At 63.6% G+C, this 57,671-nt stretch carries 29 protein-coding genes and 1 pseudogene (2 of these 30 only partly in view); 18 read left to right on the top strand and 12 right to left on the bottom strand.

What is annotated here, in order from left to right; all coding sequences use genetic code 11:
* A protein-coding gene (locus CLM72_RS16050; RefSeq protein ID WP_105227122.1) for a sugar transporter crosses the window boundary here: on the top strand, positions 1-593 show its end. It extends 598 nt beyond the left edge of the window; the window shows 593 of its 1,191 coding nt (coding positions 599-1,191); its start codon lies off the left edge, out of view; the stop codon is at positions 591-593.
* 169 nt (positions 594-762) lie between these two features.
* On the opposite strand, the gene CLM72_RS16045 is transcribed toward CLM72_RS16050, so the two are convergent.
* The 3 genes and pseudogenes from CLM72_RS16045 to CLM72_RS16035 form a co-directional block, all read right to left on the bottom strand.
* Complete coding sequence (locus CLM72_RS16045; RefSeq protein WP_105227121.1) at positions 763-1,962, bottom strand: NAD(P)/FAD-dependent oxidoreductase; 1,200 nt, start codon at positions 1,960-1,962, stop codon at positions 763-765.
* 111 nt (positions 1,963-2,073) lie between these two features.
* Complete coding sequence (locus CLM72_RS16040; protein ID WP_072445993.1) at positions 2,074-3,069, bottom strand: GlxA family transcriptional regulator; 996 nt, start codon at positions 3,067-3,069, stop codon at positions 2,074-2,076.
* Positions 3,070-3,131: 62 nt separating this feature from the next.
* A pseudogene (locus CLM72_RS16035) lies at positions 3,132-3,290 on the bottom strand (transaldolase family protein); the annotation flags it as partial.
* A gap of 328 nt (positions 3,291-3,618) precedes the next feature.
* Between CLM72_RS16035 and CLM72_RS16030 the strand changes: the two are divergent.
* The 4 genes from CLM72_RS16030 (at position 3,619) to CLM72_RS16005 (ending at position 31,850) form a co-directional block, all read left to right on the top strand.
* Positions 3,619-16,530 carry a non-ribosomal peptide synthetase gene (locus CLM72_RS16030; protein ID WP_105227120.1) on the top strand — a complete coding sequence of 4,304 codons (12,912 nt, stop codon included), beginning with the start codon at positions 3,619-3,621 and terminating at the stop codon, positions 16,528-16,530.
* Positions 16,527-27,854, top strand: coding sequence for a non-ribosomal peptide synthetase (locus CLM72_RS16025; RefSeq protein ID WP_105227119.1), 11,328 nt, complete (start codon positions 16,527-16,529; stop codon positions 27,852-27,854). Before CLM72_RS16030 ends, CLM72_RS16025 begins: the two co-directional genes overlap by 4 nt.
* Positions 27,855-28,736: 882 nt before the next feature.
* Complete coding sequence (gene macA, locus CLM72_RS16010; protein WP_105227117.1) at positions 28,737-29,888, top strand: macrolide transporter subunit MacA; 1,152 nt, start codon at positions 28,737-28,739, stop codon at positions 29,886-29,888.
* A 3-nt stretch (positions 29,889-29,891) separates the two neighbouring features.
* Positions 29,892-31,850, top strand: coding sequence for a MacB family efflux pump subunit (locus CLM72_RS16005; protein WP_105227116.1), 1,959 nt, complete (start codon positions 29,892-29,894; stop codon positions 31,848-31,850).
* 565 nt (positions 31,851-32,415) lie between these two features.
* On the opposite strand, the gene CLM72_RS15995 is transcribed toward CLM72_RS16005, so the two are convergent.
* Entirely contained in the window at positions 32,416-33,087 is a 672-nt protein-coding gene (locus tag CLM72_RS15995; protein WP_177430936.1) for a helix-turn-helix transcriptional regulator, read from the bottom strand.
* Positions 33,088-33,317: 230 nt separating this feature from the next.
* Positions 33,318-34,562 carry a methionine gamma-lyase gene (locus CLM72_RS15990; RefSeq protein ID WP_105227114.1) on the bottom strand — a complete coding sequence of 415 codons (1,245 nt, stop codon included), beginning with the start codon at positions 34,560-34,562 and terminating at the stop codon, positions 33,318-33,320.
* A gap of 123 nt (positions 34,563-34,685) precedes the next feature.
* On the opposite strand from CLM72_RS15990, the gene CLM72_RS15985 reads away from it, so the two are divergent.
* On the top strand, positions 34,686-35,156 hold the full coding sequence (locus CLM72_RS15985; RefSeq protein WP_014718112.1) for an Lrp/AsnC family transcriptional regulator: 471 nt from the start codon (positions 34,686-34,688) through the stop codon (positions 35,154-35,156).
* A gap of 108 nt (positions 35,157-35,264) precedes the next feature.
* On the opposite strand, the gene CLM72_RS29455 is transcribed toward CLM72_RS15985, so the two are convergent.
* Positions 35,265-35,690 (bottom strand): hypothetical protein, encoded by a 426-nt coding sequence (locus CLM72_RS29455; protein ID WP_083263094.1) that lies wholly within the window; start codon positions 35,688-35,690, stop codon positions 35,265-35,267.
* Between the two features lie 145 nt (positions 35,691-35,835).
* The gene (locus CLM72_RS15975; protein ID WP_034127388.1) at positions 35,836-36,558 is read right to left on the bottom strand and encodes a pirin family protein; all 723 of its coding nucleotides are present in this window, start codon (positions 36,556-36,558) and stop codon (positions 35,836-35,838) included.
* A gap of 181 nt (positions 36,559-36,739) precedes the next feature.
* Here CLM72_RS15975 and CLM72_RS15970 point away from each other — a divergent pair, with 181 nt between their 5' ends.
* Both CLM72_RS15970 and CLM72_RS15965 read left to right on the top strand, forming a co-directional pair.
* Positions 36,740-37,690 (top strand): GlxA family transcriptional regulator, encoded by a 951-nt coding sequence (locus CLM72_RS15970; RefSeq protein WP_105227113.1) that lies wholly within the window; start codon positions 36,740-36,742, stop codon positions 37,688-37,690.
* Positions 37,691-37,840: 150 nt separating this feature from the next.
* Entirely contained in the window at positions 37,841-39,295 is a 1,455-nt protein-coding gene (locus CLM72_RS15965) for a winged helix-turn-helix domain-containing protein (protein ID WP_105227112.1), read from the top strand.
* Here the strand turns inward: CLM72_RS15965 and CLM72_RS15960 are convergent.
* Together CLM72_RS15960 and CLM72_RS15955 are read right to left on the bottom strand one after the other, a co-directional pair.
* A complete protein-coding gene (locus CLM72_RS15960; RefSeq protein ID WP_105227111.1) occupies positions 39,242-42,004 on the bottom strand; it encodes a winged helix-turn-helix domain-containing protein in 2,763 nt (920 codons plus the stop codon). The genes CLM72_RS15965 and CLM72_RS15960 overlap by 54 nt on opposite strands.
* A 58-nt stretch (positions 42,005-42,062) precedes the next feature.
* On the bottom strand, positions 42,063-42,461 hold the full coding sequence (locus tag CLM72_RS15955) for a helix-turn-helix domain-containing protein (RefSeq protein ID WP_003191911.1): 399 nt from the start codon (positions 42,459-42,461) through the stop codon (positions 42,063-42,065).
* Between the two features lie 205 nt (positions 42,462-42,666).
* Here CLM72_RS15955 and CLM72_RS15950 point away from each other — a divergent pair, with 205 nt between their 5' ends.
* From CLM72_RS15950 to CLM72_RS15930, 5 genes are all read left to right on the top strand, one after another.
* The gene (locus tag CLM72_RS15950) at positions 42,667-43,575 is read left to right on the top strand and encodes a LysR family transcriptional regulator (RefSeq protein ID WP_003191909.1); all 909 of its coding nucleotides are present in this window, start codon (positions 42,667-42,669) and stop codon (positions 43,573-43,575) included.
* A gap of 102 nt (positions 43,576-43,677) precedes the next feature.
* Positions 43,678-44,268, top strand: coding sequence for an antibiotic biosynthesis monooxygenase (locus CLM72_RS15945; protein ID WP_105227110.1), 591 nt, complete (start codon positions 43,678-43,680; stop codon positions 44,266-44,268).
* Positions 44,265-46,103: an amidohydrolase gene (locus CLM72_RS15940; RefSeq protein ID WP_105227109.1), complete on the top strand. Its 1,839-nt coding sequence runs from the start codon at positions 44,265-44,267 to the stop codon at positions 46,101-46,103. Before CLM72_RS15945 ends, CLM72_RS15940 begins: the two co-directional genes overlap by 4 nt.
* A 29-nt stretch (positions 46,104-46,132) precedes the next feature.
* Positions 46,133-46,750, top strand: a complete 618-nt coding sequence (gene ycaC / locus CLM72_RS15935) for an isochorismate family cysteine hydrolase YcaC (RefSeq protein ID WP_105227108.1) — start codon at positions 46,133-46,135, stop codon at positions 46,748-46,750.
* A 197-nt stretch (positions 46,751-46,947) separates the two neighbouring features.
* Entirely contained in the window at positions 46,948-47,829 is an 882-nt protein-coding gene (locus tag CLM72_RS15930) for a LysR family transcriptional regulator (RefSeq protein ID WP_054898661.1), read from the top strand.
* Here CLM72_RS15930 and CLM72_RS15925 read toward each other — a convergent pair.
* Positions 47,816-48,853, bottom strand: a complete 1,038-nt coding sequence (locus tag CLM72_RS15925) for an AraC family transcriptional regulator (RefSeq protein WP_105227107.1) — start codon at positions 48,851-48,853, stop codon at positions 47,816-47,818. The genes CLM72_RS15930 and CLM72_RS15925 overlap by 14 nt on opposite strands.
* A gap of 1 nt (position 48,854) precedes the next feature.
* Entirely contained in the window at positions 48,855-49,769 is a 915-nt protein-coding gene (locus CLM72_RS15920; RefSeq protein ID WP_105227106.1) for a GGDEF domain-containing protein, read from the bottom strand.
* Between the two features lie 635 nt (positions 49,770-50,404).
* On the opposite strand from CLM72_RS15920, the gene CLM72_RS15915 reads away from it, so the two are divergent.
* From CLM72_RS15915 to CLM72_RS15895, 5 genes are read left to right on the top strand one after another with little or no spacing between them, the layout of a single operon-like run.
* Positions 50,405-52,915 (top strand): TonB-dependent receptor, encoded by a 2,511-nt coding sequence (locus CLM72_RS15915; RefSeq protein WP_105227105.1) that lies wholly within the window; start codon positions 50,405-50,407, stop codon positions 52,913-52,915.
* A gap of 35 nt (positions 52,916-52,950) precedes the next feature.
* Positions 52,951-54,816: a phytase gene (locus CLM72_RS15910; protein ID WP_105227104.1), complete on the top strand. Its 1,866-nt coding sequence runs from the start codon at positions 52,951-52,953 to the stop codon at positions 54,814-54,816.
* Between the two features lie 47 nt (positions 54,817-54,863).
* Entirely contained in the window at positions 54,864-55,556 is a 693-nt protein-coding gene (tolQ, locus tag CLM72_RS15905) for a protein TolQ (RefSeq protein ID WP_105227103.1), read from the top strand.
* A gap of 15 nt (positions 55,557-55,571) precedes the next feature.
* Positions 55,572-56,018: a protein TolR gene (tolR, locus tag CLM72_RS15900; RefSeq protein WP_034127399.1), complete on the top strand. Its 447-nt coding sequence runs from the start codon at positions 55,572-55,574 to the stop codon at positions 56,016-56,018.
* A complete protein-coding gene (locus tag CLM72_RS15895) occupies positions 56,015-56,776 on the top strand; it encodes an energy transducer TonB (RefSeq protein WP_105227102.1) in 762 nt (253 codons plus the stop codon). Before tolR ends, CLM72_RS15895 begins: the two co-directional genes overlap by 4 nt.
* Before the next feature lie 666 nt (positions 56,777-57,442).
* On the opposite strand, the gene CLM72_RS15885 is transcribed toward CLM72_RS15895, so the two are convergent.
* Positions 57,443-57,671 carry the final stretch of an LLM class flavin-dependent oxidoreductase gene (locus CLM72_RS15885; protein WP_105227100.1) on the bottom strand. It continues 1,112 nt past the right edge of the window, so 229 of the gene's 1,341 nt are visible here — the last part of the coding sequence; the start codon falls outside the window, past its right edge; it ends in the stop codon at positions 57,443-57,445.

The raw sequence follows: 57,671 nt of genomic DNA, 5'->3' as shown, positions 1-57,671 counted from the left end.
GCAGCCTGCCGTTGCTGTTCAAGCGCCCGGCGCTGGTGGCGCTCTACGTGCTGACCGCAATGACCGTCACTGCGCAATTCACCGCCTACAGCTACATCGAACCCTTCGTCGAAGGCGTCGCCGGCCTGGGCGGCAGTGCCGTGACCCTGATCCTGCTGGTGTTCGGTGGTGCTGGCATCATCGGCTCGTTGTTGTTCAGCCTGGTGCATCGCTTCAACCCCCACCTGTTCGTGATCGGCGCAGTGTCTATCCTCGCCGCGTGCCTGGCGCTGATGCTGCCGTTGAGCGGCGCCGAGTCTTACCTGGTGGGGCTGAGCATTTTCTGGGGCATGGCGATCATGGGGTTTGGCCTGGCCATGCAGTCCAAGGTGTTGGTGCTGGCACCGGATGCCACGGATGTGGCCATGGCGATGTTTTCCGGGATCTACAACATTGGCATCGGCGGCGGCGCGTTGATGGGCAGTTGGGTGGGCAGCCACTTCGGCTTCGCCTGGATCGGCGCGGCGGGCGGTTTGCTGGCTGGGCTGGCGTTGGTGGGGTATTGCCTGGCGATTCGGCGGTTTGGGCAGGGTGGTGCCCCGATGCCAAGCTGATCGCCCCGTATCCACCGGATAACTGCAGACTAAGTGTGGGAGCTGGCTTGCCTGCGATGGCGGTGTGTCAGCCACTGCATCTGTTGCTGCACGACCGCTTTTGCAGGCAAGCCAGCTCCCACATTTGATCTTCACTGCCTTGAGCAATGCGTTCGCTTGACTGACTGTTCTACGCCACCGGAATCAACGGATCGGCCGCTGCCAACGCCGCCGCTCTCTCTGCCATCGGTGGGTAGATCCACACGCTATTGATCTGCTGTTTGAGTTCCTTGGCTTCCTGGCCCACCAGCTTGAGCTGACGGTCCCAGCCTTCGGTGTACACCGCGCCCCAGGCGCCGAGGTCGAGGCAGGTCACGTATTTGGGTTGGCTGTAGGCCATGGGGGCCACGCCGATCAGATCGGCGGCAACGTTGTTGCCGGCGTAGCGGCCCAGGGCGATGGCGTGCTGGCAGGACATGGCAGCGAAGTTGCCCAGCGCGTCTGTGGCGGCGTAGGCCACGTCGCCAGCGGCGAAGATGTCAGCCTGGCCCTTGACCTTGAGGTGGGCGTCCACGTGCAGGCGGCCCTGGGCATCGCGGGTGCCCTCAATCTGTTCGGTCAGCGGGTTGGCGCGAAAGCCGATGGTCCAGATCACGGTGCTCGATTCAATCCGCTGCCCATCTGCCAGGGTCACACCACCGGCATCCACCGAGGCGACCGAGGTGTTCAGTACCCATTCAAGTCCCAGTGCCTGGCTGGCTTCGATGATCGATGGGCGTATGCCATCGCCCATGGACGCGGCAATCTGCGGCCCGCGGTCGACCACGATCACACGGATGTTGGCCGTCTCACCCAGTGCAGCACGCAGGCGCGCCGGCATTTCGGTGGCGGTCTCGATACCGGTAAAGCCGCCGCCGGCCACTACCACGGTATTGCGGGCCGGGGTGTCGGGCAGGTTTTTGAGGGCGTTGATATGGGCTTCAAGGTGCGCGGCGTCTTCGATCTGATCCACATCGAACACATGCTCGATGCCGTCCATGCCGGGGCGGTTCAAGCGGCTGCCGGCGGCCACTACCAGGCGATCGTAGGCGAGGGTGGCCGGGATGCCGGCCGCGTTGCGGTAGGTCACTTGCTTATTAGTGGCGTCAATGCTGTCGGCGGCGCCTTGCACAAAGGTCACGCCCACAGCGTCGAACAGCGCATCAAGCGGGGCCAGCATGGTATGTACATCGGGCTCGTAGAACCGCGGGCGGATACGCAGCTCCGCTTGGGGGGCGAGCAGGCTGATGCGCACATCGTTGCGGTCGTGTTTATCCAGTAGCCGAGCCGCGCTCAAGGCGCTCCACACGCCACCGAACCCGGCGCCAATGATCAGAATGTGTTGTTTCATGGGGTTGCTCCAGAGACCAGGTAAGCCGCAAGGCATTGCCGGATCACTGTAAAAGCAGCAGGGTCTGTCCGAAAGGACATATAACCCTGGATGACTGCCAGCTCTGCCGGCCTAGCGGGAAAAGCGCTCGCGGTAGTCGCGGGGTGAGATGGCCAGGTGGCGGTGGAAGGTGCAGCGCATGCGTTCCTCATCGCCAAACCCGCAAAGCCCGGCGATCTGGTCGATGCTGCGCTGGGAGTCTTCGAGCATGCGGCGCGCCGCTTCCATGCGAAACAGTTCGATGGCCTTGGCCGGGGTGCGACCGGTTTTTTGCTTATAGACCCGGGCAAAGTTGCGTGGGCTCATATGGCTCTGCGCGGCCAGGCGCTCGACACTGAGGTCGCTGTCGCGCAGGTTGTCGCTGATCCACGCATGCAGCGCATCAAAGCTGGCGCTGTCGGCGGTTTGCGCTTGCAGCACCTGGCTGAACTGCGCCTGGCCACCGGGGCGCTTGAGGAACACCACCAATTCGCGTGCCACTTGCAGCGCCACTTCGCGCCCGCAGTCAGCCTCCACCAGCGCGAGCGCCAGGTCGATCCCGGCGCTGACGCCCGCCGAGGTCCACACCTGGCCTTGCTGCACGAAGATCGCGTCCACGTCCACCTCGATGCTCGGGAAGCGTTGCTTGAGCAGCTCGCACATGGCCCAATGCGTTGCCGCGCGGCGCCCCTCCAGCAAGCCCGCCAGCGCCAGCAAAAACGTGCCGCTGCACACCGAGGCGGTCCGTCGCGCCTGGCCGGAGGCGTTGCGCAACCAGTCCACCAGCGCGGTATTTTCCAGCATGGCTTGCTCAATGGCCGGCGCGCCGGGTACCACCAGGGTGTCGATGGCAGCGGGGTCAAACTGTGCCAAGGCGACGGTGTCGACGCTCAAGCCCTCGGCGGTCGGCATCAGCCCGCCCGCCAGGCTGGCGTTGTGCAACACATAACCTTGCAAACCGCGCTCGGCCATGGCCTTGGTCGCGGCCCAGAACACCGTCTGGGCGCCAGTCAGATCGAGCAAGCCCATGTGCGGGTAGGTCAGGAACACCAACGTGCGTGGTTGGGCCAGAGGAGAGAGTGCAGTCATGCGCAGGCCAGCAGCTTTTCCAGTTTTTCCTGATCCCGCGCAAACTGTCGGATCCCTTCGGTACGCAATCGCTCTGCGTATTCCGGGATGGCGCAGGCCTTGAGCAGCAGCGACGGGTTGGTGGTGGCGCCCACGGGCCGCAGGCGGCTGATGGCTTCCAGATTGCCGGTGTCGCAGACCACAGTGGTGAATGGCTTGAGTTGTTCAAGTTTGGACGTCATCGCCGCGTTCTCCGGAAAGGGCACGGCGCTGTTTTACCATGTCCCGCGCACCTTGTTTACCCTGAGGCTGTCAGGTCCGGGCCGCCTTGGCATCCACAGAGAAGGGTAACCGCCAGAGTCCGGTGGAACCCTTCAGCCGGGCACTTGTCCCCGCTTCCCATGTCACCCCCCAGCCCACAGATACCTTAATTTTCCAAGCCTGCCGGAAGCCACTCCAGGCCCTCGGCTGCGCCCGCTATTTTTTCCTGGGCGCCCGGCACTGCCGATCCAAGCGGCAAAACTGAATACGGACATTCTCGTCAACCGTGAATTATCAGGCAGGTTACCCATGCAGTTCAGCGACTTACTGGCAGCGATCTCCACCCACGCGATCCGTCTGCAGACCGAAGAGGGCGACCTGATCGTCCTGGGCGATGACGAAGCGTTGGACGACGCGCTCTGGGATCAATTGATCGCGCACAAACCCCAGCTGTTGCAGTTGGTCGCCGAACATGGCGGTGACTGGCTGAGCCCGGCCTACCGCATCACACCGGACATGCTGGCCCTGGTCAACCTCGACCAGCCGGCCATCGACCGCATCGTCGCGGCGGTCCCAGGCGGCGCGGCGAATGTGCAGGATATCTACCCCCTGGCGCCGCTCCAGGAAGGCATGCTTTATCACCATCTTTCGGCGCAGAAGGGTGACCCTTACGTGCTGCACGCGCAGTTCGTGTTCGACAGCCGCGCACGCCTTGAGGCCTTTGCCGAGGCGTTGCAATGGGTCATCGACCGTCACGACATCCTGCGTACCTCGATGGTCTGGGAGCGCCTGGACGAGCCGCTGCAAGTGGTGTGGCGCAAGGCTGTGCTGGCCTGCGAAGAGGTGCCTCTGGACGGTGCTGACCGCCTGGTTCAATTGCTCGCTCGCTATGATGCCCGCGCTTATCGCATGGACCTGGGCCAGGCGCCGCTGCTGCGCCTGGTATTCGCTGACGACCCGGCCAACCAGCGGGTGGTGGCGATGCTGCTGTTCCACCACACCATCCTTGATCACACGGCCCTGGATGGCGTTCGGCATGAAATCCAGCTGTACCTGGCCGGGCAGCAAGCCCAGGCCCGTGCACCGGTAGCGTTTCGCAGCTATATCGCCCAGGTGCGCCATGGCGTCAGCGAGCAGGCCCATGAGGCGTTCTTCCGCGACATGCTGGCGGATATCGATGAACCGACGCTGCCGTTCGGTCTGCAAGATGTGCAGGGCGGCGGCCAGGGGATCGACGAAGTGCGCATTCCCGTCGACAGCGCTCTGAGTCGCCGCCTGCGCAGCATGGCGCGCCCGCTGGGGGTGAGTGTGGCGAGCCTGATGCACCTGGCTTTGGCGCGAGTGCTGGGTGCAGTCTCCGGTCAGGAGGCGGTGGTATTTGGCACTGTGATGCTCGGGCGCATGGGCGCAGGTGAGGGCGGTGAGCGGGCCTTGGGCATGTTCATCAACACCTTGCCACTGCGGGTGGATGTGGGTGAGCAGGGCGTGCGCGCTGCGGTCAAGATCACCCATGAGCGCCTCACGCGCTTGCTCGATCACGAACATGCGTCCCTGGCGCTGGCACAACGGTGCAGCGGCGTGGCGGCGCCTACGCCGCTGTTCAGCGCGATACTCAACTACCGTCACAGCGCCGCCACCGACATGGCGGCGGTGATCGAAGTCGCCGACGGCATCCGGGTGTTGGGCGCCGAGGAGCGCACCAATTACCCGCTGACGCTGAACGTCGATGACCTGGGTGAAGACTTCGCCCTGACCGTGATGGTCGATGCGTCCATTGGCGCGCAGCGGGTTGCGGGTTATCTGCATACGGCCTTGCAAAGCCTGGCCGACGCCCTTGAACAACGACCGGATATGCCGCTCTGCGGCCTGAACATCCTGCCTGACGCTGAACGCCACCATTTGCTGCAAACTTTGAATCATTGCTCCACGCATTACGCCGACACCCAACTGATCCACCAGCAAGTCGAAACCCACGCCGCTGCCCAGCCCGATGCCATTGCGTTGCGCTTCGAGCACCACGCCCTGACCTACCGCCAACTCAACGAACGCGCCAACCAGGTCGCCCACGCGCTCCTGGCCCACGGTGTGTGCCCCGACGCGCGCGTGGCCATTTGCGTGGAGCGTGGCCCGCAGATGATCATCGGCCTGCTTGGCATTCTCAAGGCCGGTGCGGGCTATGTGCCCATCGACCCGGCCTATCCCCAGGAACGCATCGCCTACACCCTGGCCGACAGCCAGCCGGTGGTGGTGCTGGTGCAGGCAAACACGGCGCAGCGGGCCGGCGCACTGGCCCGGATCGACCTGGACCACCTGGGCCCGTTGCCCATCTCCAACCCTGGGTTGCACCTGAGCCCGGCCAACCTGGCCTACGTCATCTACACCTCCGGCTCCACTGGTCAGCCCAAGGGCGTGATGATCGAGCATCGCCAAGTCGCACGCCTGTTCAGCGCCACCCACCACTGGTTCGGGTTCAACCCGCACGATGTGTGGGCGCTGTTCCATTCCTTCGCGTTCGACTTTTCCGTGTGGGAAATCTGGGGCGCGCTGATGCACGGCGGCCAGTTGCTGATCGTGCCGCAACTGGTCAGCCGCTCGCCGGATGAGTGCTACGCGCTGTTGTGCGACGCCCAGGTGAGCATCCTCAACCAGACGCCGAGCGCGTTCCGCCAGTTGATCGCGGCCCAGGGCAACAGTGCCCAGTCCCATTCCTTGCGCCAAGTGATTTTCGGCGGCGAAGCCCTGGAACCGGGCATGCTCAAGCCGTGGTACGCACGGGCAGTGAATGCCGGTACGCAACTGGTGAACATGTACGGCATCACTGAAACCACCGTGCATGTGACCTACCGTGCGCTGGAAGCGGCCGACGCGCACTTGGTCGGCGTGAGCCCGATTGGCGTGCGTATTCCCGATTTGCAGTTGTATGTGCTGGATGAGCGCCATGAGCCCTTGCCCCTGGGTGTGGTGGGCGAGTTGTACGTGGGCGGTGCCGGGGTGGCGCGTGGTTACCTCAACCGCCAGGCGCTGAATGCCGAACGCTTCCTTGCCGACCCGGCCACCGGCTTGCGCATGTACAAGACCGGCGACCTCGGCCGCCTGCTGGCCGACGGCAGTGTCGAGTACCTGGGGCGTAACGATGACCAGGTCAAGATCCGTGGTTTCCGTATCGAACTGGGTGAAATCCAGGCGCACCTGGCCACTGCCAGCGGCGTGCGCGATGCGGTGGTGATCGCCCGTGAAGATCAGCCGGGCGATAAACGCCTGGTGGCCTATGTGATCAGCGATGGCGAACTCAACGTGGCCGCCCTGCGTGACCATCTGCTGCTGAGCCTGGCCGAACACATGGTGCCCAGCGCCTTCGTGCGCCTGGACACGCTGCCGCTGACCACCAACGGCAAACTCGACCGCAAGGCCTTGCCCGCACCCGATGCCGACGCCGTGGCCCGGCGCGAGTATGCGGCGCCCCAGGGGGCGGTGGAAACCACCCTCGCCATGCTCTGGCAAGACCTGCTCAACGTCGACCGTGTCGGTCGTGAGGACAATTTCTTCGAACTCGGTGGCCATTCGCTGCTGGCGGTCAAACTGATCGAGCGCATGCGCCAGGTCGACCTCAGCGCCGATGTGCGCGTGCTGTTCGGCCAACCGACCTTGGCGGCGCTCGCTGCGGCGGTGGGCGGCCAGCAGACCGTGCAGGTGCCGGCCAACCCTATTCAAGCAGACACCCAGGCCATCACCCCGGACATGCTGCCCCTGGTCGAGCTGGATCAGGCCGCTATCGACCATATCCTTGAGGCCGTGCCCGGTGGCGTTGCCAACGTGCAGGACATTTATGGCCTGGCGCCGTTGCAGGCCGGCATTCTCTACCATCACCTGGCGACCACCGAGGGCGACCCCTACGTGTTGCAGGTGCAGTTGCGGTTTCACGACCAGGGCGCTGTCGACGGGTTTGTCAACGCGCTGCACACGGTGATCGAGCGCAACGATATCCTGCGCACCGCCATCCTCTGGGAGGGCCTGGAAGAGCCGGTGCAAGTGGTGTTACGCCAGGCACCCTTGGTGATCGAACGCCTGGATGCGCTGGGCAGTGATGCACTGGAGCATCTGCAACAGCGTTTCGACCCACGCCACTATCGCCTGGACCTGTCACGCGCCTCGCTGATGCGCCTGGCGTATGCGCAGGACAGCCACGGCTTGGTCGGCATTTTGCTGCTGCACCATATCCTCCTCGACCACACGGCCCTGCACGTGCTGGTCAAAGAGATGAGTGCCAGCCTGCATGGCCACAACGCGCAACTGCCTGACGCGGTGCAGTATCGCAACTACGTGGCCCAGGCCCGCCTCGGTGTCACCCAGGCCCAGCATGAAGCCTTCTTCAGCCAGATGCTGGGCGACATCGACGAGCCGACCCTGGCCTTCGGCTTGCAGGACGTGAATGGTGACGGCAGCGGCATCCATGAAGCGCGCCTGCCGCTGGAGCCTGCGCTCAACCTGGGCTTGCGCGAACAGGCGCGGCAACTGGGTGTGAGCACTGCCAGCCTGGTACACCTGGCCTGGGCCCAGGTGCTGGGCCAGGTGTCTGGCCAGCAGGAGGTGGTATTCGGCACCGTGTTGCTGGGCCGTATGCAGGGCGGTGAGGGCGCGGACCGGGCGCTGGGGATGTTTATCAATACCTTGCCGCTGCGGGTCAGCGTTGGCAGCGTCGGCGTGCAGGCCGGCGTGCGCGCCACCCATGCGCGCCTGGCGCAACTGCTCGGGCACGAACATGCCTCGTTGTCCCTGGCCCAGCGTTGCAGTGGCGTGCCGGGCTCGCTGCCGCTGTTCAGCACCTTGCTCAACTACCGGCACAGTGCAGCCGATGAAGCGCCGGGGGACAACCCCTTTGCCGCTTCCGGTATCGAGATTCTCAGCTCCGAAGAACGTAGCAACTATCCGCTGGTGCTCAACGTTGATGACCTGGGTAGTGGCTTTGCCCTGACGGTGCAAGGCGTCGCGCACCTGGATGTGCAACGCGTGGGTGAGTACATGCTCACCGCGTTGCGCCATGTGGTGAGCGCGCTGCAACATGCGCCGACCACGCCGCTGCAGGCGGTGTCGATCCTGCCGCCTTCCGAGCGTCATCAAGTGCTGGTAGGTTTCAACGCCACCGCCCGGCAATACCCCTCGCAACTTACTGTCTCGCAACTGTTTGAAGCCCAGGCGCTGGCCCGCCCTGAAGCGTCGGCGGCGGTGCAGGGCGAGCTGTCACTGAGCTACCGTGACCTCAATCGCCGTGCCAACCGCCTGGCCCATCATCTGATCAGCCAGGGGGTGCAGCCCGGCGAAAGCGTGGCGATTGCCTTACCGCGTTGCCTGGATCTGCTGGTCTGCCAACTGGCGATCCTCAAGTGCGCTGCGGTGTATGTGCCGCTGGACGTCAACGCGCCTGCCGAACGCCAGGCCTTCATCGTCAAAGACAGCGGCGCACGCCATGTGCTGGACGATCTGGCGCAGTTGGATCTGGACGCGCAGTCGCCCGCTAACCCCGACCTGGCCCAATCCGCGCAGAGCGTTGCCTACATCCTCTACACCTCCGGCTCCACCGGGACGCCCAAGGGCGTGCAAGTGCCCCACCTCGCCATCTCGCGGCTGGTGCTTAACAACGGTTTTGCCGAATTCAATGCCCACGACCGGGTGGCCTTTGCTTCTAACCCGGCATTTGACGCCAGCACCCTCGAGGTGTGGGCACCGTTGCTCAATGGCGGTTGTGTGGTGGTGGTCGAGCAGGTGCAGTTGTTATCCCAAGCCGCGTTCGCCGAGCTGTTGCGGGAACAGGCGGTCAGCGTGTTATGGATGACCGCCGGGCTATTTCATCAGTACGCCGATGCGTTGATGCCGGTGTTCCGCCAATTGCGCTACCTGATCGTCGGCGGCGACGTGCTTGACCCTCAGGTGATTGGCCGGGTACTCAAGCTCGGCAAACCCCAGCATCTGCTGAATGGGTATGGCCCGACCGAAGCCACCACGTTCTCCACCACGTTTGAGATCACTACCCTTGGCGAGGGCGCTATTCCGATTGGTCGACCGATTGCCAACGCTCAGGCCTATGTACTGGACGCGCGCCAGCAACCGCTGCCCGTGGGTGTGACCGGCGAGCTCTATATCGGCGGTGCGGGCGTTGCGAAAGGCTACTTGAATCTGCCTCAGATGAGCGCGGAAAAATTTGTCCCGAACCCATTCGGCGATGGCCAACTCTACCGCAGCGGTGATCTGGCCTGCTGGCGAGCCGACGGCAATTTGATGTACCAGGGGCGCAATGACCTGCAAGTGAAGATTCGTGGCTTTCGTATCGAACCCGGTGAAATCGAAGCGTGCCTGTGTGCCTGTGCCGGGATCAGGGACGTTGTGGTATTGGTTCGCGAAGACGAGCCTGGCCACAAACGGTTAGTGGCCTATTACACCGCCGACGCAACGTTGGATATCGCAACCCTGCGAGCTCATGTGCAAGGCCGGTTGCCCGATTACATGGTGCCTTCGGCTTATGTGTGGCTGGCGCAGTTGCCGCTCACCGCCAACGGCAAGCTCGACCGCAAGGCATTGCCGGTACCCGACCAGGCCGCCTTGATCAGCCGTGGCTACGAAGCCCCACAAGGCGAGGTGGAAAGCCTGCTGGCGCAGATCTGGCAGGACGTGCTCAAGCTTGAACGCGTGGGGCGCCATGATCACTTCTTCGAATTGGGCGGGCATTCGTTGCTGGCGGTCAGCCTGATCGAACGCATGCGCCAGGTGGGCCTGAGCGCCGATGTGCGCGTGTTGTTCAGCCAGCCAAGCCTGGCCGCGCTGGCGGCAGCCGTGGGCAGCGGCAGAGAAATCGTGGTGCCCGCCAATGGCATCCCCACCGGCTGCATACAGATCACACCGTCGATGCTGAGCCTGGTGCAACTCACCCCGCAGGCCATCGCGCACATTGTCGCCAGCGTGCCGGGTGGTGCAGCGAATATCCAGGATATCTACCCGCTGGCGCCGCTACAGGAAGGCATCCTCTACCACCACATCAGCGCCGAGCAGGGCGACCCGTACCTGCTGCAATCGCGCATGGCCTTTGACACTGCCGAGCGTCTGCACGGTTTTATGGGCGCGCTGCAACAGGTGGTGGCGCGCCACGACATTCTGCGTACCGCTGTGGTGTGGGAAGGGCTCGAAAGCCCGGTGCAAGTGGTGTGGCGCACCGCCCAGCTGGGGGTGCACGAGGTGATGCTCGACCCGGCACACGGCGACGTGATGGCGCAACTGCATGAGCGTTTCGATGCGCGTCACTACCGCCTGGACATTACCCAGGCGCCCTTGCTGCGCATGGTCTATGCCCAGGACCCGGCGCACAACCGGGTCGCGGCGATCCTGCTGTTTCATCACCTGGCGCTGGACCACACCGCCATGGAAGTGGTCGGCCAGGAAATGCGTGCCTTTATGTTCAACCAGGCCCAGAACTTGCCCGCCGCCGCGCCGTTTCGCAACTATGTGGCCCAGGCGCGACTGGGCGTCAGTGTGGCGCAGCATGAGCAGTTTTTCCGTGACATGCTCGCCGAGGTCGACGAGCCTACCTTGCCGTTTGGCCTGCAGGATGTGCAGGGCGATGGCCGTGCAATCGAAGAAGCCGAGGTGCACCTGGAAGCGGGCCTGGCCCAGCGCGTACGCCAGCAGGCGCGCCAACTGGGCGTCAGCGCCGCCAGCCTGATGCACCTGGCCTGGGCCCAGGTGTTGGGCCTGGTCTCGGGCCGCGACGAGGTGGTATTCGGCACGGTGCTGATGGGCCGTATGCAAGCCGGCGAGGGCGCAGACCGTGCGCTGGGGATGTTTATCAACACCTTGCCGCTGCGGGTCGATATCGCAGCCGGCGCAGCGCAGGCGGTCAAAGCCACCCATGCACGCTTGAGCGCCTTGCTCGGGCATGAGCATGCGTCATTGGCCCTGGCCCAGCGTTGCAGCGGTGTGCCGACCAGCACGCCGTTGTTCAGCGCCTTGCTCAATTACCGCCACAGCAACCCAGGCGAAATGGCCCGCGACGGCCACGGCATCTGGGAAGGCGTGCAACTGCTGGGCGGTGAAGAACGCAGCAACTATCCGCTGACCCTGAGCGTGGATGACCTGGGCGCAGGCTTTGGCCTGAGCGTGCTGGCCGTGCCGCAAATCGGCGCGCAACGCCTGTGCGACTACATGCTCAGCGCCGTGCAGCAACTGGTTGCCACCCTTGAGACGGCGCCCCACAGCGCGCTGCGCCAGTTACCGATTCTGCCCGCCGCAGAGCGCGACACGGTGCTGCGCGAGTTCAACGCCACTGCCCACGACTTCCCCGATGGCCAGACGGTGCACGGTGCGTTTGAGGTACAGGCCGAGCGCCAACCCCATCGCATTGCCGTGCAGCAAGGCAGCGAGGCGCTGACGTATCAGCAGCTCAATCAACGGGCCAACCAGTTGGCTCATCACTTGCTGGAACTCGGCGTGCAAGCCGATGACCGCGTGGCACTGTGTTGCCGTCGCGGCCCGCAGATGCTGGTGGGGCTGTTGGGCATTCTCAAGGCTGGCGCGGGCTATGTGCCGATCGACCCGGCGTACCCCGCCGAGCGTATCGCCTACTTGTTGCAAGACAGCGCGCCCGTGGCGGTGCTGGCCGAGACCAGCACCCGGGACCTGCTGGGGTCCGTCGCCGTGGTCGATCTGCAGGACCCCAGTTGGCAGCGCCACGCCGTCAGCAATCCGCAACTGCCCGCCCTCACGCCCGCGCACCTGGCGTATGTGATCTACACCTCCGGCTCCACCGGCCAGCCCAAGGGCGTGATGGTGGAACACCGCACCGTGGAAAACCTGGTGCATTGGCACTGTGAGGCCTTTGGTCTGACAGCGGTAAGCCACACCAGCAGCGTGGCCGGCATGGGGTTTGATGCCATGGCCTGGGAAGTCTGGCCGGCCCTGTGCGTCGGCGCGACCCTGCACCTGCCACCCGCCGACATCGGCAACGAAAACATCGATGAACTGCTGGCCTGGTGGCTGGCACAGCCGTTGGACGTGAGTTTCCTGCCGACCCCGGTGGCCGAGTACGCGTTCAGCCTGCCCCAGCAGCACCCCACCTTGCGCATCCTGCTGATCGGCGGTGACCGCCTGCGTCAGTTCACCCTGGAGCGGCGCTTTGCGGTGGTCAACAACTACGGCCCCACCGAAGCCACGGTGGTTGCCACCTCCGGCCGCGTGCGGGCCGGGCAGGTGTTGCATATCGGCCGGCCCATCGCCAATACCACCAGCTACGTGCTGGATGCGCACCTGCGCCCGGTACCGGTGGGCGTGGCCGGTGAACTCTATGTGGGCGGCAGCGGCGTGGCGCGGGGTTACCTGAACCGTCCCGAGCTGACGGCCGAACGCTTCCTGCAAGACCCGTTCAACCCAGGGCGCATGTACCGCACCGGTGACCTGGTGCGTTGGCTGCCCGATGGCAACCTTGAATACCTGGGCCGTAACGACGACCAGGTAAAACTGCGCGGCGTGCGGGTTGAACTGGGTGAAATCGAAAGCCGCCTGGCGGCACTGGACGGCATCCGCGAGGCCGTGGTGCTGGTGCGCGAAGGCCGCCTGTTGGCCTGGTTCACCGAACAGCGCCCGCTGCAGATCGAGACCTTGCGTGCGCACCTGCAAGCCCAACTTCCCGAGGCGCTGGTGCCGGTCGCCTACATGCGGCTTGATCAGTTGCCCCTGACCGCCAACGGCAAACTGGACCGCAAGGCATTGCCAGAGCCAGACCAGTGCGCCTTGCTAAGCCGTGAATACCAAGCCCCCCAGGGAGACGTCGAAACCACCCTGGCGCGGCTGTGGGCCGAGGTGTTGCAGGTGGAGCACGTGGGTCGCCATGACCACTTCTTCGAACTGGGCGGCCATTCATTGCTGGCCGTCAGCCTCATCGAGCGCATGCGCCAGGCCGGCCTCAGCGCTGATGTGCGCGTGCTGTTCAGCCAGCCAACCCTGGCCGCGCTGGCCGCCGCTGTCGGCAGTGGCCGCGAAGTGCAGGTGCCGGCCAATCGCATCAGTGCCGGTTGCCAGCGCATCACCCCGGACATGCTGGCCCTGGTGGACCTCGATCAGTCGGCGATCGACCAGGTGGTGGCCCAGGTGCCTGGCGGCGCCGCCAACGTGCAGGACATCTACCCGCTCGCGCCGTTGCAGGAAGGGATTTTCTATCACTACCTCACGGCGGCGCAGGGCGATCCTTACCTGCTGCAATCACACCTGGCGTTTGACGGTGTCGAGCGCCTGCAGGCCTTTATGCGCGCACTGCAACAGGTGATCGACCGCCACGACATCCTGCGCACCGGGGTGGTGTGGGAGGGCCTGGCGCAACCGCTGCAAGTGGTGTGGCGCCAGGCGCAGTTGTGCGTGCAGGAACTGCAACTGCAAGGCGACGTACTCGCCGGCCTGCACGAGCGGTTTGATGCGCGGCGGTATCGCCTGGAGATCAGCCAGGCGCCGCTGATCCGCCTGATGTACGCCCAGGACCCGGCCAACCAGCGCGTGGTGGCGGTGTTGCTCTATCACCATATCGTGTTGGACCACACCGCCTTCGACGTGGTGTTGCGCGAAATGCAGGGCCACCTGTTGGGCCACGCAGCGCCTACCGCCGCGCCAATGCCGTATCGCAACTATGTGGCCCAGGCCCGTTTGGGTGTCAGCGAACAGGAGCATGAACAGTTCTTCCGCCAGATGTTGGGCGATGTTGACGAACCGACGTTGCCGTTCGGCTGGCAGGACGTGCGCGGCGACGGCAATGCCATCGACGAACATAGTCTGCAACTGGGCAGCCAGCTCAACCGCCGCCTGCGCAGCCAGGCACGGCTGCTGGGGGTCAGTGCTGCCAGCCTGTTCCATCTGGCCTGGGCGCAGGTGCTGGCCGCGGTATCGGCGCGCCACACGGTGGTGTTCGGCACGGTGCTGGTAGGCCGTTTGCAAGGCGGCGAGGGCGCCGACCGCGCCCTGGGTGTGTTTATCAACACCTTGCCGCTGCGCCTGGATATCGACGACCAGGGCGCCCGCGCCGCCGTGCGGGCCACCCATGCGCGGCTGACCGAATTGCTCGGCCATGAACACGCCTCCCTGGCCTTGGCCCAGCGTTGCAGTGGCGTAGCGGCCCCGGCGCCCTTGTTCAGCTCGATGCTCAACTATCGCCATCGCGGCGCCGCCACCCGTTCGGCGGATGCGCAATTGGCATGGGAAGGCATGCAGACCTTGGTCAATGACGGGCGCACCAATTACCCGCTGACCTTGAACGTGGACGACCTGGGCGACGGCTACGCGTTCACCGCCCTGGCCCAGGTGGATGCACAACGGGTGTGCGGGTATATGCATAACGCGTTGAGCGGCCTGGTCGAGGCTCTTGAGCAGGCGCCGCACCAGGCGCTGAACCGCCTGCCGGTGCTGGGGCTGCAAGAGCGGCAACAACTGCTGGTGCAGTTCAACGCCACCGAGGTGAACTACAACCTCGACCAGACCCTGCACGGGCTGTTTGAAGCCCAGGTTGTACGTACCCCGCAGGCCGTGGCGGTGAAGGCCGGCGAGCACACCTTGAGCTACCAGCAACTCAATGAACGCGCCAACCGCCTGGCCCATCACCTGCGTGACAGCGGTGTGCGCCCGGATGCACGGGTGGGCATCTGCGTCGAGCGCGGCCTGGACATGGTCGTCGGCCTGTTCGCCATCCTCAAGGCCGGCGGTGCCTATGTGCCGCTGGACCCGGCGTACCCGCCAGAGCGCATCGCCTACATGCTGCACGACAGCGCGCCGGTGGTGGTGCTGGCCCAAAGCGCCACCCGCACCCTGCTGGGGGACGTGGCGGTAGTCGACCTCGACCACAGCACCTGGCAACACCAACCCGCCATCAACCCGCAAGTACCGGGCCTCCTTGCCCAACACGCGGCTTATGTGATCTACACCTCCGGTTCCACCGGCCAACCCAAGGGCGTGATCAACGAACATGCGGGGGTGGTCAACCGCCTGTTGTGGATGCAGGACGCCTATAGCCTCAAGGCTCACGATGCGGTGTTGCAGAAAACCCCGTTCAGCTTCGACGTGTCGGTGTGGGAGTTCTTCTGGCCGCTGTTCACCGGCGCGCGTCTGGTGATGGCGCGCCCTGAAGGGCATAAGGACCCGGCGTACCTGTGCAAGGTGATCGCGACGGAGCAGATCACCACCTTGCACTTTGTGCCGTCGATGCTCGATGTATTCCTGGCCCACGGCGATGTCAGCCAGGCGGCGGGATTGGTGCGGGTGATGTGCAGCGGCGAGGCCTTGCCGGGCAGCCTGGTGCGGCGTTTCAAGCAGCAGTTGCCGGGGATTGGTTTGTACAACCTGTATGGCCCCACTGAGGCGGCAGTGGACGTGACGGCCTGGAACTGCGCACGGCCTGAGGTGCCGGACAACACCCCGATCGGCAAGCCGATTGCCAACACCCGCCTGTATGTACTCGATGGGCAGTTACAGCCGGTGCCGTTGGGCGTGGTCGGTGAGCTGTTCATCGCGGGCGTGCAAGTGGCGCGGGGTTACCTGAACCGCCCTGAGCTGACCGCCGAGCGCTTCCTCGACGACCCGTTCACCCCTGGGCGCATGTACCGCACCGGTGACCTGGGCCGCTACTTGCCCGACGGCACGCTCGAGTACCTGGGGCGCAACGACGATCAGGTGAAGATCCGTGGCCTGCGCATCGAACTGGGAGAAATCCAGGCGCGCCTGATCGAGCATCCGGCGGTCAAGGACGCCGTGGTCGTCGCCCGGGACCAGCGCCTGGTCGCGTATTACACCGGCGCGCCCACCGATATCGAAAGCCTGCGCGCCCAACTGTTGCAGCACCTGCCTGACTTTATGGTGCCGGCGCTGTTCATGCACCTGGGCGCCTTGCCCCTGAGCCCCAACGGCAAGCTCGACCGCAAGGCCCTGCCTGCACCGGGTATGGACGCGTTGCAGGTACGTGAGTACGCGGCGCCCGAAGGCGACACCGAGATCTTCCTGGCCCAACTCTGGGCCGAGCTGCTCAAGGTGGAGCGGGTAGGGCGCCACGACAACTTCTTTGAACTGGGCGGGCACTCGCTGCTGGCCGTGAGCTTGATCGGGCGCCTGCGCCAGGAAGGCATGGAAGCCGATGTGCGGGGCTTGTTCGAACAACCGACCCTGGCCGGCTACGCCGCAATGACCGAACGAATGGAGATCGTCCTGTGAACATCCTCGAGCTGCTGGCAACCCTGAAAACCAAGGATGTGCAACTGGCGCTCAAGGGCGAGCAGTTGTCGGTGAACGGCAACAAGCAAGCCTTGAGCGACCCGGCGATATTGGCCGCCTTGCGTGAACACAAGCCGGCGCTGATCGAACTGATCAAGGCCGGTGAATACACCGCGACCAAGGCCGGTGAGGTGCAGGTACCGGCCAATGGCATTCCGGCCAACGCCGAGCGTATCACTCCCCAGATGCTGACCCTGTCGACCCTGAGCCAGGACGAGATCGAGCGCGTTGTCGCCACGGTGCAGGGCGGCGTGGCGAATATCCAGGACATCTACCCGCTGGCGCCGTTGCAGGAAGGCATCCTGTTCCACCATGTCAGTGCCGAGCAGGGTGACCCCTACGTGATGCAGTCGCAGTTCGCCTTTGACAACCTTGCGCGTTTCGATGCGTTTGCCCAGGCGCTGCAACGGGTGATGGACCGTCACGACATCCTGCGTACCGGGGTGGTCTGGGATGGCCTGACGCAACCCTCGCAAGTGGTGTGGCGCCAGGCACGCCTGCCGGTGCAAGCCTTGATGCTGGACCCGGCCGATGGCGATATCGCCGCGCAACTGCACGACCTGTTTGATGCCCGTCACTATCGCCTCGACGTCACCCAGGCGCCGTTGCTGCGCCTGGTGCGCGCTGAAGACCCGGCCAACCAGCGCATCGTCGCCACCCTGTTGTTCCATCACATGGCGCTCGACCACAGCGCCCTGGACGTGGTGTGCCACGAAATGCAGGCGTGCCTGTTGGACCAAGGCGCGGCCCTGGGCCAGGCCGTACCGTTTCGCAACTATGTGGCGCAGGCGCGGTTGGGGATAAGCGAGCAGGAGCACGAACGTTTCTTCCGGCAGATGCTCGGCGATATCAGCGAGCCCACCTTGCCGTTCGGTTTGCAGGACGTGCAAGGTGATGCGCGGGGTATCGCTGAAGTCAGCCTGCCATTGGCGCCGGCACTGGCCCAGCGCTTGCGCGGGCAGGCGCGCCAACTGGGCGTGAGCGCCGCCAGCCTGTTTCACCTGGGGTGGGCCCAGGTGCTGGGGGTGTTGGCCGGCAAGGCCCAGGTGGTGTTCGGCACCGTATTGATGGGGCGCATGCAGGGCAGCCATGACACCGACCGCGCCCTGGGCATTTTCATCAATACCTTGCCGTTTCGCGTGGACGTAGACGCCCAGGACGTACGCACCGCAGTCAAGGCCACCCACGCACGCCTGACCACCTTGCTGCGCCATGAGCACGCGGCGTTGGCCCTGGCCCAGCGTTGCAGTGGCGTGCTCGCGCCGACGCCGCTGTTCAGCGCGCTGCTCAACTATCGCCACAGCGCGCCCGCCGCCAGCGCCGAGGCGGTGTCGGCCTGGCACGGCATCACCTCACTGCGCGCCGAGGAGCGCACCAACTACCCGCTGACCCTGAGCGTGGACGACCTGGGTGAGGGTTTCGGCCTGAGTTTGCTGGCCAGCACCCTGGTTGACCCTCAGCGCGTCTGCGCCTACCTGCACACCGCGCTGGAAAACCTGGTGAGCGCACTGGAGCAGGCCCCCCATACCGCGCTTGATCAACTCTCGGTGGTGCCCGCTGCCGAACAGCGCTTGCTGCTGGAACAGTTCAACACCACCCAGACCGTTTTCCCCCAAGGCGCCACCCTGCATGGCCGCGTCGAAGCCCAGGCTAGGCTCACGCCGGACGCGATTGCCGCTGTGCATCAGGGCCGGCAACTGACCTATGCCGAACTGAACCAGCAAGCCAACCTGCTGGCGCATCATCTGCTGGCGCTGGGGGTCAAGCCCGACGACCGCGTGGCCATTGTTGCGCGGCGCGGCCTCGACACCCTGGCCGGGTTGTTGGCGATTCTCAAGGCCGGCGCCGGTTATGTGCCGGTGGACCCGTCCCACCCGGCCGAGCGCCTCCACTATTTGCTCAGTGACAGCGCGCCAGTGGCGGTACTCACCCAGCATGCGTTGCTGACGCGCCTGCCGGTGCTGGAAGTGCCGGTGATCAACCTGGATCGCTTCACCTGGCAGCACCATTCGGCGAGCAACCCCACAATCGCCGTCGGCCCGATGAACCTCGCCTATGTGATCTACACCTCCGGCTCCACTGGCTTGCCCAAGGGGGTGATGGTGGAACACCACAGCGTCGCCAACCTGGTGGACTGGCATTGCAGCGCCTTCGACCTGCGCGCCGGGCGGCATACCGCCAGTGTTGCCGGCTTCGGCTTTGACGCAATGGCCTGGGAAGTGTGGCCGGCGCTGTGTGTGGGCGCCACCTTGCACCTGCCACCGGCCCATGAGGGCGGCGAAGATATCGACGCACTGCTGGCCTGGTGGTGCGCGCAGCCACTGGATGTGAGCTTTCTGCCGACGCCGGTGGCGGAATACGCCTTCAGTCAGAACATCGAGCACCCGACCTTGCGCACCTTGCTGGTCGGTGGCGACCGCCTGCGCCAGTTCGGGCGGGCGCAGCGCTTTGAGCTGGTCAACAACTACGGGCCCACCGAAGCTACGGTGGTGGCCACTTCCGGCAAAGTCGAGGCGGGCCAGCCGTTGCATATCGGCAAGCCCATGGCCAATGCCAAGGTCTACGTGCTCGACCCGCACCAGCGCCCGGTGCCGCTGGGGGTGGCGGGGGAGTTGTACGTGGGCGGCAAGGGCGTGGCACGCGGTTACCTCAACCGCCCGGAACTCACCGCCGAGCGTTTCGTGCGCGACCCGTTCAACGAAGGACGCATGTACCGCACCGGCGACCTGGTGCGCTGGCTGCCGGACGGCACACTCGATTACCTGGGGCGCAACGATGACCAGGTGAAAATCCGTGGCGTGCGCATCGAGCTGGGCGAAATCGAAACCCAGCTCAACCAACTGCCCGGCATCCTCGAAGCAGTGGCCGTGGTGAGTGAAGAACGGCTGGTGGCCTACTTCATCGAAAACCCACAACTGGACCCGCTGACGGTGGCCCAGATTCGCGCCCACCTGGTGGCGCATCTGCCGGACTACATGGTGCCCGTCGCGTTCATGAAGCTCGACGCACTGCCACTGACGGCCAATGGCAAGCTCGACCGCAAGGCCCTGCCGGCGCCGGACATGGCCGCAGTCTTTACCCGCGAGTACGCCGCGCCCCTGGGCGAAATCGAAACTGTGCTGGCGCAGATCTGGGCCGAGGTGTTGCAGGTGCAGCGCGTGGGGCGCTATGACCATTTCTTTGAGCTGGGAGGGCATTCGCTGCTGGCCATGCGCATGGTGTCCCAGGTGCGCCAGCGGCTGGGCGTCGAATTGGCGTTGGGCGACCTGTTTGCCAACGCCGAACTGGCGGCGGTCGCCGAGGTGCTGGCCCAGGCCGGTCGCAGCACCTTGCCGGATATCCTGCCGGCTAACCGTGATGAGGACGTGCCGCTATCCTTCGCTCAGCAACGCCTGTGGTTCCTGGCCTTGATGGAAGGGGCCAACACCGCCTACAACATTCCCATCGGTTTGCGGTTGCGCGGGCAGTTGCATGTGCAAGCGTTGCAACGGGCCCTGGCGCGCATTGTGGCGCGGCATGAAACCCTGCGCAGCCGCTTCGCCCAACAGGGTGAACAGGCCCAGGTGCTGGTCGTGCCGGCCGAAGAGGTGTTGGCGCTGCAAGTGCAGGACCTGCGTCGCCATCCGCAGCCGCAACAGGCCCTGGACGCGCTGATCCACGGCGAAGCCTCGGCACCGTTCGACCTTGAGCGCGGCCCGTTGCTGCGCGGGCGCCTGGTGGTGATGGCCGATGATCACCATGTGCTGTTGCTGACCCTGCACCATATCGTCTCCGACGGCTGGTCCATGGGCGTGCTGACCCGCGAGCTGATGGCGCTGTACCAGGCTTTCAGCCACGGCCACGCCGACCCGCTGCCGCCCTTGCCGATCCAGTACGCCGACTTTGCCGTGTGGCAACGCCTGTGGCTGAGCGGCGAGGTGCTGCAGCGCCAAAGCAGCTACTGGCAACAGGCGTTGGCCGGTGCGCCGGCGTTGCTGACCTTGCCCACCGACCGCCCGCGCCCGGCGCAGCAGGACTACGCTGGCAGCAGCGTCGAAGTGCGCCTGGATGAACGCCTCACCGCCGGGCTCAAGGCCTTGAGCCAACGCCATGGCACCACCTTGTACATGACCTTGATGAGCGCCTGGGCTTCACTGTTGGCGCGCTTGTCCGGGCAGCCCGAGTTGGTGATCGGCACGCCGGTGGCCAACCGCATGCGCACCGAAGTCGAAGGGCTGATTGGCCTGTTCGTCAACACCCTGGCGCTGCGTATCGACACCTCGGGCGAGCTGAGCACCGAGGCGTTGATGGCGCGGGTCAAGGCGCTGACGCTGCAAGCCCAGGCCCATCAGGACTTGCCCTTCGAGCAGGTGGTGGAAATTACCCGGCCGCCGCGCAGCCTGGCCCACAGCCCGCTGTTCCAGACCCTGCTGAGCTGGCAGGACAGCAGCGCGCCGACCCTGGCCCTGGGCGACCTGGCCCTGGAGAGCATTGTCGAGAACAGCCATTTCGCCAAGTTCGACCTGTCGTTGAACCTGGGGGAAGTGCAGGGCAGCATCCTCGGTGCGCTGGAATATGCCGTGGCCCTGTTTGACGAATCGACGATGCAGCGTTACGTCGGTTATTTCACCCGCGTGTTGCAGGCCATGGTCGATAACGACCAGGCGGTGCTGGCGCAGGTGCCGCTGGTGGATGCGCGCGAGCGTCGGCAACTGCTGGTGGATTTCAACGCCACCGCCGTTGAGTACAACCTCGACCAGACCCTGCACGGCCTGTTTGAAGCCCAGGTACTGCGTACACCCCAGGCCATTGCCCTGAAGGCGGGCGCGCAGCAACTGAGCTATGCCGAACTGAACGCGCGCGCCAACCAGTTGGCCCATCACCTGCAAGCCCTGGGTGTGCAGCCCCAGGCGCGGGTGGCGATCTGCGTGGAGCGTGGCCTGGACATGGTCATCGGCCTGTACGCGATCCTCAAGGCCGGCGCCGCCTATGTGCCGCTGGACCCGGCCTACCCGTTGGAACGCATCGCCTACATGCTCCACGACAGCGCGCCGACGGTAGTGCTGGGCCAGTCCAGCACCCTTGGGTTGCTGGGCGAGGTGCCGGTGGTCAACCTGGACTCGCCCACCTGGCAGCACCAGCCCACCCATAACCCGCAGGCGGCCAGCGTGGCGGCCTACGTGATCTACACCTCCGGCTCCACCGGCCAGCCCAAGGGTGTGATCAACGAACACCCTGGAGTGGTCAACCGCCTGCTGTGGATGCAAGACGAATACGCGTTGACCGCCAGCGATACGGTCTTGCAGAAAACCCCGTTCAGCTTCGACGTGTCGGTGTGGGAGTTCTTCTGGCCGCTGTTCACCGGCGCACGCCTGGTCATGGCTCGTCCTGGTGGGCATAAAGACCCTGACTACCTGTGCCAGGTGATGGAGGCCGAGGGGGTCACGACGCTGCATTTTGTGCCGTCGATGCTTGACGTGTTCCTGGCCCACGGCGATGTCAGCCAGGCCGCCGGGCTGGTGCGGGTGATGTGCAGTGGCGAAGCCCTGCCGGGCAGCCTGGTACGGCGCTTCAAACAGCAATTGCCGGGGGTTGGCTTGTACAACCTGTATGGCCCCACCGAAGCGGCGGTGGATGTCACCGCGTGGGACTGCGCAGGCGCTGTGGTGCCGGATAACACCCCCATCGGCAAGCCGATTGCCAATACGCGCCTGTATGTACTGGACGAGCAGTTGCAGCCGGTGCCGTTGGGGGTGGTCGGTGAATTGTTCATCGCGGGCGTGCAGGTGGCGCGGGGTTACCTCAACCGTCCCGAGCTGACCGCCGAACGCTTCCTCGACGACCCGTTTACCCCGGGGCGTATGTACCGCACCGGTGACGTGGGTCGCTACTTGCCCGACGGCACTCTCGAGTATCTGGGGCGCAATGATGACCAGGTGAAGATTCGTGGCCTGCGCATCGAACTGGGGGAAATCCAGGCGCGCCTGACCGAGCATCCAGCGGTGCAGGAAGCTGCCGTGATTGCCCGCGAGCAGCGCCTGATCGCCTATTACACCGGCGTGCCGAGCGACGTCGAAAGCCTGCGCGCCCACCTGCTGCAACACCTGCCGGAATTCATGCTGCCGACGAGCTTTGTGCACCTTCAGGCGCTGCCGCTGAGCCCCAACGGCAAGCTCGACCGCAAGGCGCTGCCGGCGCCGGGCCTGGACGCGTCGAGCGTGCGCGACTATGAAGCGCCCGTGGGTGATACAGAAATCACCCTGGCCGCACTGTGGGCCGAATTGCTCAACGTGGAGCGCGTGGGTCGGCATGACAATTTCTTTGAATTGGGTGGCCACTCATTGCTGGCAGTCAGCCTGATCGGGCGCATGCGCCGCCTGGGCTTGTCGGCGGATGTGAAAGTGCTGTTCGGCCAACCGACCTTGTCCGCCCTGGCTGCGGCCTTGGGCGGTGGGCGTGAAGTGGCGGTGCCGGCCAATCGCATTGCGGCCGATTGCACCCGGATTACGCCGGACATGCTTGCGCTGATCACCCTGGACCCCGCTGCCATCGAGCGCATCGTCGCCAGCATCCCCGGCGGCGCGGCGAATGTGCAGGATATTTATCCGCTGGCACCCTTGCAGGCCGGCATCCTGTATCAGCATCGCGCCGTACAAGGTGACGATGCCTATGTGCTGCAGGCGCAGTTTGCCTTCGACAGCCGCCTGCGCCTGGACGCCTTTGCCCAAGCCTTGCAGGCGGTGATTCAGCGCCATGACATCCTGCGTTCATCCTTCCACTGGGACGGGTTGGAGGAGCCGGTGCAGGTGGTGTGGCGCACCGCCTCATTACGGGTTGAAAACGGCTCGGTGCCGCCACGCCTGGACCTCGCCCAGGCACCCTTGATGCGCCTGGTGTATGCCGAGGAGTCGCAGCGGGTGGTGGCGACCTTGCTGTTCCACCATCTGGTGATGGACCACATCGCATTGGACATCCTGCAACACGAAATGCAGGCCTTCCTGTTGGGCACGCAAGACACCTTGGCCGCGCCCGTGCCGTACCGCAACTACGTGGCCCAGACTCGTCTGGGCGCTGAGGACCACGAGCCGTTTTTCCGCGAGATGCTCGCTGAGGTCGACGAACCCACCGACGTACCGCACCTGGGTGCCGATGAGCGCGTGAAGGTGAGTCTCGACCTGGGGTTGAGTCGGCGCCTGCGCAACCAGGCGCGTCAAGCGGGAGTCAGCGCCGCCAGCCTCATGCACCTGGCCTGGGCCCATGTGCTGGGCACGGTCTGCGCCCGTGAACAGGTGGTGTTCGGCACGGTGATGCTCGGTCGCCTGCAAGGCGGCGAAGGTGCCGAGCGCGCCATGGGGGTGTTTATCAATACCTTGCCGCTGCGAGTCGACCTGGGTGAACACTCGGTACTGACCGCGCTGCGTGCCACCCATGGGCGCCTGACCCAACTGCTCAGCCATGAACACGCGCCCTTGGCGCTGGCCCAGCGTTGCAGCGGCGTACCCATGGCCACGCCGTTGTTCAGCGTGCTGTTCAACTACCGCCACAGTGCGCTCCAGGCCGGGGGCGTGGCCGAGGCGTGGCAGGGGATCGAGGTGCTCAAGACCGAGGAACACACCCACTACGGCGTGTCGATGAGCGTGGATGACCTGGGTGAAGGTTTCAGCCTCACGGCCATGGGGCAGGGGGCCCGACGCTTGGGCGACTACCTGCATAACGCCTTGGTGCAGGTGGTGCAGGCACTGGAAGAGCGCAGCGACATCGCCCTCAGTTGCTTGCCGATCCTGCCCCTGGCTGAACGCCAGCAACTGCTTGAGGGCTTCAACGCTACGGCTCGTGCGTTCCCCCGTGAACACAGCGTGCAGCAGGTGTTCGAAGCCCAGGCGCAGGTGCGTCCCGACGCGGTGGCGGTGCTGCACGGCGAACAACGGATAAGCTATGGCGAACTCAACCGCCGCGCCAACCGCCTGGCCCATCACCTGCTTGGCCTGGGTGTGTGCCCCGGCGATAACGTGGCGATCCTGCTGCCACGCTCAGTGGCGTTGCTGGTCAGCCAACTGGCGATTCTCAAATGCGCCGCCGCCTATGTGCCGCTGGACATCAGCGCGCCGGCCGAACGCCAGGGCTTCATGCTGCAAGACAGCGGCGCGGCCTGGCTGTTGACCGGTAGCGACTGCAGCGTGGAGAGCGCGGCGCAGCGTCTGGACCTGGACACCCTGGGCCTTGACTCGCACCCCGACCACAACCCGGGCCTGCCGCAATCCTCGCAGAGCGTGGCGTACATCATGTACACCTCCGGCTCCACCGGCATGCCCAAAGGCGTATTGGTGCCTCACCGTGGCATCACGCGCCTGGTGCTCAACAACGGCTACGCCGATTTCAATCCCAATGACCGCGTGGCCTTCGCCTCGAACCCGGCCTTCGATGCCAGCACCATGGACGTCTGGGGGCCGTTGCTCAACGGCGGTCAGGTGCAGGTGATCGACCACGCCACCTTGCTCGACCCGCTGGCGTTCGGCGCGGCACTCAAGGGCGCGACGGTGCTGTTCGTTACCACGGCGCTGTTCAACCAGTATGTGCAACTGATTCCCCAGGCCCTGGCCGGCTTGCGTATTTTGCTGTGCGGCGGCGAGCGTGCCGACCCGGCGGCGTTCCGCAACCTGCTGGGGCTGGCTCCGGGGCTGCGCCTGGTGCATTGCTACGGGCCGACCGAAACCACCACCTACGCCACCACTTTTGAAGTGCGCGCCATTGCCACTCAAGCCGACAGCGTGCCGGTAGGGCGACCCATTTCCAACACGCAGGTCTACGTGCTGGATGCGCAGTTGCACCTGCTGCCCCTGGGGGCGACCGGCGAAATCTGCATCGGCGGCGACGGTGTCGCCCAGGGCTACCTGAACCGTCCTGAGTTGACGGCGGAAAAGTTCGTGCAAAACCCGTTCAACCGAGGCGCCTTGCTGTACCGCACCGGCGACCTCGGACGCTGGACCGCAGACGGCCTGCTGGAGTGCATCGGGCGCAATGACGATCAAGTCAAGATCCGTGGCTTTCGCATTGAGCTGGGTGAGATCGAAGCACGCTTGGCGACATTCTCCGGAATCCGCGAGGGGGTGGTGCTGGCCCGCGAAGACGTGCCGGGGGACAAACGCCTGGTGGCCTATTTCACCTGGGCGGGCGAGCCGGTCGGCATCGAGCCGGTGCGTGCTTATCTGCAGGCGCATTTGCCGGCCTACATGGTGCCGTCGGCCTTTGTGATCCTTGAGCAACTGCCGTTGACGGCCAATGGCAAGGTCGATCGCAAAGCCTTGCCGGTACCGACGTGGGACGCTTCGGCCAGCGGCACATTTGAAGCACCGGTCGATGCACTGGAGCAGACCTTGGCCCAGCTGTGGGCCGAGGTATTGAAGCTTGAGCAGGTGGGGCGCCATGACAGTTTCTTCGAACTGGGCGGGCATTCCTTGTTGGCGATTCGCCTGGTCCATCGGCTGGACGAGGCCGGGTTGCCGGTGTCGCTGGCCGAGCTGTTCGAGCATGCCAGCGTGGCCTCGGTCGCGGCGCTGCTGCGCCTGCGCGGTGACGATGTGCTGCCTGAGGCGGCGGTGATTACGGTGCGCAGCCGTGGGGCGCAGGCACCGTTATTCCTGGTGCATGAGTTCAGTGGCATGGACGTGTACTTCCCGGCGCTGGGCCAGCACCTGCCTGGCGATTACCCGATATATGGCCTGCCGGGCCTGGCCCTGGGCGAGGCGCATCTGGACAGCATGGAAGGCCTGGCCGCGCGCATGGTCGGGCTGATTCGCCAGATCCAGCCCCACGGTCCTTACCGGCTGGCGGGGTGGTCCTTTGGGGGGGTGCTGGCTTATGAAGTTGCCATGCAGTTGCTGGGGCAGGATGAGGCCGTGGCGTTTCTCGGCTTGATCGACAGCTACGTGCCGCGCATGACCGACCAGGGCAAGTCACGCTGGAGCGGGCCGGATGCCCTCAAGCGGCATTTGTTGTTGCAGTGCACGGCCTATTGGAAGGCACAGGGAGGTGTGGATGAACTGGCGAACCTGGAACAACTGGAGGCAGGCCTTGGACAGCTGGACTTTGCGGCTCTGCTGCAACGCTGTCGCGATCAAGGTTTGCTATACGCGCAAATGGCAGCGGCGACGGACGCCGACCTGCTGAGCTTTTTGCAACGGGAAGTCGGGCATGGGCATGCCCTGGCCCACTACAGCCTGTTCCCGCTGCCGATTCCGGTGTACCTGTTCAGCGCCGAGCAGCGGCCCACCGAACTGTCGCGGCGCAGTGCCGCGCTGGGTTGGGACACCGCCCTGGCGCCTGGGCAACTGCGCCAGGTGCAGGTCCCGGGGGATCACCAGAGCATGATGCAGGCGCCGCATATCCAGAGCCTTGGGCTGGCCATGAGCCGAGCGCTGGCGGCGAGTACTCCGGCGAGCTGCGCGGCGCACTCACCCTTGCTGCGTATCCAGAGCGGGCGCGCCGGTTATGCGCCGGTGTTCTGCGTACCAGGCGCGGGAGACAGCGTCACCGGCTTTGTGGGTTTGAGCGAAGCGCTGGGACGTGACTGGCCGCTGTATGGCTTGCAGCCGCGGGGGCTGGATGGCGAGGCGGTGCCCCATAGCCAGGTGGAAGCGGCGGCCCAGTGTTACCTGGCGGCGCTGGAACAGGAATGCCCCGAAGGGCCGGTGCATCTGGTGGGGCATTCGTTCGGCGGCTGGGTGGCACTGGAAATGGCGCTGCGCTTGCAGGCAATGGGGCGTGAGGTGGGTTCGTTGACGGTGATCGACAGCGAGTCGCCGGGGCGTGCGGGCAAGGCATATACCTCGACGGCGGCGTTGTTGCGGTTGATCGAGGCGATGCAGTTGGCGGCTGGGAAGTCACTGGGGATTGATCCTGTGGACTTTGCCGGGCGCGATGAGGTGGCGCAGCGACAAGCGTTGCATGGGGGAATGGTGAGTGTGGGGTTGTTGCCGGCGCGTGCGGCGCTGGAGGCGATGGATGGCCCGGCGCGCACTTACGCGGCGGCGTTGCGCACGGTGTATCAGCCGCAAGGGCGGTATGACGGGGTGGTGCGCCTGGTGTTGGCGCAGGACCCGGCGTTGGATTCGGCGGGGAACCAGCGTGAGCAGGGGGTGATGATCGAGGGGTGGCGAGGGCAGGGCGGTGGGTTGGAGGTTTGGTATGGCGGGGGGAATCACTTTACGTTGCTCAAGGCGCCGAATGTTTTGGGGTTGGCCAGGTGGTGGTTGGAAGTTGTTGGGGTTGGGGAGGTGGTGTCTTGAGAGGTGTGCACCGATCCAGATGTGGGGGCAACAGGGGGTTGTCTGTGTACATATCCGTTCCTGCGGTAACGGCCACCTATGGTTCCGCTCTGACAGCGGGTCACTTTTGGAAAGGCCCAAAAGTAACCAAAAGGCCTTCGCCCCACCACTCGGCACCTCGCCTAGGCTCGGTGTGCCCGAACGCAGGTTTTGCAGCGTGGGCCGCCGCAATGGGCCATCCCTGGCCCAGTGCGGCTAACCCGGCGTCCTGCCGGGTTACCCACGCTGCAAAACCTGCGTTCGGCCAGCGTGGTTTAACGGGGCGATTTCAGATCAAAAGCAGAGCGCGGCGGCCTTATAGCCGACCGGTTTTTGAAGGTGAACTCGGTGAGATATGTGGGGGCAGGCATGCCCCCGGTAACCACGATGCGAAGCGAGCCGCTCTTGATCTTGATCTGCTTGTGATCTTGATCTCAGGCGCCCCGTTAAACCACGCTGGCCGGAATTCGACAGGGATTTGGGGGGTAAACCGGCAGGGATGCCGGTTTAGCCGCCCCGCGCCATGGATGGCGCGTGGCGGCGGCCCCCCAAATCACTGGCGGATTACGGGCACACCGAGCCTAGGCGAGGTGCCGAGTGGTGGGGCAAGAGCGTTTTGCTTACTTTTGCGCTTTTCAAAAGTGAGCCGCTGTCAGAGCGGAACCCTAAGTGGCCGTTACCGCAGCAATGGATATGTACTCATTCCAACCCAACTAAATGGTCGACCAGAAGGCCGCCATCGCAGGCAAGCCAGCTCCCACATTTGGACCGGGGAGCGTCAGGTAGACAGGGGTCGGCTGTCAGGTCTTTACCCAGGCCAGCGTCAGCGCGCAACCATATTTGTACTCAATCAAGAAGCCAACCATGCAAACGTCTAAACTCCGCAAAATCGGCATTCTGGCTTCAGTGGCCGTCGCAATCGGCCTGGCCATCTACACCGTAAACGCCCCCGCCGACGCCCCCCAATACCTCACCGCGACCGCCGAACGCGGCGATATCGAAAACGCGGTATTGGCCACCGGTCTGCTCGAAGGCGTCAAACAAGTCGACGTCGGTGCCCAGGTCTCTGGCCAGCTCAAGTCGCTGAAAGTCAAAGTTGGCGACAAGGTAAAGAAGGGCCAATGGCTGGCCGAAATCGACCCCTTGATCCTGCAGAACACCCTGCGCAAAGCCCAGGTCGATGAAGAAAACCTCCAGGCCCAACGCCGGGCGACGGCCGCGCAGCTCAAGCAGGCCAGGTCCGTATATGAGCGCTACAAAGGCTTGCAGGCCGATGAGTCGGTGTCACGCCAGGATTTCGAAGACGCCGAATCGACCTACCAGGTGCAGCAGGCCAACCTGCTGTCCCTGGACGCGCAGATCAAAAGCGCGCACATCCAGATCGACACCGCCAAGGTCAACCTGGCCTACACCCGCATCAACGCGCCCATCGACGGCGACGTGGTGGGCATCGTCACCCAGGAAGGCCAGACCGTGATCGCCAGCCAGTTGGCGCCCGTGCTGCTCAAGCTGGCAGACCTGGACACCATGACCGTCAAGGCCCAAGTGTCGGAAGCGGATGTGATTCATATCAGCCCCGGCCAGCAGGTGTACTTCACCATTCTCGGCGAGGCGGACAAGCGCTATTACGCCAAGCTGCGCGGCACCGAGCCGGCGCCGCAGAACTTCCTGGAAACCCAGACCGCCGGTACACCGAAGCAAAACACCGCGGTGTTTTACAACGCGTTGTTCGACGTGCCCAACCCAGAGCACCGCCTGCGCATCGCCATGACCGCCCAGGTGCGCATCGTGCTCGACACCGCCCAGGCCGCGCTGATGGTGCCCGTGGCGGCTCTGGGCGTGCGCAATGCCGATGGCCGCTACGAAGTGCGGGTGCTGGATGCCAAGGGCAAGGCGGTCGCCCGCACGGTGAAGACCGGTATCAATAACAACGTCAAGGTGCAGATCCTTGACGGCCTGGCCGAGGGCGACACCGTGGTGATCGGCGATGCTACACCTGCCGTGGCGGGGAGTTGAGTCATGACCCAGCCTCTGTTGGAACTCAAGGGCATCACCCGCAGCTTCATGGCCGGCGAGCGTGAATTCATCGCGCTCAAGGGCATCGACCTGACCATCCATGCCGGGGAAATGCTGGCGATTATCGGCGCCTCCGGTTCGGGTAAATCGACCCTGATGAACATCCTCGGTGGCCTGGATTACGCTACCGCCGGCAGCTACAAGATCAATGGCATCGAAACCCGCTCCCTAGGCGATGAGCAACTGGCAGAGCTGCGGCGCGATTACTTCGGGTTTATCTTCCAGCGTTACCATTTGCTCGCGCACCTGAGCGCTTTGCACAACGTGGAGATGCCGGCGATCTACGCCGGCACCCCGCAAAGCCAGCGCCATAGCCGCGCCGGGGAATTGCTGGCACGCCTGGGCCTGTCGGGCCACACCAGCCATCGGCCCAGCCAACTGTCTGGCGGGCAACAGCAGCGGGTGAGTATTGCGCGGGCCTTGATGAATGGTGGTGAAGTGATCCTGGCCGACGAACCCACCGGCGCCCTCGACACCCACAGCGGCAAGGAGGTGATGCGCATCCTCGCCGAACTGCACGCGGCGGGGCACACGGTGATTATCGTCACCCACGACCCCAAAGTCGCGGCGAACGCCCAGCGCATTGTCGAGGTGTGTGATGGCGAGATCATCAGCGACAAGGCCAACGACAGCGTTGGCCTGGAATTGCCCGTCGAGGCGCCGGTCGAGCCCCGACGCAGCGGGGCGCGGCGCCTGGTGGCGAGCCTGGGGCTGTTCAAGGAAGCGTTCAACATGGCGTGGGTGGCGCTGATCTCCCACCGCATGCGCACCTTGCTGACCATGCTCGGGATTGTCATCGGCATCACCTCGGTGGTGTCGATTTCGGCCATCGGCGAAGGCGCCAAGCGCTATGTGCTCAAGGACATCCAGGCGATCGGCAGCAACACCATCGATATCTTTTCCGGCACCAGCTTTGGCGACAGTCGAGCCTCGGCGATCCAGACGCTGATGCCCTCGGATGTGGACGCGCTGAACCAGCTGTATTACGTCGACAGCGCCACGCCGGTGGTGGGCCGCAACCTGATGCTGCGCTTTGGCAACATCGACGTGGATGCACAGGTCAATGGTGTCAGTGACCGCTACTTCAAGGTCAAGGGCCTCAAGCTTGAAGCCGGCATTGCCTTCAGCGAAAGCGATGCGCGGCGCCAGGCCCAGGTGGTGGTGATCGACCACAATACTCGCCAGCGCCTGTTCGGGCCCAACATCGACCCGCTGGGCCAGGTGATCCTGATAGGCAACCTGCCGTGCACGGTGATCGGGGTGACGGCGGACAATAAAAACATGTTCGCCGCCAGCAAGGCCCTGAACGTGTGGGTGCCATACGAAACCGCGGCGGGCCGTCTGCTGGGCCAGCGTCATCTGGACAGCATCACCGTGCGCATCAAGGACGGCCAGCCGAGCAAGGTGGTGGAAGACAACGTCAATAAGCTCATGCTGCAACGCCACGGCACCAAGGATTTCTTCACCAACAACCTCGACAGCATCATGCAGACGGTGCAGAAAACCAGCCGCTCCCTCGCGCTGTTGCTGTCGTTGATTGCGGTGATTTCTTTGCTGGTGGGCGGTATTGGTGTGATGAATATCATGCTGGTGTCGGTCACCGAGCGCACCCGTGAAATCGGGATTCGCATGGCGGTGGGGGCGCGGCAATCGGATATTCGCCAGCAGTTTCTGGTGGAGGCGGTGATGGTGTGCCTGATCGGCGGGGTCATCGGGATCTCGTTGTCCTACGCCATCGGCTACCTGTTTTCGCTGTTTGTGAAGGAGTGGGAGATGGTGTTTTCGGTGGGCTCGATCATTACCGCGTTTGCCTGTTCGACGTTGATCGGCATTGTGTTTGGTTTTGTACCGGCGCGGAATGCGGCGCGGTTGGACCCGATAGAGGCACTGGCCCGGGACTGATCCGGACCACCCAACGGCGCTCAAACCTGTGGGAGCTGGCTTGCCTGCGATAGCGGCGTGACAGCCTCCCCAGAGTTGCTGACCCACCGCTATCGCAGCATAGGTATCTACACAACTTCGGCACGACGCTAAATCTGTGGCGAGGGAGCTTGCTCCCGTGACGGCCTGGCAGCCGACACAGATATAACTGATGCCCCGCGATCCAATGTGGGAGCTGGCTTGCCTGCGAAGACGGCCTGACAGTCAACCCAGTTGGACCGTGTACATATCCATTCCTGCGGTAACGGCCACTTAGGGTTCCGCTTTTACAGCGGCTCACTTTTGAAAAGCCGGAATGCCGGCCCAGACAAAAGTAAGCAAAACGCTCTTGCCCCACCACTCGGCACCTCGCTTAGGCTCGGTGTGCCCGTAATCCGCCAGCGTGGTTTAACGGGGCGCCTAAGATCAAAAGCAGATCAAGATCAAGAGCGGCTCGCGTCGCATCGTGGTTACCGTTGAGCTAACAGAGTTATGTAGATACCTATGGCTATCGCAGGCAAGCTCCCACATGGGATTTAGGCTTGGGTTATAGGGCCGTGTCAGACTCGGTCGAGTACATCCACCGCAACAACGAATGCCGCCCGCTGATCCCCAACTTGATCGCCGCACGCTTGAGGTAGCTCTCGATGGTGTTGACCTTCAACGCCAGTTGCTCGGCCAACTCCGGCGCGGTGCGCCCGGCCAGCAGGCCTACGCACACTTCCAGTTCACGGTTGGACAAGGTCAGCCCCGATTGCAGCAGGCGCTCCTGGATGCGTCGGCGCAAGGTGTCGATGCCCTGGGGTTGAGGCACTGCGCACGGGCTGTCCGGGAGCGATGGCTGCAGCGCGGTGATGTGTTTTTCCACCATGGGCAGCAACAGCGTGGAGAAGTCCTGGAGCATGCTGCGTTCTTGCGCGGAAAAGCTGTCGGACGGGTGCGAGCGATACACCGACAGTACATAGCGCACATCGTCCTTGCGGCGCGTGAGGTGCAGTTGTGCGGCCAGTTGCTCGCTGCCCAGGGCCGCCACCGAATCGGTGTATACCGGGCTGATCTTGCGGCGGCCAAGGCCTTCGCGGCTGACTTGCAATTGGGTGATATGGGTAGCGTCCACTGCCAATTGGGTGAGGATCAGGTCATGCAGCATGCGTGGGAAATGGCGGCTGCCGGTGCTGGCGATGACCTTGCCTATCTGTGGGAACAGGTGTGAGTTCATCAATTCGTCCATGAGTTTCGTGCAGGTATTGGGCCTTATAGCGACGGGGGTTAAGAAGGTAACTAATGTGAATAACCTGCAGTGATAGTGCGTCCCGCCGCTGACATGCTAGTACAGGCTGGCTAAAGGAGGGGGATCCAATCTGCGAAAAAAGAACATTAAACAGGCAGAGCGGCAGTCGGATCCTTCCGACCGCCGCCCAGGCACCGCATGACCCATGGGGTTGGACGCTATTTCATCGCATACGTCGCTGTCGCAATGGGCCGCAGGTTGGCAGCGCTGCACATGGCCAGGGCCTGTTGGATATCGGCCAGCAGGTCGGCAACGTCTTCAAGCCCCACCGACAAACGCACCAGGCCCTCGCTGATACCGTGCTGCGCCCGTTGTTCGGGCGTGTAGGTGGAGTGGGTCATGCTCGCCGGGTGTTGGGCCAGTGATTCGGCATCCCCCAGGCTGACTGCGCGGGTGAACAGTTGCAGTGCGTTCATGAAGCGCTGACCGGTTTCGATGCCGCCCTTGAGTTCAAAGGCGATCATGCCGCCGGGCAGTTTCATTTGCCGGCATGCCAGTTCGTATTGTGGGAAAGAGCGCAGACCGGGGTAGGTTACACACTGCACCGCAGGGTGCGCCTGCAGCGCCTCGGCCACCGCTTGGGCGTTGCTGCAATGGCGGTCCATGCGCAGGCCCAGGGTCTTGAGGCCGCGCATCAGCAATGCGGCGTCCTGGGGCGACATCACCGCGCCGGTCAGGTCCTTGAGCCCTTGCAGGCGAATGCGCTGCGCCAGGGCCTGGTTGCTCACCGCGATGCCTGCGGTGATGTCGCCGTGGCCACTGAGGTATTTGGTGGCCGAGTGCACCACCACATCGGCACCCAGTTCCAGGGGGCGTTGCAGGTAGGGAGTGCAATAGGTGTTATCGACCACGACGGTGACATTTGGCTGCTGATGGGCCAGTTCGGCCACGGCGGCGATGTCGATCAGGCGCAGGTTGGGGTTGGCCGGGGTCTCGCAGTAGAGCATGCGGGTGGCCGGGGAGAACGCTGCTTGCAGGGCGGTGAGGTCGGTCAGGTCGACATGCCGCACCTTGATGCCGAATTCGCTCAGGCCGTGGTGCAGCAGGGCGAACGTACAACCATAGAGCGTCTGGCTGACGATGATCTCGTCGCCCGGGCGCAACAGGGTCCAGAACGTCGCGGCAATCGCGCCCATGCCGGAGCTGAACGCTACGGCGGCCTCGCCGTTCTCCAGGCTGGCCATGCGCGACTCCAGCAGGGCCAGGGTCGGGTTGGAAATGCGCGTATAGAAGTGGCCGCTGGCTTCGCCGGCAAAGCAGGCGGCGCCGTATTCGACGGTGGGAAAGGCGAAGGTCGCAGACAGATAGATCGGCGGGACAAGTGCGCCGTGGTGGTCCTGGGGGTCATAGCCGTGGTGTATGGCACGGGTGGAAAAGCCGAATGTGGTGTGTTTATTGTGCATGTCGGGCGCTCCTTATTTCCTACAATGCTATGCTCATAATCACAGATGAACCTTGCAAAAAAGCCTGGAAAAACCCGCGTTTGTGGATCAAACACCGATAAAAATAAGGATTAGAGGCACGTTATGCCCATCAAGCTGGACCGCACCGATAAAGCCCTTTTGAACGCGTTGCAGGGCAATGCCCGCCTGACCGTGGCCGAGTTGGCCGAGCGGGTGGCGCTCACCACTTCACCGTGCTGGCGTCGGGTGCGCACTTTGGAAGAAAGTGGGGTGATCAGTGGCTACCAGGCGATTCTCTCGCCCAAGGCACTGGGCTACGGGGTGACCGCGTTCGTCAGCATCATGATGGAAAGCCACACCCAGGAAATTGCCCGGGCGTTCGAGCAACGTCTGTTGGCCATCCCAGAAATTGTGGCGTGCCATAACGTCTCTGGGCGCTATGATTTTTTGCTGGAAGTAGTGGCCAAGGACCTGGAATCGTTCGGTGAGTTTGCCCGAGAGGTCTTGCAGACCTTGCCTTGCGTCAAGGAGATCTATTCGAGTTTTTCCTACAAGTCGGTACGGCCGCTGCGGGTAATCCCGTTGCCGGGTTGAGGCACGGTTTAGCGCTTCAGTCGACATCGTGTGGATACCCAGGCAAATCGAAGACGAAAAAAACCGGCTGATCAGGCCGGTTTGGGGTGTCCCGCCAACGGTGCGGGGTTATACGTGGGTGCTCAGCAGACGCTCGGCACCACCTTCAGCCAGGCCACGTTCCTGCAGACGATCGGCACCACCTTCAGCCAGGCCACGTTCCTGCAAGCGATCAGCACCGCCTTCAGCCAGGCCACGTTCCTGCAGGCGATCGGCACCACCTTCAGCCAGGCCACGTTCCTGCAGACGATCGGCACCACCTTCAGCCAGGCCACGTTCCTGCAGACGATCGGCACCGCCTTCAGCCAGACCACGTTCCTGCAAGCGATCAGCACCGCCTTCAGCCAAACCACGTTCTTGCAGACGATCCGCGCCACCTTCGGCAACACGGGTTTCTATCAGGCGATCCGCGCCGCCTTCAGCGACAACCGGGTGGGCAAAAGCGTTTGCAGCGAGTACCGAGAAAGCGAGGCTAAGCAAGAGTTGGCGTTTCATGATGATGTGCTCCGAGTGTTTTAGTTGGGTGCCGTTTGGCATGGGTTTGATGTTACGCGTTGCATTTTTTTAGAGAACTTCATTGCGCTGATGGTGACTATCGATGCCAACGATGGTCCCGCTGGCGGGACCAACACTGCGGCCGTCATGGCATTTGCGGCAGTTCGTTGGGGCGCAGGTCAAACACCAGTACTTCAGCGTCTTCGCCGTGGCTCAGGCGGATCTGGCGTTCGTCCCGTACGCGTACACCGTCGCCTTCCTGCAAGCGCTGGCCGTTGAGTTCAACGCTGCCGCGCGCCACATGGATGTAGGCGTAGCGATCCGGTGCCAGCTCCAGGCGGGCACTTTCGTCAGCGTCGAACAGCCCGGCATACACCCGTGCGTCCTGGCGCACTTTCAGCGAACCGTTGGCGCCCTCCGGCGAGATGATCAACTGCAAACGCCCGCGTTTTTGCGCTTCTGTGAAGTGCTCCTGCTGATAGCGCGGCTTGGCGCCGGCTTCGTTGGGCACGATCCAGATTTGCAGGAAGTGCACGCCATGACGCTGGCTGTGGTTGAACTCACTGTGGGCTACGCCGCTGCCCGCGCTCATCAGTTGCACATCGCCGGGGCGGATCACCGAGCCGGTGCCCAGGGTGTCCTTGTGTTCCAGCGCGCCTTCGAGCACGTAGGAGAAGATCTCCATGTCGCGGTGCGGGTGCTGGCCGAAACCTTTGCCTGCGGCGACGCGGTCATCGTTGATCACCAGCAAATCGGAAAAACCCTGTTCCTTGGGGTTCCAGTAGTTGGCGAAAGAGAAGGTGTGGAACGACTTCAACCAACCGTGATTGGCGGCGCCGCGTTCGGAAGCTTTGCGAAGGGTCAGCATGGTCCAGTCCTCAAGTGAGCGCGGGCTGCGAGATGCAGAGCGCTTGCGTTGAGAAGAAGGTTAATGGTTAACGAATGATTGATTAAGAAGATGAAAATAGAATAACTGTCTCTTTCAAGTTGACAGTTAAAGTCGTGCCATAATGCCCGTCGCACTCCTTCTCGATGGACATTTCCCGCTTATGAAAACCGTGGCCATGGCGCTGTTCCCGGACTTCCTGCTGCTCGATATGGCCGGGCCGCTGGAAGTGTTTTCGATTGCCAACCGCTACCTGCCAGCGGCCGACCACTACCAGATCCTGACCATCGGCACTGAGCCCGGCCCGTTGCAGGCCTCCAATGGCGTGAGCGTGCAGACCGACCTGCTGTTGAACCAGGCCCAGGCGGCTTATGACCTGCTGTTGGTGCCTGGCGGCCCCGGCGCCTATAACGAATGCCACCCCGCGTTGTTGCCCTGGCTCAAAGCCGCGGCGTCACGGGCTCGGCGTTTTGGCTCGATCTGCACCGGCGCTTTTGTGCTCGGCCACGCAGGTTTGCTCGACGGGCACCGCGTGACCACCCATTGGCACTACACCGAGCGGTTGATCAAGGCGTTTCCCAACGCCATCGTCGAGACCGATCGCATCTATTTGCAGGACGGGCGCCTGATCACCTCTGGCGGCGTCACTGCGGGTATCGACCTGGCCCTGTCGGTCGTTGCCCAGGACCACGGCAAGCAGGTGGCGGTGGACGTGGCCAAGGTGCTGCTGGTGGTGATGAAACGCCAGGGCGGCCAGGCCCAGTTCAGCCCGATGACCGCGGCGGTGGCGCCTCAGGAAACTCCGATCACCCGCGTGCAGAACCACATCCTGGCGCATCTGGATCAACCCTTTACCATCGAGTCCATGGCTGAGTTGGCCGGAATGAGCGCACGCCACTTCGCGAGGCTGTTCGCCAAGGAGGTGCAGATGACGCCCATGGCGTTCCTGCAGGGCGCGCGCATCGACCGGGCCCGGCACCTGCTGGAAACCACCGACCTGCCGCTCAAGACCGTGGCCTTCCACGCAGGCTTTGGCAGCGTGCGGCATATGCGCTTTCTGTTCAGCGAAAAGCTCGGGCTGAACCCGACCCAATACCGACAACAGTTCAGTTAGCGACACCATGTCCGTCTCAGGCACCCGATTGTCCGTATCGCTCCCCGTGCCAGCATTGTCCTGTCATCGCCAACTGGCAAGATAGCGTCGAGCCCATGGAAAAAGGATGCGCAGGCACTCAAGCACGGGTGTTTCAGCGCTGTGACGGACATGCAAAATGCTACGGCGGTGAGCTTTGGCCCCTACATCTTTCATCGGCAGCAGCGCCTGGTCAGCAAGGCGGGCTGGCCGGTGCCACTGGGCGGGCGAGCCTTGGATATTCTCGCGGTACTGCTCGAAGCGCCCGGGCACTTCGTCAGCAAGGCGACCCTGATCGAACGGGTGTGGCCCAACAGCGTCGTTGAAGACAGCAACCTGCGTGTGCATATCGCCGCGCTGCGTCGTGCCCTGGACGGCCAACGCTGGATCCTCAATCACCCCCAGCGCGGTTACTGCTTCGCTGCGCCTGCGCAGGACGCGCTGCCGACGCTGCTGCCTCAGCACAACCTGGCTGCACGGCTCAGCCCGGTGTGGGGGCGTGATGAACTGGTGGGCGTGCTGGCGCGACGGTTGCCTGTGCAGCGCTTATTGACCCTCACCGGCGTGGCCGGCATTGGCAAGAGCACGCTGGCCCTGGCCCTGGCCGAGCGGGTATTGCCGCGTTATCGCGACGGCGTATGGTGGGTCGACATGGCCGTTGTGCAAACCCCGAGCGAACTGCTCGGTAGCCTGGCCAGGGTGTTGCAGTTGCATTCGACGCCCGCGAGCCTCAACGAACTTGGCCGGCGCCTGGCCTCGCGCCACGTGTTGCTGGTACTCGACGGCGCTGACCTGCTGCTGGGCGCGTGTCGACAACTGATGCGTGCGCTACGCGAGACGGCGCCGGGCATCAGCGTGCTGATCACCAGCCGCGAAGCCTTGCTGGCCCCTGGCGAGTGGGCAGTGCGCGTGCCTCGGCTGGAAGTGCCGTCGCCAAAGGCGTTGGCCAATGTCGAGCAGGCGATGGCCTGTCCTGCGGTGCAACTGTTCGTGGCGCGCGCGCGTGCCAATCAGCAGGGGTTTGATTTGCGGCCTCAGGACCTGGCGCCGCTGGGCGACCTGTGTCGGCGTCTGGACGGCCTGCCGTTGGCCCTGGAATTGGCGGCCGCCCAGGTGGATGCGTTGGGCATCGGCGGTGTGCAGATGCAAGTACGCACAGGCTTGCAAGTGCTGGCCCGTGGGCGCCGCACGGCAGTGGAGCGCCATCGCTCACTGACCGCGGCCCTGGATTGGAGCTACGAGCGCTTGAGCCTGCCGGAGTGCTGGCTGTTTCTGCAATTGAGTCTGTTCAAGATGGCAGTCACCTTACCCACCCTGAGTGACCTGGTGACCGGTACCGAGCTCGAACATGCCGATCTTTCTTACCTGCTGGCACGCCTGGTCAACGTCTCGCTGCTGAGCGTCGAGCCCGGCCTGGGCCAGGCGCGCTATCGGTTGCTCAACTGTGTGCGCAGCTACGCCTTGGGGCAACTGCGCGACCCGCGCCAGGTCGCGCGTTTGCAGCAAGGCTACGCGCCTTGCCTGGGCGCGTTCTCAGGCCGGCCGTTTGTCCTGCAACTCGTCGAGCAGGCAGCGCACGTGCAGTAGATCCTGAGTGGCGAAGCCCTCGCTGAAACGTGCATGGATTGAACCGAGCAAGTCCCTGGCGAGCTGAATGCGCCCCTGCTGTTGCCACAGTTGCGCCAGGGCTGCGCCGCAGCGCAGCTCCCAGGCCAGGGCGCCTTGCTGGTGCGCCAGGCCCAGCGCCTCCAGCAGCAGGGTTTCAGTGGTGTGCTCATCCTCTAGCTGCAAGGCGTACACCCGCAGAATCTCCGGGGCGCACCAGCCCGCCGCGCCACTGCGCGCGCGTTCCAGGGTTGGCACATCCACGGCATGGGTGCCGAAGGTGATCAAGGTGTCTTGGATCAGGCCCAGGCCCTGCCAATCCGGATGGCCAAGAATACCGGCGTAATGCCCGGCCCAGGTCTGGAACAACTGCACCGAATGCTTGTGCGACTGCTCCAGCAGCAGCCTTTGCAGGGCTTGGGCGTCGTCTTCGGCGCCGTTGTAGCGGGCGATCACCACCCCAGCCAGGGCCAGGGTGTAGCAGATCGAGGTGCCGTGGTTGATCTGTAGCGCCAACTCCAGCGCCTGACTGGCGGTGCGCCAGGCGCGCTCGGGAAAGCCCTGCAACCACAGGATTCGCGCCAGCACGGTCAAGGAGGCGACGCCCTGATCGTACTGCACGCCAACGCCGAGGGCAAAGCGGTTCACGTGACCGCTTTGGGACATGCGCTGCAGCACCTGCTCGGCGTGGTGCCGGGCGAGCGTCTGGTTGCCGGTGTAATGCTGACCCAGCGCACGCAACCGCTGCGCGCTAAGGTCCAGCAACGGCTCGGTGCGTGGGTCGAGGCGTTCGAACTGTACACTCAGCGCCTGCGCTGGGCCGTAGCGCCCGGCGCACAGGTTCACCGCCATCAGCCCGGAGACCGCCCGCAACTGGCCGCCAAGGTCCTGGGTTGTCTCGGCCAGGCGTGCGGCACCCTCGAATGCCGCAATGGTCCGAGGTGCGGCGCCCATGGCGTGGTAGGAGAGGCTGCCCAAGGCCAATTGCAGTTGCAGGGTCAATTGCGTGCAGGGCGCGGTGACCTGGCCGATCAGCGCCAGCGCCTGGTCCACATAGCCGCCGTGCTCTCGCAGCAACGACAACTCTTGCCACAGTGGCATCGCGCTGACCGTCAGGCGGATAGCCAGCAACTGCGCACCGCCATCGGCAAAGCCCCAGTCGAGGGCGGCACGCACGTCTTCGCGCAGCGGTGCGTAACGGTCGATCCACGGCTGTGTGGCGATCAGGTCCCAGTCGCCCTGGGCCTGTTCCATCAGCGCCAGGCAGCGTGCAGCGTGGCGCTCTCGCGTGGCATGCAGTTCGCAGGCCTGGCTGAGCTTTTCCAGGGCGTAGGTGCGGGTGATGTCCAGCAGGCGATAGACCATCTCGTCATCGCTTGCTTCCACGTTCAACAACGACTTGGCCACCAGTTGCGTAATGGAGCCCAGCACTTCGGCGGGAGCCACTTGCTCCCCGGCGATCACCGCCGCTGCGCTGACCAGGCTGAAGCCGCCACGGAAGACCGCCAGGCGGCGCAGGCAGATTTGTTCGCAGTCGGTGAGCAGGTCAAAGCTCCAGTCGAGCGTGGCGCGCAGGGTCTGCTGGCGGGGCAGGGCGCTGCGTCGGCCGCGGGTCAGCAGGCGAAAGTTGTCTTCCATCTGCACCAGCAGGCCCGGCAAGCCAAACCGTTCAATTTGCGCGGCCACCAGTTCGATCGCCAGGGGAATGCCGTCCAGGCGCTGGCAGATATCAATCGCCAGGGGCAGTTCAGCGTCGCTGAGGGCAAAGCTCTCCTGGTGGGACATGGCGCGCTCGATCAGCAATTGCATGGCCGGGTAACCCAGGGCCTGGGCGCGGTTGCCGGTGGCGGGCGGGCAGGCCAGCGGTTCAAGGCGCTGCACATATTCACCTTCGGCGCGCAGGGCTTCGCGGCTGGTGGTGAGGATGTGCAGGTGCGGTGCATGGCGCAGCAGGGTTTCACTGATCAGGGCGATGTCGTCGAGCAGGTGCTCGCAGTTGTCGATCACCAGCAGCATCTGGCGTGCCTGCAGACTGCGGGCGAGGCTGGCCAGGGAGGCATTCTCGCCCGGTGTCAGGCCGAGCAGGGCGGCCAGGTTGGGCAGGATCATGGACGCGGCACTGAGCGGCGCCAGGTCCAGCAGGTGAATACCGTCGCGGTAATGCCCGATCAGCAATTCCGCGACGCGCAGGGCGACGGTGGTCTTGCCGATGCCACCGGCGCCGGTCAGGGTGATAAAGCGTTGCTGCGGCAGTTGTTGTACCAGGGCGTCGATCAGCGCTTGGCGGCCGATCATGCGCGTGCGCCGCAGGGGCAGGTTATGGCTGGGGCGTTGGGGCGCACCGTCGGTGGGCAGCGTCATGGGTTCGATGCTCAGTGGCGCAACAAAACTGTAGCCGCGCTGGGCGACCGTGACGATATAGCGCTGCCCGGCCTGGCCGTCGCCCAGCGCCTTGCGCAACGCAGCCATGTGAACCCGTAGGTTGCCGTCTTCCACCACGCTTTTGGGCCAGACCCGTGCGATCAACTCCTGTTTGCTCACCACATTGCCGGCGTGCTCCAGCAGGATCAGCAGAATGTCCACCGCCCGCCGCCCCAGACGTAGCGGGCGGCCGGCCTCCAGCACCAGGCGCTGGCGCGGGTGGATGCGGTAGGGGCCGAAATGCACGGCCTGGTCGCTCAAGTCATTCATGGCTGCCCAGGTTTTGGAGGAAGGGAGCGGCCAGCATATTCCAGGTACGTGCAGACCACTAGGCAGCGATCACATCAGGTTTGCTGCGCGAGTGGTGATTTCGCCAGGTCATCGGGTTGACGCCTTCGCTGCGGGTGAACATATGGCAGAAGTGCGCCTGGTCGCAAAAGCCACATTCCAGGCTGATCTGCGTGAGGCTCAGGGACGAGCCGGTAATCAGTTCCTTGGCGCGCTGGATGCGTTGCTGGCGAATCCATTCCTGGGGCGACAGCCCGGTGGTGCACTTGAAGGCGCGGGAAAAATGGCTGCGCGACAAGGCGCAGGCCTGGGCCAGGTCGGCGATCGCCAGGCTTTCGCCGAGGTTGGCGAGGATCAGTTGCTTGGCGATGCGCTCACGCCGGGGGCACAGGCCACCGGTGGCGGGCAACCGGGGGGCATATTGCTCGAGTCGGGCCATGACAAATATCCGCAGTCGATGGGAACGTTCCCGGTGGATGGGTGCAGTGTAGACGCGCTTCATCTTGTTGCCGGAGTGCCTGGCTGACGAGTTAATCGTTGTTAATTTCGCCAGGTGCGGTGCCGGAAAAGACAGCACAGCTATGCAATCCCAGGCGTGCAGTGCATGCTTCCCTGGCCTCCTGGAAAACGTTTGGATAGCGCCCATGAACCGCAACGATCTGCGCCGCGTCGATATGAACCTGCTGGTGATTTTCGAAGCCTTGATGTTCGAGAAAAACCTCACCCGAGTCGCCGAAAAACTGTTTATCGGCCAACCGGCAGTGAGCGCTGCATTGGGCCGCTTGCGCGATTTGTTCGACGACCCGTTGCTGCTGCGCAACGGCCGTGCCATGGAACCCACGGCGCGGGCACTGGCGATACTCAAGGAGCTGCAACCGGCCATGGACACCATCTCGGGCGCCGTCAGCCGTGCCAAGGATTTCGACCCCTCCACCAGCTGCGCGGTGTTTCGCATCGGCCTGTCGGATGATGCGGAGTTCGGGCTGTTTCCGTCGTTACTCAGCCGCCTGCGCGAAGAAGCGCCGGGCATCATCGTAGTGGTGCGCCGCGCCAATTACCTGTTGATGCCTTCGCTGCTGGCCAGCGGTGAAATTTCCGTGGGGGTCAGCTACACCACCGACCTGCCGGCCAATGCCAAGCGCAAGAAGCTGCGCGATATCCCCTGCAAGGTCCTGCGCGGCGATGACGGCGAGGCGCCGCTGACCCTGGATGATTACTGCGCCAGGCCCCATGCAATGGTGTCGTTCTCCGGTGACCTGAGCGGCAATATCGACCTGGACCTGGCCCGCATCGGCCGCTCGCGCCGCGTGGTACTGGCGGTACCGCAGTTCAGCGGGTTACGGGCGTTGCTGGCGGGGACGCAGATTATCGCCACCGTGCCCGATTACGCCGCGTGCGCGTTGACCGAGGGCACACGCCTGCGCGCCGAGGACCCACCGTTTGCGATTGATGCAGCGGAGTTGTCGATGGTGTGGAGCGGGGTGCATGACAACGACCCGGCGGAGCGGTGGCTGAGGGGCAGGATTGCGGAGCATATGGCGCGGGCCACATAGTTTTGCCTGCAACAAGCCAAACAGCACATACATCCAATTCTCCCCAGCCGCCAAGCCGCCAGACTCTCCCCATCGCTCAATACCCCGGGGAAGCACTCAGCCATGGATTCAACCACCAACACCAGCCCCGACGAAGTCGTCACCCTGGTCGTCAAGCACCGGGTCAAACCCGGCTTTGAAGTCGAGTACGAAGCCTGGTTGCGCCGCATCGTGCGCATCGCGGGCGAACGCTCTGGGCACCTTGGTGTTGACGTGGTGCGCAGCCAGCAAAACGGCATGGCGCTGTTCACTTGCGTGCTGCGCTATCGCTCCACCAGCGCCCTTGAGCTGTGGCTCGGCTCCCCGCAACGCCAGGCCCTGATCGACGAAGCCGCGCCGATGCTGGCGGACGGCGACCAGACGGAAATCGGCGCGGTCAATGAATTCTGGTTCACGCCCCAGGCCGAGGGCGGTGCCAAGCCGCCGCGCTGGAAGCAGGCGGTGGTCAGCCTGTTTGTGATCCTGCCGCAAACCCTGCTGCTGCCGTTTATCTGGGGGCCGATCCTGCGGTTGCACCCGTTTCTGTCCAATTACGTGGTCTCCACCTTCCTGGTCACGCTGACCATCGTGTTGCTGGTGGTGTACCTGCTGATGCCGGCGGCCACCCGCCTGTTCGCTCCCTGGCTTGAAGCCTCTGTAAAGGAAACCCTATGAACGCCGATCTGATTCTGTTCAATGGCCAGTTCCACACCGTGGACCGGGAAAACCCACGCGCCACCGCCGTAGCCATCCACCAAGGGCGCTTTGTCGCCGTGGGTACCGACGGCGAAGCCATGGCCCTGCGCGGCAGCGGCACCCAGGTCATCGACCTCAAGGGCCGCACCGTAATTCCCGGCCTCAACGACTCGCACTTGCACCTGATTCGTGGCGGGTTGAACTACAACCTTGAACTGCGCTGGGAAGGCGTGCCGTCCCTTGCCGACGCCTTGCGCATGCTCAAGGACCAGGCCGACCGCACGCCCACGCCGCAATGGGTACGCGTGGTGGGCGGCTGGAACGAATTCCAGTTCGCTGAAAAGCGCATGCCCACCCTGGAAGAACTCAACCAGGCCGCCCCGGACACCCCGGTGTTCGTGCTGCACTTGTACGACCGCGCCTTGCTCAACCGCGCAGCCCTGCGGGTGGCGGGCTACACCAAGGACACGCCGAACCCGCCGGGCGGTGAGATCGTGCGCGACAGCAACGGCAACCCTACCGGCATGCTGGTGGCGCGGCCTAACGCGATGATCCTGTATGCGACCTTGGCCAAGGGCCCGAAACTGCCTTTGGAATACCAGGTCAACTCCACCCGCCAGTTCATGCGGGAACTCAATCGCCTGGGCCTGACCAGCGCGATCGATGCCGGCGGCGGCTTCCAGAACTACCCCGATGACTACGCGGTGATCGAGCAACTGGCCAAGGATCAACAGTTGACGGTGCGCATCGCCTACAACCTGTTCACCCAGAAGCCCAAGGAAGAGCTCAGCGACTTCAAGAACTGGACCGGCAGCGTCACCCTGCACCAGGGCGATGACTACCTGCGCCATAACGGGGCCGGCGAGATGCTGGTGTTCTCGGCGGCGGATTTCGAAGACTTCCTCGAACCCCGCCCGGACCTGCCGCTGACCATGGAGCAGGAGCTGGAACCGGTGGTGCGCCATCTGGTGGAACAGCGCTGGCCGTTCCGTCTGCATGCCACTTACGACGAGTCCATCTCGCGCATGCTCGACGTGTTCGAGAAGGTCAACCGCGACATTCCGTTCAATGGCTTGCCGTGGTTCTTCGACCACGCCGAAACCATCACCCCGAAAAACATCGAGCGCGTGCGTGCCCTCGGTGGCGGTATTGCGATCCAGGATCGCATGGCGTTCCAGGGCGAATACTTCGTCGAGCGCTACGGCGCCAAGGCCGCCGAAGCCACACCGCCGATCAAGCGCATGCTGGCCGAAGGCGTGCCGGTAGGGGCGGGCACCGATGCCACCCGCGTGTCGAGCTACAACCCTTGGACCTCGCTGTACTGGATGGTCAGCGGCCGCACCGTCGGCGGCCTGGAGCTGCACGCCGAGGGCTTGCCGCGCCTTACCGCGTTGGAGTTGTTCACCCACGGCAGCGCCTGGTTCTCCTCCGAGCAGGGCAAGAAAGGCCAGATCAAGGTCGGCCAACTGGCGGATGTCGCCGCGTTGTCGGCGGACTTTTTCAGTGTCGAGGAAGAAGCCATCAAATGGATCGAGTCGGTGCTGACGGTGGTCGGCGGCAAGGTCGTGTACGGCGCTGGCGACTTCGAAGATTTCGCCCCGCCACGGGTACCGGTGCTGCCCGACTGGTCGCCAGTGGTCAAGGTGCCGGGGCACTGGCGGCCGACGTCGCCGATGCAGGCCCAGGTTCACCACTGCAGCGGCCCTTGTGGCGTGCATGCCCACAGCCATGAAAAAGCGCGCCTTTCCAGCGTGCCGGTCAGCGACTTCCAGGGGTTCTGGGGTGCGTTCGGCTGCTCCTGCTTTGCCTTTTGAAGAACACCCTATCCCCAAAGGAGTTACCCATGACTTACAAGCGCTTGAACAAAGACGATGCTGTTGTTTTGTTGGTTGATCACCAGACCGGCCTGATCTCCCTGGTGCAGGATTTCTCCCCTAACGAGTTCAAGAACAACGTGCTGGCCCTGGCCGACGTGGCGAAGTTCTTTAACCTGCCCACCATCCTGACCACCAGCTTTGAAAGCGGCCCCAACGGCCCGCTGGTGCCTGAGCTCAAAGAACTGTTCCCCGACGCGCCGTACATCCCGCGCCCTGGCCAGATCAACGCGTGGGACAACGAAGATTTCGTCAAGGCCGTCAAGGCGACCGGCCGCAAGCAGATCATCATTGCCGGTGTGGTGACCGACGTGTGCGTGGCATTCCCGACCCTGTGTGCCCTTGCTGAAGGCTTTGAGGTCTTCGTGGTCACCGACGCTTCCGGCACCTTCAACGAAACCGTGCAACAAGCCGCCTGGGCGCGTATGACCGCCGCCGGTGCGCAACTGGTCAACTGGTTCTCGGTGGCCTGCGAGCTGCAAGTGGACTGGCGCAACGACATGGAAGGCCTGGCCAACCTGCTTTCCCCGCGCATTCCCAACTACCGCAACCTGATGAACAGCTACTCGGCGTTCGCTGCCAAGTAACCTGCTCTGTAAAACACCGCAAAGCCCTGTGGGAGCTGGCTTGCCTGCGATGGCGGTGTACCAGTCAACAGCATTGCTGGCTGATACACCGCCATCGCAGGCAAGCCAGCTTCCACATTTGATTGTGTTCACATTTTGGTTTGTGGTGTGACCACTGACGGGCTATAAAACAGCCCATCGTCCCCTGAGAAGCGACAATGAACCCCTTCGAAGACATGCGCCTGTTCTGCCAGGTCATGGAATCCGGCAGTTTCACTGCCGCCGCCGAGCAATTGGGCTTGTCCAAGCAATTTGTCAGCCGCCGCCTGATCCAACTGGAAGACCGCCTGGGCGTACGCCTGCTCAACCGCTCCACACGGCGCCTGGACGTTACGCCGCTGGGCCAGAGTTACTACGAGTCGGCCTTGCGCCTGCTCGGTGAGGTGGAGCAAGTGGAGCAGGGCATCGCCGGCCAGAACAGCGAACCCCGTGGCACCATTCGCCTCAGTGCACCCTTGTCGTTCGCCATGGCGCACCTGGGTTGCCTGTTGCCGTTGTTCTTGCGCCAGCATCCGCAGGTCTGCGTTGAAGTCGACCTGAGCGACCGCCCGGTGGACTTGATCGGCGAAGGCTACGACCTGGTGCTGCGCATCGGCACCCTGGAAGACTCCACCCTGATCGCCCGGCGGATCGCCGCTATCGAGCGGGTGTATTGCGCCAGCCCCGACTACCTGGCGCTGCGGGGTACGCCATTGAAACCCGAGGATTTAGCCACGCACGACTGCCTGCCTTACGGCCACGGCCGTCAGGTGCAATGGCGTTTCAAAGGCAAGGTGCAAGCCTTGAGCGTCAGCGGGCGCATGCGCGTCAATAACGGTGATCTGCTGCGCGATACCGCGATAGCCGGTTTGGGCGTTACCTACCTACCGACGTTCATTGTCAGCGAGGCCTTGAAGGATGGGCGTCTGGTCAAGGTGCTGGAGGACTTCGCTCCTGAGGCCTTGACCCTGTCGGCGGTGTACCCGCAGCACCGCCAGAGTTCACGCCCGGTGCAAGCGCTGGTGGAGTTCCTGCGTGAACGCCTGGCTAGCGGCTGCTGAACAGTTGGCGGATCAGGTTGGGCGTGCTGCCCGTCCACCGCTTGAACGAGCGCCGAAAATTCGCCGCATCGTTGAAGCTCAGGTACGCCGCCACTTGCTCGTTACTCCACCCCTTGGCCTGGTACAGGTGCAACGCCACGTGCTTGCGCACCCGGTCGACCTGTTGCTGAAAACCGGTGTCGTGCCGTTGCAACTTGCGCTTTAGCGTGGCCGGGCTCATGGCGAAGGTGTGCGCGGCCTGTTCCAGGCTTGGTGGCTGGCGCACGTGTTCGCGAAGGTAGGCATAGAGGCAGTCCAGAAAACTTGTGGCAAAGCCCAGTTGCTCGATTTGTTCAAGGGCTTGCTGGCGCGCGACCTGGCCCGCCGTGGCCGAAGCGCCCGGCCAGATGTGGGTGAGGTATTCACGGGGGAGGCACATCATGTCCAGAGGACGTTCGAAGCGCGTGTGTTCGCCCAGATGCACCCAGTATTGCTCGACATACCGAGGTTCGGCATGGCTGAAGCTGCACACCCACGGCAAGCGCTGGCCGCTGAGCCATTGGCTCATGGCAACCAGCGAAGTCATGCTGGCTTCGAGCACAAAGCGCCAGTGTTCGCCGGCGCCGCAGCTGTCCAACCAATACAGGTAGGCGTGGTGCTCATCCAGCTCCAGTTGCAGCGTGGCCAGCGGGCTGAGCAGCACTTGTTGCTGGATCAGGATATCCAGGGCCTGATGAAGGTTCTGCGCATGCCCCAGGGCATGACTGGCCGCGCCGTAGTAGCCGGGCAGCAGGCGTTGGCCAAACAGGAAACTGCTGTCATCGGCATCCAGCAGTCTGCGGCTGTTGCCGATCAAACTCAGGAACTGTTGCGGGCTCAACCGCGCATTGCCGGCCAGGATGTCTTCGTGGAACAGGCCGGTGCCGCGCAGCAGGCGATGGCTGTCGATGTCCCGGGACAAGCCCAGGTCGATCAACGTGGCGGGTTGATAGTGACCGGGGATGAAGCGGCTGTCGTTTTCATACCAGCTGGTTTTCACGGCCATTTCAGGCACTTTTCGCAAGGGGTTGCTTGGCCCGGGCCAGGCCCATATTCAGCCGCTTGAGCAGCTCGTGGGGTGACTCTTGCAAGGCCATTACCACCGCCGTGGTCGCCGTCAGTTGCAGGCGTTCGCCCTGTTGCCGGGTCTTGTGGGCGAGGCTCTGCACCGCGTGTTGCAATTCCAGCGCCAGGCCCTGGGCCTGGCGCTCGCCGGTGTTGGGCAGCAGCACCACAAAACGATCGCCCGCCAGGCGGCACAACAGGTCCTGGCGGCGCAGGTTGAGCAGCAGCATATGGCTGACCGCCTGTAGCACCGCATCGCCCTCGGCATGCCCGTAGACCTGGTTGATGGTGGCGAAGTTATCCAGGTCCAGGGCCAGCAACGACAGTGGTTGTTGCTGCGCTTGGCTGTCGCGCAGGCTGTCGGCGAGTTGGCGCTTGAGGTAGTCGGCGCCGGCCAGGGGCGTGAGTTTGTCGAATAGTCGGTGCTCGCGAAACAACCGCTCGCGTTTTTCCATCTGCGCGCTGATCGCCAGTTGTTCGTGGTGCCAGTGATAAATGCCAATCGTCAGCAGGATCATGCCCACCGGCATTGGTCCTGACTCCAGCCAGTGATCCCAGGACACGCTGTCAGGCAGGCGGATGAATTCGTCGAGGCTGTCGATCCACCAGGAAAAAAAGATGCACGACAGCCCCAGCGCCAGGTATTGGGTGACCCGTCCGGCCGGGCGGCTTTTCAACACCAGGCCCAACCAGATCAGCGCGAGCAGCGCCGAACCGCCTTCGCCGATGATATCCAGCCACACCCATTCGCTGACACTTTTGAGCTCGCCGCAGGCCAGGTGCAGGAGCAGCCCGAGGTTGGCGGCGATCAGGAGCAACGCGAGTTTCCAGCGGTGGGGTTTGAGCACGGAAAACATGGCCACGGGTCCTTGGGCAAATGAGTAATGGGCGCCAGCACAGCAGATGGATGTGACGGTTGGATGACGGGCGGGGAGGGTCGAATCAGCTCATGGCCTCGCACATTTTTCAGCTGAACATGGAACCCATGTGGGAGCGGGCTTGCTCGCGAAGGCGGCCTGACAGGCGACACAGTTGGATTGTGTAGATATCCATTCCTGCGGTAACGGCCACTTAGGGTTCCGCTTTTACAGCGGCTCACTTTTGAAAAGAGCCGGAATGCCGGCCCAGCCAAAAGTAAGCAAAAGGCTCTTGCCCCACCACTCGGCACCTCGCTTCGCATCGTGGTTACCTGGGCGGCACATTCGACTTCTCTGTCGATTGAACTGCCGTCTTCGCAGGCAAGCCAGCTCCCACATTAGGACTGCGGGGTCTCAGAGAGATAAGCATCGGCTTTCCGGCCGCTATCGCAGGCAAGCCTGCTTGCTCTCCCGAGGTCATTTCAGCTCATTTACACGCTCCAGAAGCCTGTAAACCCCGCTTTGACAGGCTCTGCCTGCAACCCTGTCACAGAACCGTCACGCCCCATCCCTAGCGTGCCCTCCCAGTTGCCGGGCCCCTTGCCTGGCGTCAACGGATTCTTGGGGAGGGTTTCATGTACAAGCGCACCGGGCTCGTCAGCTTTACGCTTACCGCCTTGGCTCTGGCGATAGCCTGCGAGCGGCTCAACGCCGCGGAAGCGGCCACCGAGCATGTCGATGTGGTCGGCCAAGCCGCTGCGATCGACAGCGCCCTCAAGGAGCAGCGCTCTTCCGACAGTATCAAGAGCGTGGTGCATGCCGACGGCGTCGCCCAGTTGCCGGATGAGAACGTTGCCGAGGCGGTGCAGCGCTTGCCGGGCATCAGCGTTGAACGTGACCAGGGCGAAGGCCGCTTTGTCAGCGTGCGTGGCCTGGGCCCGGACCTCAACAGCGTGACCATCAACGGCACCCTGGTGCCCTCGCCCGAGAGCGAGCGCCGCGCCGTGGCCCTCGATGTTCTGCCTTCGGAATTGGTGCAGTCGCTGTCGGTGATCAAGACGCTCACACCGGACATGGACGCCAACTCCCTCGGCGGCACCGTCGATGTGAAAAGCCTTTCGGCGTTCGACCACAAGGGCCTGTTCTACACCGGCAGCACCGAGGCCAGCTACGACAAGAACACGCACCAGACCAGCCCGAAATTCTCCGGCGCCGCCAGTAACCGGTTCAGCCTCGGCGACGGTATCGACAACTTTGGCGTGGCCGCGGCCCTCAGTTGGCAGAAGCGTGATTTCGGCTCGGACAACGTCGAAACCGGCGGCGCCTGGGACTTCACTAACGGCGCCCGGCTCAACGAATTCGAGCAGCGCGACTACGACATCAGCCGTGAACGCGCCGGTGGTGGCCTTAACTTCGATTACAAGCCCGATGACCTCAGCAGCTACTACCTGCGCACCCTCTACAGTCGCTACAAGGACACCGAAACCCGCAACGCTGCCAGCCTCGAGTTCGATGACCCGCAAGCGCCCGGCCAATTGGGCGACGCCGAGGGTAAGCGCAAGCTCAAGAACCGCGAGGAAACCCAGCAAATCCAGTCCTACGTAGTGGGCGGTGAACGCATGCTCGGCCTGTGGACCTTGAGCGGCCAGGCCGGTTACAGCCGTTCCAGCGAAGACAGCCCGGGGCATATTGCCGGTGCGACCTTCGACGGCGGTGACTTTGCCGACAGCGGCTTCTACGACAAGGCCAAGCCGCGCCCGATCGTTGGTAGCGGTTTCTACGACCCGGCCAATTTCAGCCTGGACAAAGTCGACTGGGAAAAACAGCACACCCAGGACACCGAGAAGAACCTGCGCCTGGACCTGGCCCGCGACTATGACCTCAGCGGTTACGCATCCCAGTTCAAGTTCGGCGGCAAGGTCAGCCGGCGCCACAAGGACAATGACCTGGAGGCCTGGGTCTACAAGGACCTGGATGAACAGGGCTTGAGCGATGAACAACTCAACCTCACGCAGTTCCAGAAGGGCAACGTCGACTACCGCCTCGGCCGCTTTGGCCCAGGCATCAGCGCGGGCAATATCCGCCAGTTGATCGGCGGCCTCAATCGCGATGACTTCTATGACCCGACCGAATCCACTGTCAATGACTTCACCATCCGCGAAGACATCAATGCCGGCTACCTGATGAACACCGTCGATATTGACGACTGGCGCTTCATCGCCGGTATGCGTTACGAGGGTACCGAGTTCGAAGCCAAGGGCACCGGTGCCACGGACGGCCAGTTCAGCGCCACCGAGACCAAGCGCCGTTATCACCATTGGCTGCCGGGCCTGCACGCACGCTACCAGATTGACAAGAACACCCAGGTGCGCGCCGCCTGGACCAAATCGGTGGTGCGTCCGACCTTTGGCCAACTGGCCCCGGGTTTTGTGATCGACGATGACGAGGCCACGTTCGGCAACCCGGACCTCAAGCCTCTGGAATCAAGCAACCTGGACCTGGGCATCGAGCATTTCATGGGCCGTGCCGGTACCGTGTCGGCCTTCGTGTTCTACAAAGACATCCAAAACTTCGTCTACAACACCGACGTGGCTGGTACCGGTGCCTGGGCCAACTTCGCCGAGGCGCACACCTTTGCCAACGGCGACAGCGCCAAACTGTATGGCCTGGAACTGGCCTACTCACAGAAGTTCGACTGGCTGCCTGCGCCATGGAACGGCCTGATGATCGGTGCTAACAGCACCTTCAGCCGTTCCAGCGCGGACATCGAGGGCTTCGACAGTACCAGTGGGCGCAATCGCAAGCGCAACATCAGCCTGCCCAACCAGTCGGACACGGTCGGCAACCTGATGCTCGGCTGGGAAGACGACACCCTCAGCCTGCGCCTGTCGGCCAATTACAAATCGGCCTATTTGTATGAGTTGGCGTCGATCAATGACAAGGCCCATGACCTGCACGTCGACGCGCAAACCTTCGTTGATTTCAGTGCGCGCTACTCACTGACCAAGAACCTGCAGGTCAGCTTCGAGGCACAGAACCTCACCGACGAGTCGTACTTCGTCTACACCGGCCACCGTAGCTACAACGGCCAGTACGAAGAGTACGGCCCCACCTACAAGTTGGGCCTGACCTTCACCCATTTCTAACGATAACGCGTGCTTGCTGAAGGATTTGTTTGTTCATGAGAATTTCCAAGCTGTGCCTGTTGGTTGCGTTGGTAACCAGCGGCAAGGCGTTCGCCACCGACCTACCGTTGACCCCTTGGGCACCCAGCCTGAACGCCCAGGCCGTTGCCTTCCTGCCCGGCGGCACCCAGCGCGTGGCCGCCAGTGCCCGCGACGGCCTGCTGCTGCTCGACGATAAAGGCGTCGAACTGGCCCGCTTCAAAGGCCGTTTCAGCAGCCTCGACACCCGCGCTGCCGGCACTCAATCGCTGATCGCAAGCCTCGATAACGACCGCCAGCAGGCCTTGCTGATCGGTCTCGATGGCGCCGGCAAAACCTGGGGTACGCCGCTGTACCTGCCGACCCGCGACTTCGCGGTAAATAGCCTGTGCCTCTATCGCGATTCGGCGGCCAACCTGTTTGTGTTTCTGGTCGGTGAAGAGGGCAAGGGCGAGCAGTGGCTGGTGGGCAATGGTTCGACGCTGTTGGCCCAGGCGCAGCGTGTTCGCAGCCTGCCACTGCCGCCATCGGCGCAATACTGCCAAGTGGATGATGCGGCCGAGCGATTGGTGGTGAACGAGCAAAACGTCGGCTGGTGGGCCTACCCGGCGCACCCGGAAGCCGAGGTGAAGCGCACGCCCGTGGCGCTGTTCGACGATCCCCAGCGCGAAGCAGGCGCCATGGCACTGGTGCCGGGCGGGATGCTCGCGTTGGACCCGAAAACCGCGCAGTTGCAGCTGTTTCAGCAAGTCGGGGAACGTTGGGTGGGGCAGTCCAGCCTGGCCTTGCCGGGCCTCAAGGAACCGGAGCAGTTGGTGATACAGGGCCGGCAGGTGCTGGTGCGGGATGACGACAGCGGCCAGCTCTATCAGGGCCGCCTTGACTGGCAAGCCACGCCGGTGCCGGTTGCGCCGATACTTGCGCAAGTCGCCGCACTGCGCCAGACCGAACCCGTGGGTCGCCAAGGCGACGCGGCGGATGACCCGGCCATCTGGGTTCACCCTGAAACGCCGGCCAAAAGTCGCGTACTGGGGACCAACAAAAAACAGGGCCTGCTGGCCTACGATCTTGACGGCAAGCTGTTGCAGGAGCTGGCAGTGGGGCGCCTGAACAATGTCGACATACGCCCTGGCTTCAAACTCGGTACGCACACCGTCGACCTGGCCGTGGCGAGTAATCGCGACCGCAATAGCCTGAGCCTGTTCAGCATCGACCGCCAGAGCGGCGAGTTGCTTGAAGCCGGTGAGGTCCCCACGCCACTCAAGGACATCTACGGCATCTGCCTGTACCAGCCCGCCAGCGGTGAACTCTACGCGTTCGCCAATGACAAGGATGGCACCTTCCTGCAATACCGCCTGAGTGCGCCGGCTGGCCGTGTGCAGGGCGAGGTGGTGCGCCAGTTCAAGGTCGACAGCCAACCCGAGGGCTGTGTGGCTGATGACCAGCGCCAACGCTTGTTTATCGGTGAGGAAGATGTCGGCGTGTGGGCGATGGATGCCCGTGCCGACCAACCGGCCACGCTCACTCCGGTGATCAAAGTCGGCCCGCAACTGCACGCAGATGTCGAAGGCCTGGCGCTGTATCAAAGCCCCGCGCGGGATTACCTGGTGATCTCCAGCCAAGGCAATGACAGCTACCTGGTGCTGGACGCCGAGCCGCCATTCGCTGTACGCGGCGCCTTGCGCGTTGGCCTCAATGCGGCCGCCGGCATTGATGGCGCCTCGGAAACCGATGGCCTGGAGGTCACTGCCGTCAACCTCGGCGGGCCATGGAGCCAGGGCATGCTGGTGGTGCAGGACGGGCGCAAGCGCATGCCTGAGCAAGCCCAGAACTTCAAGTTCGTGCCCTGGGCCGAGGTGAGCCGCGCGTTGAAATTACCCTGAGCTGTCATCACGCAGTCATCCGTTTTTAATCGAATAGGAGCTTTACCATGCACGCGACGATGGAACATATGACGATCTGGAGTTTGATCAGCGACGCCAGCCTGTTGGTCAAGGCTGTGATGGTCACTTTGCTGCTGGCGTCCTTGCTCAGCTGGTACCTGATCATTCAGCGCAGCAGTGTACTGCGTGGTCTGGAACGGCAGCTCAACGGCTTCCTGGCGCGCTTTCGCGTGGCGTCGGACCTGCAACCCTTGTATCGCGACACCGTGCAGGCGGGCGAGGGCGGTGTGGCGCCGATCTTTATTGCCGGCATGCAGGAATACCAGCATCTGCACCACCACGATCCGGCAGTGCTCGAGGGTGTGGAGCGCGCCTTGCAGGTAGCGATCACCGAGCAGGAGCTGGAGCTGGAAAAGGGCCTGCAGTTTCTGGCGACGGTGGGGTCGGTCAGCCCCTATATCGGCCTGTTCGGGACTGTGTGGGGCATCATGAATTCGTTCCTCGGCTTGTCGCAGGTGCAACAGGCCACGCTATCGACCGTGGCACCGGGTATTGCAGAAGCCTTGATTGCCACGGCCATTGGCCTGTTTGCGGCGATTCCGGCAGTGATCGCCTATAACCGTTTCGCGGCCCGCAGCCAGACCTTGCTCACGCGCTACTACGCTTTCGGCAATGAACTGCAAGTGCACCTGCACCGGATGCTGCGCGGTACCTCGATCAACCTGGCCGTGGCCGCCTGAACAAGGAGCAAAGCGATGTTGATCAGGCCGCAACGCAAGCACGGGCCCAAGGCCGAGATGAATGTGGTGCCCTACATCGACGTGATGCTGGTGCTGCTGGTGATCTTCATGGTCACTGCGCCCATGCTCACCCAGGGCGTAAAGATCGAACTGCCCAAGGTCGCCGCCGAGGCGCTGGCCACCGATACGCGCCAGCAGATCCTGACGTTATCGGTGAAGGCGGACGGTGGCTACTACTGGAACCTGGGTGGCGAGCTGGATACGCGCCAGCAGACCGACAGCGCGGTGACCCTGGAAGAAATGAGCGCCAAGGTCATGCAGGTGGTGGCGGCGCGCAGCGATACCCAGGTGTATATCCGCGCTGACGACAATGCAGGTTATGGCCGTGTAGTGGCGGCCATGGCGGTGCTGCAGAAGGGCGGCGTCAGCAATCTTGGGCTCGTCACCGAGGCCCCGCAATGACGGCAATGATCATGCACAGTCCGGCACTGGCCTTGGCGCCCAACGGCGATGGTTTATGGCGTAAAAGCCTGGCAGCGAGTCTGGCCGTGGCGCTGCATGGTGCGGTGGCAGTGGCGTTGATGCTGGGCTGGTCGACGGAGCGACCAGGGGTGGATGCGCCGCGGGTGATGCACACGCAGTTGGTGGTTTTACCCGCTCCGGCGCCGGCGCCTGTGCCGACACCCGAGCCCGTAGCTGCCGCGCTGGCAGAACCTGTTGTCATCCCGGTACCGACCAGGCCGACGGTTGATCCGCAGGTTCAGGCGCAAAAGCTCGAGAAAGCCGCGCTGGCGCGCAAGCGGGTTGAAGAAAAGAAACTCGAGCAACAACAGCAGCGCATGGCGACCGAGCAGCGCAATCGGGAGTTGGAACAGCAACGTCTGAGTCAGGCGCGTGCCGCTTCGGAAAAAGCCCGAGCTGCCGTGCCTGCGCCTACCCCTGCATTCGACAGCCGCCAGTACCAACCCTTGAGCAAGGCCGCCCCCGACTACCCCGAACGCGCCCTGGACAAGAACATCGAAGGCGACTGCTCGGTGGAGTACACCGTCAACACCCAGGGGCACGTGGAAAACCCCAAGGTATTGGACGGCTGTCACCCGTTGTTCATCAGGCCCTCATTGGCGGCGGCCAATACTTTTCGCTACCAGCCGAGAATCGTCGATGGCAAAGCTGTTGCCGTACCGGCAGTGCGCAACACCTTCCACTACCGCATCAAATGAGCTTCTCCAGCCACCTCCCCAAAACCTGTGGGAGCTGGCTTGCCTGCGATAGCGGTGGCTCAGTTGAATATTCAGTGGCTGACACACCACCTTCGCGGGCAAGCCCGCTCCCACAGGGATCTGTGCCAGGCGCTGATTTTTTGTGGGCAATGCATGACCAGTGTGGGAGCTGGCTTGCCTGCGAAAGCGGTGGCTCAGTTGAATATTCAGTTGCTGACACACCACCTTCGCGAGCAAGCCCGCTCCCACAGGGATCTGTGCCAGGCGCTGATTTTTTGTGGGCAATGCATGACCAGTGTGGGAGCTGGCTTGCCTGCGAAAGCGGTAGCTCAGTTGAATATTCAGTGACTGACACAACGCCTTCGCGAGCAAGCCCGCTCCCACAGGGATCTGTGCCAGGCGCTGATTTTTTTTGGGCAATGCATGACCAGTGTGGGAGCTGGCTTGCATGCGATAGCGGTGGCTCAGTTGAATATTCAGTGGCTGACACGCCGCCTTCGCGGGCAAGCCCGCTCCCACAGGGATCTATGCCAGGCGCTGTTTTTTTTGGGGCAATGCATGACCAGTGTGGGAGCTGGCTTGCCTGCGATAGCGGTGGCTCAGTTGAATATTCAGTGGCTGACACACCGCCTTCGCGGGCAAGCCCGCTCCCACAGGGGAATGTGTTCAGGCCAGCGCTTTCTCGTGGGTTTCAACCAAACTGTAGCGGTTCGCTGGCACTTCCAGGCCGAGATTGTCCCGTAGGGTGTGGCCGCTGTACTCGGTACGGAACAACCCTCGCTGTTGAAGCACCGGCACCACCCACTCAGTGAAATACTGCAGGCCATCCGGCAGTACCGAATTGATGATGAAACCATCGCTGGCGCCGCTCTCGAACCAGGTCTGAATGGCATCC

It is taken from the genome of Pseudomonas sp. MYb193, assembly GCF_002966775.1.
GTDB lineage: Bacteria > Pseudomonadota > Gammaproteobacteria > Pseudomonadales > Pseudomonadaceae > Aquipseudomonas > Aquipseudomonas paracarnis.
The sequence above is the reverse complement of the archived record's forward strand: the minus strand, read 5'-3'. Positions and strand labels throughout refer to the sequence as shown.

Excerpts from the sequence above, each read along its gene's own strand:
- CLM72_RS15920 (WP_105227106.1), bottom strand. The coding sequence starts at position 49,769 with ATGTTTTCCGTGCTCAAACCCCACCGCTGGAAACTCGCGTTGCTCCTG.
- CLM72_RS16045 (WP_105227121.1), bottom strand. The coding sequence starts at position 1,962 with ATGAAACAACACATTCTGATCATTGGCGCCGGGTTCGGTGGCGTGTGG.
- CLM72_RS16030 (WP_105227120.1), top strand. The coding sequence starts at position 3,619 with ATGCAGTTCAGCGACTTACTGGCAGCGATCTCCACCCACGCGATCCGT.
- CLM72_RS15925 (WP_105227107.1), bottom strand. The coding sequence starts at position 48,853 with ATGGCCGTGAAAACCAGCTGGTATGAAAACGACAGCCGCTTCATCCCC.
- CLM72_RS16005 (WP_105227116.1), top strand. The coding sequence starts at position 29,892 with ATGACCCAGCCTCTGTTGGAACTCAAGGGCATCACCCGCAGCTTCATG.
- CLM72_RS15970 (WP_105227113.1), top strand. The coding sequence starts at position 36,740 with ATGAAAACCGTGGCCATGGCGCTGTTCCCGGACTTCCTGCTGCTCGAT.
- CLM72_RS15960 (WP_105227111.1), bottom strand. The coding sequence starts at position 42,004 with ATGAATGACTTGAGCGACCAGGCCGTGCATTTCGGCCCCTACCGCATC.
- CLM72_RS15965 (WP_105227112.1), top strand. The coding sequence starts at position 37,841 with ATGCAAAATGCTACGGCGGTGAGCTTTGGCCCCTACATCTTTCATCGG.
- CLM72_RS15915 (WP_105227105.1), top strand. The coding sequence starts at position 50,405 with ATGTACAAGCGCACCGGGCTCGTCAGCTTTACGCTTACCGCCTTGGCT.
- CLM72_RS29455 (WP_083263094.1), bottom strand. The coding sequence starts at position 35,690 with ATGAAACGCCAACTCTTGCTTAGCCTCGCTTTCTCGGTACTCGCTGCA.
- macA (WP_105227117.1), top strand. The coding sequence starts at position 28,737 with ATGCAAACGTCTAAACTCCGCAAAATCGGCATTCTGGCTTCAGTGGCC.
- ycaC (WP_105227108.1), top strand. The coding sequence starts at position 46,133 with ATGACTTACAAGCGCTTGAACAAAGACGATGCTGTTGTTTTGTTGGTT.
- CLM72_RS15945 (WP_105227110.1), top strand. The coding sequence starts at position 43,678 with ATGGATTCAACCACCAACACCAGCCCCGACGAAGTCGTCACCCTGGTC.
- CLM72_RS15990 (WP_105227114.1), bottom strand. The coding sequence starts at position 34,562 with ATGCACAATAAACACACCACATTCGGCTTTTCCACCCGTGCCATACAC.
- tolQ (WP_105227103.1), top strand. The coding sequence starts at position 54,864 with ATGCACGCGACGATGGAACATATGACGATCTGGAGTTTGATCAGCGAC.
- CLM72_RS15955 (WP_003191911.1), bottom strand. The coding sequence starts at position 42,461 with ATGGCCCGACTCGAGCAATATGCCCCCCGGTTGCCCGCCACCGGTGGC.
- CLM72_RS15975 (WP_034127388.1), bottom strand. The coding sequence starts at position 36,558 with ATGCTGACCCTTCGCAAAGCTTCCGAACGCGGCGCCGCCAATCACGGT.
- tolR (WP_034127399.1), top strand. The coding sequence starts at position 55,572 with ATGTTGATCAGGCCGCAACGCAAGCACGGGCCCAAGGCCGAGATGAAT.
- CLM72_RS15940 (WP_105227109.1), top strand. The coding sequence starts at position 44,265 with ATGAACGCCGATCTGATTCTGTTCAATGGCCAGTTCCACACCGTGGAC.
- CLM72_RS15895 (WP_105227102.1), top strand. The coding sequence starts at position 56,015 with ATGACGGCAATGATCATGCACAGTCCGGCACTGGCCTTGGCGCCCAAC.
- CLM72_RS15995 (WP_177430936.1), bottom strand. The coding sequence starts at position 33,087 with ATGAACTCACACCTGTTCCCACAGATAGGCAAGGTCATCGCCAGCACC.
- CLM72_RS15985 (WP_014718112.1), top strand. The coding sequence starts at position 34,686 with ATGCCCATCAAGCTGGACCGCACCGATAAAGCCCTTTTGAACGCGTTG.
- CLM72_RS15930 (WP_054898661.1), top strand. The coding sequence starts at position 46,948 with ATGAACCCCTTCGAAGACATGCGCCTGTTCTGCCAGGTCATGGAATCC.
- CLM72_RS16040 (WP_072445993.1), bottom strand. The coding sequence starts at position 3,069 with ATGACTGCACTCTCTCCTCTGGCCCAACCACGCACGTTGGTGTTCCTG.
- CLM72_RS15950 (WP_003191909.1), top strand. The coding sequence starts at position 42,667 with ATGAACCGCAACGATCTGCGCCGCGTCGATATGAACCTGCTGGTGATT.
- CLM72_RS15910 (WP_105227104.1), top strand. The coding sequence starts at position 52,951 with ATGAGAATTTCCAAGCTGTGCCTGTTGGTTGCGTTGGTAACCAGCGGC.